We start from the raw sequence: 48659 nt of genomic DNA, 5'->3' as shown, positions 1-48659 counted from the left end.
CAGCCCCCGTGTCCGCGCCGGCCCTCGCGTCGGCTCCCACCCCGCCGGTGACGGATCCGGGGCCGGCTCCCGCCCACCCACCGGCCCCGGCCCACGCACCGGCCCCGGTCCCCGTCACGGCTCCCACCGCGGCGGGCGCGTGGGGCACCGCGCCGACCCCGGCCCCCGAAGCCGGCACGGGCACGGGCATGGGGACGGGGACGAGGCCACCGGCGGACAGGGATGCGGAGAGGAACGTCCAGGCGCCGCCCACGGACCCCGCCGCGTGGCGGGCGGAGGCGCAACGCGCGCTCCAGGAGGCCGAGCGCCGTGGCCCGGTGAGCGGCGGCGGAGGCTGGTTCTACCGCACCTGAAGGCCGCACCCGAAGGTCGCACCCGAAGGCCGTCGTCGTGCCGCGTCCCGCCGTGGCGGATGTCAGCGGAAGTCGGGCGCGAGGAGTGCCCGAATCCCCGGGATGTTCCGCGTGAGGTACACCCGCAGGGACGCCGGCACCACCTCGACCGAGGTCACGCCCTCGGGCGTGAACGGCAGCCGGACGATCTCGTACGTGCCGCGCGGCGCCTCCACCTCGGGCCCGTGCCGCAGCGCCGGGTCCATGGAGGCGAGCCGGCAGGCGAAGAAGTGCTGCACCTTCAGGCCCGGCGGGGTCTCCTCGCCCGGCTCGGGCGTGTGCGGCACGGTGTCGACGAAGGCGGGCACCACGTTCGTGACCCTGGCGCCGAGCTCCTCGTAGACCTCGCGGTGGAGGGCGGCGAGGACGCTGCTGTCGGCTGGTTCGACGCCGCCCCCCGGGGTGATCCAGTACGGGTCCTGACCCGGCTTCGTGCGCTTGATGACGATGAGTTCGGCCTCGCCGGCCCGGTCGTCGGGAAGGTCGAGGAGGATGGCGCGGGCGGTGCGTTTGACCACGGACGGTTTGACCACGGTTTGTGCGGGGCTCGGGGTCATGGAGGTCATGTGGCCCGTGGGCCCCGCGGTGAAACCATGACTCCCGTCACGCCCGCGCGGCCGCGTCGAGGGCGCGGTGGAGGTCGGCGACGAGGTCCGCCGCGTCCTCCACGCCCACCGACAGGCGGACGAAGCCCTCGGGCACCGGGTCGCCGCCCCAGCGCGCGCGGCGCTCGGCCGTGGAGCGCACGCCCCCGAAGCTGGTCGCGTCGTCGACGAGGGTGAGCGCGGCGAGGAACCGCTCGGCGTGGGCGCGGTCGGGCAGGGTGAAGGAGACGACGCAGCCGAAGTGCCGCATCTGCGCGGCGGCGACGGCGTGGGCCGGGTCCTCGGGCAGGCCGGGGTGGCGCAGACCCGTCACCTCGGGCCGCTCGCGCAGCGCGCGGGCCACGGCCAGGGCGTTGTGTCCCTGCCGCTCGGTCCGCAGCTGGAGCGTGGCCAGGCCCCGGTGGGCGAGCCACGCCTCCACGGGGCCGAGGATCGCGCCGACCTCGGTGCGCCAGGCCCGCAGCGCGGCGGCCAGGTCGGGGTCGCGGGTGACGACGTAGCCGAGGAGCACGTCGCCGTGGCCGGACAGGGCCTTGGTGCCGGAGGCGACGGCGAGGTCGGCGCCGAGCTCCAGGGGGCGCTGGCCGAGCGGGGTGGCGAGGGTGTTGTCGACGGCGACGAGCGCGCCACGGTCGTGGGCGGCGCGGGCGAGGCGCCGGATGTCGCAGACGTCGAGCCCGGGGTTGGACGGGGTCTCCAGCCACAGCAGCCGCGCCGCGTTCCCGGCCCCGGCCCCGGCCGCAGCCGTGCCCGCGCCCGCGTCGCCCGTGCCGCCGCGCTCGCCGTCCCCCTCGCCGTCCCGCCCGTCGAGGGCCGCGAGCTGGGCGTCGCCGGCGGTCGGCGCCGTGCGGGTGGGAATGCCGAACGCGGCGAGCCGCTCGCGCAGGCGCGGCAGCAGCTGGTACCCGTCGGACGGCAGCACGGCGGTGTCGCCGGGCCGCAGCACGGTGAACAGCACGGCGTTGGTGGCGGCCATGCCGGAGGGGAAGACGACGGCCTCCGCCGGCGCGTCGGGCGACTCCAACTCGGCGACGGCGCGTTCCAGCGCGGTCCAGGTGGGGTTGGCCTGGCGGCCGTAGCCGTACGGGGTGGCCGCGACCTCGCCCGGCAGGTGGTAGTGGGCGGCGAGGACGGGGCCCGGCAGCGAGGGCTCGCCGGCGGTGGGCTCGGGCAGCCCGGCGCGCACCGCGCGCGTTCCGTCGCCGGTCACGGGGCGCCGCCTCCCACCAGGGCCGCGCGGGCGACCTCACCGGACTCGGGCCCGTAGTGGCCGCCGAAGAGCGCGGCGTGGATCAGGACGTGGTGGAGCAGGTGGAGCGGGGCGCGGTCGGCGCGGCCCGGCAGGGGGCGGACCTCCTCGTAGGCGGCGATCAGCCGGTCGAAGTGGGGGCACTTCGACACCTCCAGGAAGGCGAGGTCGGCCTCGGGGTGCCCGCCCTGGGCGGCGGGGTCGATGAGGTGGGGGCGCTCGGTCCAGATGATGTTGCCCGCCCACAGGTCGCCGTGGATGTGCGCGGGCGGCTGTGGCGGCCCCGCGACCTCGGCGATGCGGTCGCACAGCAGCTCGACGTCGGCGGTGTCGCCGGGGGAGATGCCGCCGTTGTCCACCGCCAGGCGCAGCAGCGGGAGCAGGCGGTGCTCGGCGTGGAACGCGGGCCAGTCGGCGGGCTCGGTGGGCGCCGGGGTGGGGGTGGTCAGCGGCACGGGCCCGAGGTAGAGGGGGCCGGCCGTGCCGTAGTGGGGGGCGGGGGTGGCGTGGAGGGCGGCCAGGTCGCGGCCGAGGCGCTCGGCCTTCTCGGGGGTGGGGGAGCCGCCCTCTATCCATTCGAGCGCCAGCAGCCCCGGGTCGGCGGCGAGGACGCGCGGCACGGGGACGGTGCCGGTGGCGTGCAGCCGTCGCAGGCCCTCGGCCTCGGCGACGAAGAAGTCGTCCTGGGAGTCGGCGCGGGTCTTGGCGAAGAGGGTGTGGCCGTCGTCGAGGGTGACGCGGTAGGCGTCGCAGATCTCGCCGCCCGTGACCACCTCGGCGTCGGTGGGGGTCGCCCCCGTGCCGTCGACCAACGCGGCGACGCGCCGCAGTACCTCGTCCCGGTTCACCGGTCGTCCCTCTCTCCCGTGCCGTGCTCTGTCGTGCCGTGTTCTGTCGTGCCGTGCCCGCGCGCACCGCGCTCCCGCGCGCCGCGAGCCGTCGTGCTGTCGGTGGTGGTGGTCGTTGCGGTCGTGGCGGTGCTGGTCGTGGTCGTGGTGGTCGTGCCGCCGGCTCCCCTGCCGCCGGCTCCCGTGCCGTCGGCGGTGGTCGTCCGGACGAGCTCCTGCTCGACCGCGTCGATCAGCCCGGGAACGGCCGCCTCGACCAGCTTCAGGCAGGCGGCGAAGCCCGCGTCGGCACCGTAGTAGGGGTCGGGCACGTCGAGCTCCCCCGCTGTCGTGGCCGCCGGGTCGTAGGAGCGCAGCAGCCGCACCCGCGCCGCGGCGGCCGGGGTGGGTGCCAGGCGCCGCAGGGTGCGTTCGTGCCCGCGGTCGAGGGCGACGACGAGGTCGTAGCGCTCGAACCAGCCGTTCCTGAACTGCCGCGCCACGTGCGTCAGCTCGTACCCGGCGGCGGCCAGCGCCGCCTCCGCCCGCGGATCGGCGCCCTCGCCCGCGTGCCAGCTGCCGGTCCCGGCGCTGGACGCCTCGACGCGCGCGTCGAGGCCACGGGCGGCCAGCTGCGCGCGGCAGACGGCCTCGGCCATCGGGGAACGGCAGATGTTGCCGGTGCAGACGAAACAGATGCGGTACATGACCGCCATGATCCGTCATGATCCGCCATACGTCCCCCACGTTGTGGCGGGATCGGGGCCCCGTTGCTCCGGGTTGGTCCGCTTCCGCTGTCAGTCCCGGTCGAGGACCATGGTCACGGCCCAGGAGACGATCGAGATGATCAGGCCGCCGAGCAACGCGGCGCCGAAGCCGTCGACCTCGAACGAGTCCCCGGCGATCGCGGCCGTCAGCATCAGCATCAGGGCGTTGATCACGAGTGCGAACAGCCCGAGGCTGAGGATGAGGAGGGGCAGCGCGAAGAGCTTCACGATCGGCTTGACGATGAGGTTCACCAGACCGAAGATCAGCGCGACGACCAGCAGCGTGACCACCCGGTCGGAGTCGCTCGTGGTGGAGTCGCCGAGGGTGATGTCGCCCACGATCCAGACCGCCGCGGCCAGGGCCACCGCGTTGGCGAAGAACTTGATAAGGATGCTCGTCATGCGAGAGATCGTTCCAGACAAACCCCACGGTCGGGCAGGGGGTGTGAGCCGATGAGGGCGTTCCGGCTGGACCAGCTGGAGCTGGAGCGTGCCGCGAACGACGGCGCCTACCTGCGTTTCCTCCGCGAACGCTCGATGTCGGTCGGCCTCTACGCGCTGGCGGCGGGGCAGCAGGACCCGCAGCGCCCGCAGCTCCAGGACGTGGTCTTCTTCGTGGTCAGCGGGCGGGCCTCGCTCACCGTCGGGCACGAGACGACGGTCGTGGCGCGCGGCAGCGTCGTCTTCGTCCCGGGCGGTGTGCCGCGTCGTTTCCACCACATCACGGAGGATCTGCGCGTGATGGTCGTCTTCTCCCCACCCGAGGGGTAACGGGGGACATCGGCCCGCTTTCGTCCGGGTCCGTCTCAGGGAACGGTCAGGGAAGGACCGGGGTCGGCAGGGCTGCCACGGACCGTGCCGCCCGCATAGCATCGAGGTGTGAGACGACGTGTGAGCGGAGCGAGGAGCCCCAGGCCATGAAGGACACGTTGATGGCGCTGCCGTGGTGGGTGCGATGGATCGCCATCCCCGCGATCGCGCTGGTCGTCTTCGGCTCGCTGCTGGTGAGCCTGATCAGCATGCTCGTGGGCTTCCTCTTCAAGGTGCTGCTCTTCGTCGCCATCGTGGCCGTGTTGATCTTCGTGGTGCGGAAGTTCACCTCTTCCTCCTCCGGCGGCGGTTGGTAGCGCGCCCGCCCGTCACCGGGCGTGTCCCGTCGGTGGCCGGCCGTGCCCCGTCCGGGACGGAAGGGCGCCCGCTCTCGCCGGGCCCGGGTCCCGAGCGGTCGGCGCTGACCAGCAGCGCCGCGAGCAGCGTCGTCACCGGCACCGAGGCCACCAGCCCGATCGAGCCGACCAGGGTCCGCACGATCTCCTCCGCCACCAGCTCGCTGAACGCCACCGTGCCCACGCTGCTCTGCGCGATCGTGAACAGCAACAGGAGCGGCAGCGCGGCGCCCGCGTAGGCCAGGACGAGGGTGTTGACCACCGACGCGATGTGGTCCCGGCCGATCCGCATGCCCGAGCGGTACAGCGTCAGCCAACTCGCCCCCGGCTGCGCCTGCTTCAGCTCCCACACCGCCGAGGTCTGCGTGACGGTCACGTCGTCCAGCACGCCGAGCGAGCCGATGAGGATGCCCGCCAGCAGCAGGCCGCGGATCTCCAGGTCGGGGTAGAGGCTGTGGACGAGACTGACCTGGTCGTCCGTGATGCCCGTCAGCCGCGCCCAGTCGATGAACCACGAGCCCAGCACCCCGATCAGCAGCAGCGACACCAGCGTGCCGAGGACCGCGACCGACGTGCGGGCGTTCACGCCGTGCGTGAGGTAGAGCGTCGCGAGCATGATCGCGCTGCCGCCGACCACCGCCACCAGCAGCGGGTTCGAGCCGCTCAGGATCGCCGGCAGGATGAAGACGGTCAGCACCGTGAAGCTCACCACGAGGCCCACGAGCGCCAGCAGCCCGCGCAGCCGCCCCACCGCGACGACGGCGAGCGCGAAGACCGCGGCCAGCAGCAGCATCGGCGCCTGCCGGTCCACGTCCCTGATGCTGTACTGCAACTCCCGGGGCGCGTCGGGCGCGTACGCGACGACCAGGCCCTGGCCGACCTCGTAGCGCTGGGCCGCGTCGGGCGGCACCACCTCGGTGAAGGCGCGGCCGGCGTGCGGGCCGGTGGTGACCTCGAACGTGGCCCGCTCGCACTCCCCCGTCACGCCGCGCGGCACCTGCACGCCCACGTCCGCGCAGTCGACGACGCGGACCTCGGTGATCTCGGCCTGCTCGGTCTGCTGGTCGAAGCCGACGCCCGTGCGCTCCTGGTGTTCGGGGGTGCCGCCGGGCCACAGCAGCACCATGCCGGCGGCCACGACGGCGGCGAACGGGATCAGCACGGCGGCGATGACACGGCGCAGGTGGGCCGAGACGGGGGCGGGCGGGCCGCCGTGGCCGTGCGCGTGGGCGTGCGCGTGCCCGTGGGCGTCGGCCTGCCCGTGCGGGCGGGCGGGGGCGGGCGGCCGGGGTGGCGGCTGCGGCCACGGGTTCCGTGGCCGGCTCGGGTCGTGACCGCTGCCGGGACCGGGCCCGGACCCTGGTCGTGGACCCGGTCCTGGCGCCGGTCCGTGGCCGGGACCGTGCTGGGGCCCGTGGCCTCGGTGGTGGCCGGGGGAGTTGTCGTCGGGAGGCGTCGTCACCTTCCGATCATCGCGTAGTCGCCCAGGGCCCTCTGGCCGGCGCGGCCGACGTGCCGTTAGCGTGGGTGGGCGACTGTCACACCGCGGGAGCTCCGGGCACGGGGCTGAGAGGGCGCTACCGCCGCGCCGACCGCCGAACCTGACCGGGTAATGCCGGCGTAGGAAGAAGGTCCGATGACCGACACCACCCCCTCCATGCCCACGAACTCCGCGCCCACCAACTCCACGTCCACGACCAGGCCGATCGGCGCGCACAAGGACCACCTCACCGGCTCCCGCCCGGACATCCGGGTCCCGGTGCGGCGCGTGCACCTGACGAACGGCCGGGACGTGACGCTCTACGACACCTCAGGCCCCTACACCGACCCCACCGTCACCACGGACGTCCGCCGCGGCCTGCCACCCCTGCGGGCGGCCTGGCTCGCGGAGCGCGCGGCACGCGGCGAGCGCCCGCCCGTCACGCAACGGGCGTACGCCCGACGCGGCGAGATCACCCCCGAGATGGAGTTCGTGGCGATCCGCGAGAACCGCACGCCGGAGTTCGTCCGCGACGAACTCGCCGCCGGCCGCGCGGTGATGCCGCTCAACGTCAACCACCCCGAGGTCGAGCCGATGATCATCGGCCGGAACTTCCTGGTGAAGGTCAACGCCAACATCGGGAACTCCGCCGTCACCTCCTCCATCGAGGAGGAGGTCGACAAGATGGTGTGGGCCACGCGCTGGGGCGCCGACACCGTCATGGACCTGTCCACCGGCAGGGACATCCACGAGACCCGCGAGTGGGTGCTGCGCAACTCCCCCGTCCCCGTCGGGACCGTGCCGATCTACCAGGCGCTGGAGAAGGTCGGCGGGAAGGCGGAGGAGCTGAGCTGGGAGGTCTACCGCGACACCGTGATCGAACAGGCCGAGCAGGGCGTGGACTACATGACGGTCCACGCCGGCGTGCTGCTGCGCTACGTGCCGTTGACCGCGCGCCGTCGGACCGGCATCGTCTCGCGCGGCGGCTCGATCATGGCGGCCTGGTGCCTCGCGCACCACCGGGAGAGCTTCCTCTACACGCACTTCGCGGAGCTGTGCGAGATCTTCGCCGCCTACGACGTCACCTTCTCCCTCGGCGACGGGCTGCGCCCGGGGTCGATCGCCGACGCCAACGACGAGGCGCAGTTCGCGGAGCTGCGCACGCTGGGCGAGCTGACGGGGATCGCGCGCGAGCACGACGTGCAGGTGATGATCGAGGGCCCCGGCCACGTGCCGATGAACAAGATCAGGGAGAACGTCGAGCTGGAGCGGGAGCTGTGCGACGACGCCCCGTTCTACACCCTCGGCCCGCTGACCACGGACGTCGCGCCCGGCTACGACCACATCACCTCGGGCATCGGCGCGGCCATGATCGCCTGGTGGGGCACGGCGATGCTGTGCTACGTCACGCCCAAGGAGCACCTCGGGCTGCCGGACCGGGACGACGTGAAGGCGGGCGTGATCACGTACCGGATCGCGGCGCACGCGGCCGACGTGGCGAAGGGCCACCCCGGCGCCCAGGACTGGGACGACGCGCTGTCCGACGCCCGCTTCGCCTTCCGCTGGGAGGACCAGTTCAACCTCTCGCTCGACCCGGACACCGCCCGCGCCTTCCACGACGAGACGCTGCCGGCCGAGCCGGCGAAGACGGCGCACTTCTGCTCGATGTGCGGGCCGAAGTTCTGCTCGATGAGGATCAGCAAGGCCGTGATCGAGAAGTACGGCCCGGGATCCGAGGCCTCGGACTCCCTCACGGACGACGAGATCGAGGCCGGGATGCTGGCCAAGAGCAGGGAGTTCGCGGAGGCGGGGAACCGCGTGTACCTGCCGTTGGCGGAGTGAGGAGCGAGGCGTGAGACGGGACCCCGGTCCTGAAGAGAACGCCTGAGTGGAAATGCCCCCACAGCGGTTGTGGGGGCGTTTCTGCGCGCTGGAACACGGGTGTGACGCAGGTCATCGGTGTGGGTGTCACACCGGGGGCGTCGCGTCACTCCTCAGCGGCGTGAACGAGAACCCGACACCCTCCACCCCGCCCGCGAAGCCCATGGCCGTCGTCCGTACCCCCGACGAGCGCTTCGGCGGGCTCCCCGACTTTCCCTTCGCCCCGCACTACGTCACCGTCGCGGCCGGCGACGGGGCCGGTACCCGTCTCCGCGTCCACCACCTCGACGAGCGGCCCGCCGACGGCGCGGCGGCCGAGTCCGGCGCGGAGTCCGGCGCGGAGACGATCGTGCTGCTGCACGGCAACCCGTCCTGGAGCTACCTGTGGCGGCACGTCATCCCGCCGCTCGTGGCCGCCGGGCACCGTTGCGTCGCGCCCGACCTCGTCGGCTTCGGGCGCTCCGACAAGCCCGTCGCGCGCCTCGCCCACAGCTACCAGAGCCACACCGACTGGCTGCGGGAGGCGCTCCTCGACCGCCTGGACCTCACCGACGTGACGCTGGTCTGTCACGACTGGGGCGGCGCGCTCGGACTGCGGCTGCTCGCGGAGCACCCGGACCGGTTCCGGCGCGTCGTCGCGGTCAACACCGGCCTCGACACCGGCGAGAAGGACCTCGGCCCCGGGTGGCAGCACCTGGCGCGGTGGTTCCAGTTCAGCCAGCGGGCCTATCCGGAGACGTTCCGCCCGAGCGGCGTCGTGGCGGCGGGCTCGGCGTCGGCCGGTGTCCTGGACCCGGCGGTGCTGGCGGCGTACGACGCGCCGTTCCCCGACGAGGAGTACCTGGCGGGAGTCCGGCAGTTCCCGCTGATCATCCCGATCTCGCCGGACGACCCGGCGAGCGAGGCGCTGCGCGGCGCGTGGCGTGTGCTGGAGACCCTGACCCTGCCGTTCCTGTGCGTGTTCGGCGCCGAGGACAGCGTCAGCGGCGGTGACCACACGGCGCTCAGCGCCCGCGTCCCGGGCGCCCACGGGCAGCCGCACGCCGTCCTCGAGGGCGCCGGGCACTTCCTCCAGGAGGATTGGGGCGGGGAGCTGGCCGCGTTGGTCGCGGACTTCGTCCGGTCGACGCCCGCCGGGGTCGGCACGGCGTGACGGACGGGGCCGGGGGGCCGGCAGGGCTGTCAGGGCCGGTGTCACGCGGGAGGGGGTGCGCCCCGGCAGTCGCCCAGGAGGGGGAAGAGGCGGGCGACCACGGCGACGGGCGCCGCGCCCGGGGTTTCGGCGTTCGGCCGCCCGTCCCGATCGCGATAGGGGGCCAGCAGGCGGCGGACGGCGGCGGCGAGCTCGGCCGTCTCGTCCGGGGTCAGGTGCAGCACGGTGCTGAAGGACGGATCGTGCCGCCACTCCTCGGGCGCCTGGTCCCGGCGTGCCAGCCAGCGTTCGTAGCTCTCGTCCTCCAGGCCGCGGGCGAGCCCGGTGAACTCCTCCGTGGCCTGCCGCCCGGCCGTCGCCTGCTCGCTCTCCTGTCCGCCCTCGTCGGGCGACTCCCACCGCAGCCGCCACGGCCGTGCCCGGCCGCCGTCGTGTGGCGCCTCCTCGATCAGGCCGTGCCGGGCGAGTTGGCGGAGGTGGAAGGAGCACAGGCCGGAGCTGTGTCCGAGGCGTGCAGCGGCCGTGGTGGCCGTGACGGTGCCGACCTCGGCGAGCAGGTCGAGCAGGGCGACGCGCACGGGATGGTCGGGGAGCAGGCGCCGGGCCCGGCCCGTCCCCGCGCGGGGCCGTGCGCCGGCTGGAGCGTCGGAGGCCGGTCGGGGGATGTCGTCGCGCACTTTGCAAAGTCTACACTGCTTTGCAAAGTGCTGACGGAATGGTGGAAGGCGGCTGTTCCATGGATGTTCGGTTCGGCGGGACCACGGAGGATCGCCGTGTGCGCGTGCAGGGCGAGCCGGTCGCGTCGTATCCGCCGCTCCCGCCCGAGGTGGGCCGGGGCACGGTGCGTCGCGTCACCGTCGTGGGCGAGGAGGTCCTCGCCCGTCCGTGCCGGGAGGTGACGCGCTTCGGCACGCCGGAGCTGTCGCGGCTGATCGACGACATGTTCGCCACCAACCACGTGGCCGAGGGCGCGGCGATCGCGGCCAACCAGGTCGGCGTGGACCTGCGGCTGTTCGTGTGGGACATGACGGACGACTGGGGCGTCCGGCACGTCGGACACGTCGTCAACCCCGTGCTGGAGGACACGCCGGCCGACCAGCGTCGGCTGGTCGAGGAGCTTGAGGGGTGCCTGTCCGTCCCGGGCGCCTACCGCCCGGTGGCCCGCCTCGACCGCGCCGTCGTGCGCGGCCGGGACAAGGACGGCAGGCCGTTGGTGGTCGAGGGCAGGGGATACTTCGCGCGCTGTCTCCAGCACGAGACGGACCATCTCCACGGCCAGCTGTACCTGGAGCGGCTCTCGCAGCGCGAACGGCGGGCGGCGATGCGGCAGATGGCCGAGTCGATGGACGAGGTGTTCGCGCGGCGCGCCGCGCTCGCCAGGAAGCTCGCCGGCGAGAGCGCCGGGTGAGCCGGTGGGTGAATCGGCGGGGGACGGGGCCGGCGAGCGGGGCCGGCGAACGGCCCGGAGCGCTCCGGGCCGTTCGTGCCTCGGGCCGTTCGCGGCTCGGGCCGGCGAGCGCGCGCCTCAGACGGCGTTGACGGGGTGCTGCCGCTCGGCGTTCAGGAGCCGTTCGGCCTCGGCGAAGGCGCGGTCCCAGGGGTAGGGGACGAGGTGTCCCTGTCCGTGTGGCTGGGGCACGAAGCCGTCCTCGCCGCCGTACAGGACGCTGACCTCCATCGAGCGGAGCGCCTCCACGCTGCGCTCGAACTGGACGTGCCGCGCGTGGGCGGTGTTCACGCACGGCAGCGCGACGGTCGGCGTGCCCCGGGCGACGCTCTGCGCGAGGAAGCTCGTGACGAACGTGTCGGCGAGCCCGAGAGCCCACTGGTTGATCGTGTTGAACGTGCCGGGCGCGAGGATCGCCACGTCCGCCTCCGGCCACGGGTTCGGGACGCCCGGCAGGATGTGGTCGCTGCGCACCGGGCGACCGGTCAGCGCCTCCAACTCCGACAGCTGGTCACCCAGCCACCGCGCGGCCATGGGCGTCAGGCCCAGGCAGACGTCCCAGCCGTCCGCCCTCGCCCGCGTGACGACGTCGGCGATCTTCAGGACGGGCGGCGCGGCGGAGCCCAGCAGGTAGAGCACGCGGCTCTCGTTCGTGGTCATGCCCCCAGTCCAGCGGCCGGGGATCCCGGGGCGCAAGCACACGCTGTGGCGAGGGAATCGCGGAGCGTGCCGCCCGCCCGTGACCGTTCTCGTCAGGCGGGGCAGCAGTACGGAGGCGCCGCGCCTGCCGTGTCCCCGGCGCGCTCCCCCGCGCGCTCCCCCTCGCGGTACGCGCTCGGGCTGACGCCGTGGACGCGCTTGAACGCGGCGCTGAAGCCGAACGCGTCCGCGTAGCCGACCTGGTGGGCCACGGCGGCGACGGTGGCGGTGGAGCCGGTCAGGAGGTCGGCGGCCAGGGCCATCCGCCAGCCGGTGAGGTACGTCAGCGGCGGCTCGCCGACCAGCCGCGTGAAGCGGCCGGCGAACGTCGAGCGCGACACGCCCGCCTCGCGGGCCAGCGCGGCCAGGGTCCACGGCCGCTCGGGCGCGGCGTGCAGGGCGCGCAACGCCGGGCCGATCGTCGCGTCGCCCACCGCGCGGAACCAGCCGGGGGAGGCCCCGGGCGACGTCTCAGGCGACGTCTCGGCGGAGGTCTCGGGGGAGTCGTCGAACCAGCTGCGCAGGGTGCACACGAGCAGCCAGTCGAGCAGGCGGTCGAGGACGACCTGCCGCCCCGTCTGCCGGCAGGCGGCGGCCTGCGCCCTGACGACGTCGAGCACCTCCGCGCAGCCCTCGCCGCCGGGCACGGCGAACGCGGGTGGCAGCACCCCGAGCAGGCGCCGCGCCACCGCGCCCCGCACCTGGTAGGTGCCGACCAGCAGTTCGGTGCCTTCGGCACCCGACAGCGTCACGGTCCGCGCGGTCCGGCCGTGCGCGACCACGGCGTCTCCGACGCGCAACGGCACGGGCCCGCGTCCGTCGCCGGCCGCGAACCACACCTCGCCGCGCAGCGGCGCGTACAGCGTCAGGGACTCCGGCGACGTCTCCTCGGGGAGGGACAGGACCCACGGCGCGGGCAGCTCCCTGCGCTCCATGCGCCCGCCGTCGGCACGGACGCCCCGCAGCAGCTGGTCGAACGGGTGGTCAGGACCGACGGGGTCGAGGGGGTCGAGGGGGTCGACGGGGTCGACCGGAGCGGAGAAGGGAGCCGGCTCGTCCATGTGTTCAGCGTAGGACGATCACGCAGGGACGGCGGACGACGGCCCATGTCCGCGCCGCGCCCCGCCCCGTTGACTGGCGGACATGACGACGACAACGACAACGACAACGACACACACGGGCCCGATCCTCGTCCTCGGCGGGACGGGGAAGACCGGGCGGCGCCTGGTCGGCACGCTGCGGGCGGCGGGTCGGGACGTCCGGGCGGCGTCCCGCTCGGGCGAGACACGGTTCGACTGGGACGACCGGGACACCTGGGCGGCGGCCCTCGACGGCGCCTCGGCCGTCTACCTGATGGCCCCCTGGGACCCGGCGATGGCCGAGCCCTTCGTCGAGCAGGCGACGGCGGCGGGCGTCCGCCGCCTCGTCGTGCTCTCCGCCCGTGGCATCGAGCAGGTCAAGCCGCCCTACTTCCAGGGCATGGCCGCCGCCGAGCGGGCCGTCGGCGCCCTCCGCGCCGTGGGGGGCGCAGACGTCGAGTGGACGATCCTGCGCCCGAACAACTTCCACCAGAACTTCGACGAGGACGCCTGGCACGCCCCCCTGCGGGCCGGCCGCCTGGCCCTGCCGGCGGGCCCGGTGCCCGAGCCGTTCGTCGACGCCCAGGACATCGCCGACGTCGCCGCCGCCGTGCTGACCTCGGCGGAGGGCGAGCACCACGGGCGGGTGTACGAGCTGTCGGGGCCACGGGCGATCACCTTCGCCGAGGCCGTCGCGACGATCGCCGAGGCGGCCGGGCGGCCGATGCGCTACGAGGAGGTCACGCCCGAGGAGTACCGCGCGGAGCTGCTGGCGGAGGGCCTGCCGGCCGAGGTCGCCGACGAGTTCGACGAGCTCTACGCCCTGATGCGCGCGGGCCACTTCGCCGAGCCGGGCGACGGCGTGCGGCGGGTCCTGGGCCGTGACCCGATCGACTTCGGGACCTACGCGGCGCGGGCCGCCGCCTCCGGCGCCTGGTCGTAGGGAGGCCCCGCCGGCGGTCAGGGTTCGGCGCGGGCGCGGGTCTCCTCGTCGAGCCAGGCGAGGTAGCCGGCGCTGCCGTGGGTGATGTCGGCGGCGATGACCTCGGGGGTGTCGTAGCTGTGGGCTCCGAGGAGGTGCGCCTCGAGGGCCTCGTACCGGTCGGCGGTGGTCTTGTACAGCACGCGCCACTCCTGGTCGGCGGTGACCTCGCCGTCCCACCGGTAGACGCTGGTGACGGGCCCGTCGATCTGCGCGCAGGCGGCCAGCCGGGCCTCGACGGCGGAACGGGCGAGCCGCTCCGCCTCCTCCCGGCTGTCCGTCGTGGTGAGGACGGTGAGGTGCCTGGCCACGTCTGCCTCCTGTGCCGTGGTGCCGTGGTGCCGTGGGTGCGCGCGCCCCGTCCCGGCTCAGCCGCCGAGGCCGCGCCCCGTCGGGACGACCACGTACTGCCGCAGGTACAGGTCGCGGAAGCTGACGGGGCCGCGGGGGCCCGGCACGCGGTCGATGTTGATTCCGGTCTCCGGCAGCCGCAGCAGCTTGAAGCCGTCCAGCAGCCGGGTGGTGGAGTTCCAGAACACGCCGGAGCCCGCGTAGGCGTTGAGGAAGCCGGCGGCGGCTTCCTCGTCCTCCGTGGCGATGCCCGCGGCCAGCCCCGACGTCTCCTCGTTGGCGATCCGCGCCGCGTCCAGCGGCCCGTCGGCGGCGTCGATCGTCACCGTGGCGGAGCGGTCCGGATCGAGTGACCACTCGTAGCCGCGCGGGTGGTCGTGGGGTGGGAGGGAGGCGGCGACGCCCAACTCGTCGAGGGCCTTCAGCACGCCGGGCAGCCGCGTCTCGTAGACGGGGCGGTCGATGAGCAGGAGGTTCAGGCGGTTGCAGACGCCGAGCCGGTCGAGGCTGTCGACGACGAGGCGGTGGACGGCCTGCTCGTCGGCGGTGCCGTCGACGTAGAGCACGCCGCCGCCGTCGGCGTGCGCGAGGGTGCGGACGCCGTGCCGCGCGGCCTCCCGGCCGAGCTCGCGGGTGCTGTCGCCGCTGCCGCGCAGGATGACCAGGGGAACGAGGTCGGGCAGCGCCACCAGCGCGTACGCCGCCGCGCGGTCCTCGCTGGGCACGAGCTGGACGGCGTCAGGGTCGAGCCCGGTGTCGCGCAGGGCCGGCGCGATGACGTGGTCCACGACGGCGCGGGAGGAGCGCAGCGCCGCCGAGCCGGTGCGCAGGACGCCGCCGTTGCGCGACTTCAGGAACTGCGAGGCGATGTCGAGGGTCACGTTCGGCCGGGCCTCGAAGTTCGCGCCGATGACGCCGACGGGGCGGCGCCGCTCCAGCAGCGTGAGGCCGTCCCCGCGTTCCTCCAGCACCCGGTCGCGCGGCTCGTGGGGCACGTCCGCGAGCGTGCGCAGCTCGGCCGCCATGGCGTCCAGGCGCGAGCCCGTCAGCCGCAGCCGGTCGAGGAGGGCGGGGGACATGCCGGCGGAGACGGCCGCCGCGATGTCCTCCTCGTTGGCGGCCAGGAGCGCCTCGCGCGCCGTCGGAAGGCGCTCCGCCATGAGGCGCAGCGCGGCGTCGATGTCGGCGTCGCTCGCGCGGTCGAGCGCGGCGCTGCCGCGGCGGGCGCGCTCGGCGCAGGACCGCACGAGCTCGAAGGTCCCGGAGGGCCCGGAGGTCCCGGAGGTCTGCTGGTGGGCGTGGTTCGCGCGGCTTTCGTCGCTGGTCACGGGCGTCCTTTCACCGTACGGGCTCGCGGGGCAACGACGGTGGGCGATCGTAGCACCCGCATGGGGGCAAACCGCCTGGCGAACCGACTGGCAGACTGACGGCATGACGGGGAGAGCACTGGCCAAGGGCGCCAACGTTCCGCTGCCGGCCGGGGTCACGACGGTGCGGGCGGAGCTCGGGTGGACGCCCGGCGCGGTCGACGCCGACGCCTCGGCGCTCCTGCTCACCGGCACGGGACGGGTGCGCGGCGACGGCGACCTCGTCTTCTACAACCAGCCGCACCACGCCTCCGGAGCCGTGCGCCACGAGGGCAAGCGCCCGGGGGCCGACACGGTGGCCGTGGACCTGACGGCGCTGGAGCCGGAGGTGGAGCGGGTGGTGCTCGCCGCCTCGGCCGACGGCGGGACCTTCGGGCAGCTCGCGGGGTTGCGGCTGCGGCTGCTCGACGGGGCGGGCGGCGCGGACGGGGCGGAGCTGGCGCGTTTCGAGATGACGGACGCGACGACGGAGACGGCCTTCGTCAGCGGCGAGCTGTACCGGCGGGGCGGGCAGTGGAGGTTCAGGGCCGTGGGGCAGGGGTACGCCTCGGGGCTGGCCGGGCTGGCCACGGACTTCGGCATCACGGTGGACGACGCGCCCGCCACGCCGCCGGGGCCGGCCCCGGCGGCTGCGGCGTCCGTCGCGCACCCGGCTTCGGTCCCGCCGCCGGCTTCGGCTCCCCGCCTGACCAAGGGCGAGGAGGCGTTGCCCATCGACATGCGCAAGCGGCTCTCGCTCCGCAAGGCGCAGGTCGCCGTCAGCCTCGCCAAGCGGGGCGCCGCCGACGTGAGGGCGCGCGTCATCCTCGTCCTCGACGCCTCGGGGTCGATGACGACCCTCTACTCCACCGGCGTCGTCGCCGACACCGTCGAACGCATGGCCGCCGTCGCCGCCGCCCTCGACGACGACGGCGGCATGCAGGCGTGGACCTTCGCCAGCAACGCCGTCCGGCTCCCCGACCTCCACCTCGGCGAGCTGCCCGACTGGGTCCGCCTCCACGTCCGCGTCGGCGAGGCGAACCTCTTCGGCAGCGCACGGTGGCTGCGGAACCGCAAGCTCCAGCCGGGACAGGCGGACATGCGCACCGTCGGCATCTTCAACGAGGAACAGAAGGTCATCGCCCAGGTCCGGGCGTACGTCCGCGCCCACCCCTCGCCCGAGCCGACCCTCGTGCTCTTCTACTCCGACGGGGGCGTGCACAAGAACGCCGAGATCGAGGCCGAGCTGCGCGCCGCCACCGCCGAGCCGATCTTCTGGCAGTTCGTCGGCCTCGGGACGGCCGACTTCGGCATCCTCGAACGCTACGACACCCTGCCCGGCCGCACGGTCGACAACGTGGGCTTCTTCTCGGTCCCGGACATCAGGAGCCTGAGCGACGAGGAGCTGTACGAGCTGGTGCTGACGGAGTTCCCCTCGTGGCTGAGGGCCGCCCGCCAGCACGGCATCCTCCGCTGACGCTCGCCGCGTTCCGGCCGGTCCGCTACGGCGCCGAGGGCGGCGAGGGCGGCGACCAGTCCGGCGAGCGCCCGCTGAGCCCGACGACCCGGTCCAGCGGCGAGGCGTCCCCCGCCACCGGTACCACGGGCCCGAAGCCGGTGCCCTCACGTTCCTCCGGGCTGGTCTGCTGCGACAGCAGCGCGGTGGACGCGCCCAGGCTCGCCTCGTCCTCGACGACGTACGGCTGACCGGTGGCGCGGGCCAGGTCCCAGCCGTGCAGCAGCACCTCGTTGAGGGCCACGGGACCGGCGACGGACGCGGGGAAGGTGATGCCGCCGGCCTGGGTGTCGCCCTCCCACGCCGCCGGGTCGCGCCAGGCCGCGACCAGCTCGTCGAGCTGCCGGCGCAGCCGCTCCCGCCAGTCCTCGGTCAACGGTGGCGGCGGGGCGCTCCCCGGGTCGGTCGCCGTCAGCGGCCCGAACTCCTTCCGCGCCGCCGCCGTGAACGCCAGGGTCAGCCCCAGCAGGTGGCCCAGCAGCTCCCGCACCGTGTAGTCCGGGCAGGGGGTGGGCCGGTCGTAGTGCCGCTCCTCCACGCCGTCGAGCAGCCCTGCCAGCTGCCGCGCGACGGGCCCCAGGTCCAGGAGCCGCCGCGCGTCGTCGTCGGGCGCGTTGGCGGCGGGGGCGTTGTCGCTGCCGTTGTCGTTGCCGTTGTCGTGGGTCGTCATACGAGGGGAGACCGGCCGGCGGCCCGAAACTCATCGCCGTCGAGCCGCCGGACGTCGCGGATTTAACCCAGCTCGATGCGGGCGTTGAAGCCGATGCCGGAGCCCGGGACGTGGCCGTGGCACTGGACCGTGGAGTTCGTGTCCTCGGTCAGGCTGGCCCGCACCCACGGGCCCTCGTAGGTGCCGACGTACTGCGGGTTGGAGGAGTTCGGGTAGCCGTCGTAGCAGTCGACGACCGCACGGTAGGTGAAGGTGCCGGCGCCCGCGGGGCAGAAGACGCCGCCGCCCCCGACGTTGCCGTAGGGCGCCTCCGGGACCAGCCGGCAGTCGCTGGGGGCCGCGCTCGCGGGCGGCGCCGTCGCCACCAGGCCCGTGCCCAGCGCGGCCACCGCCGCCATCACGGCGCCGACGGTCCTTCGCGCGTACCGAGTCCGGGTCCGAGTCCGGGTCCGCGTCGGTCTCATCTCCACGTTCCTCCACGGTTGTTGGGGCAGTGCGTGTCCGTGCTCCGTGCTCCGTGCTTCGTGTTCCGTGCTCAGCGAGAAGGAGCCTGATATCGAACGCCATCGAACACAAGACCCCGGTGACCGCCGGTCGGAGCGCGACGCCGTCAGGGCCTGAGCAGAGCGCGGGCCAGGCCCGTCTGTGCGGCGGTGAGGGCGCGCACCACGGGCAGCGCCGTCGCGAGCAGCACGACGCCGACGGCCGTGTGGAACGCGATGTCGGCGCCGCGCGAGGAGACGTCGATCATCAGGTCCAGCAGCCCGGTCTCGCCCTCGTCACGCGGCAGCGACCAGGACCAGGTGACGTACAGCAGCTCGCCGACGCCGCCGACGGTCCAGGTCAGGGCGACGCAGAACGAGACGACGCGCAACGGGAAGGACAGCAGCGCGTGGGCGAGGTCGAGCCAGGGCCGCGGGTCGTTGAGGGCGCCCAGCACGCCCGTCGGGCGTGGCGGCGTGCGGGTCGGTGGCGGCGGCTGTGGGTGGCGCGGGCCGCCGAGGACCGCGACGCGGCGGCGTTCGAGGTTCGCGAAGAAGCCGCTCAGCAGGAGGGTGCCGGTCAGGATCGGGAGCCCGATCCAGATGACGAGGGTGCCGAGGGCGAGGGCGAAGCCGGTGACGGCGCAGGTGAACGCCGCGATGCCGAGCGGCAGACCGGACAGCAGGTAGCTGAGCGCGTTGCCGAAGCCGGCGGCGGAGGCGCGGGCGGTCGTCGCGTCGTTCGCCGCCGCGTCGTTCGCCGCCGTGCCGTTGGCCGTCCTGTTCGCCGTCGCGTCGACCGCCGTGTTGCTCGTCGTCGTGTCCATGGGTTCCACGATCCGCCCCGTGCCCCGCCACGACGAGCCGCCCAGGCCACCTCCCGGGGGTGGTGCCAGCCCCCCTACGTCGGTGGCCGCGCGTCAGTGGCCGCGCTCCGCGCCGCCGTTGACCTGGAGGACCTGGGAGGTGATGTGGGACGCGGCGTGCGAGGCCAGCCAGTGGAGGGTCTCGGCGACGTCGCCCGGGGTGGCGGCCCGGCCGGTGTGCGTCTCGTCGACCAGCCGCTGGTGGCGCGCCTGCGTCATGCGGTCGCCGAAGAACTCGGTGTCGTCGACGACGCCGGGCGCGACGATGTTGACCGTGACGCCGCGCGGGCCGAGCGCGCGGGCGAGGTCGTGGACGTAGGGGTGGAGCGCGGCCTTGCTCGCCGCGTAGGCGCCGGAGCCCGAGCCGCGGTAGGCGGCGATGGAGGAGAGGAACAGCACCCGGCCGCCCGGCGAGGCGAGGTGGTCGCGGAGCGCCTCCGTCAGCAGGACGGCGGTGAGGGTGTTGAGGCGGAAGGTGACCGTCCAGTCGTGGGCGACGACGGTCAACGGGTCCTTCGTCTCGGGGGCCGGTTCGAGGCCGCCGCTGCCGCCGGCGTTGTTGACGAGGACGTCCACCGCGCCGAACCGTTCGGCGACGAACGCCGCCGCGCGGGCGGCCTCCTCCGGCTGGGTGAGGTCGGCGGGGCAGGCCACGGCGCCCTCGATCCCGGCGGCGGCCCGCTCCAGCACCTCGGCCCGGCGCCCGATCAGCACCACGGTGTCCCCGTCCCGCGCGAAGCAGCGGGCGGCGGCCAGCCCGATCCCCGTGCCGCCGCCGCTGATCACGACGGTGCGGGGGGCGGTTCGGGGTGTGGCGTGTGACGTCATGTCGGACAACGTAACCCCTCGCCACGGCCCCGTGCCACGTCCGCCACCGTCGTCACCGGACGCCACCGTCGTCACGTGGCGCCACGGCCGTCACCGGGCGCCACGGCCGTCACCGCCGCGTGGGCGGACGATGTGGCGCACACACCCCTCATGGGAGACGGCCCGGGTCGGGCATGGTGACGGGAACGTCCTCCGACCCCGACCCGGGTGGTGCCCGTGAGGTTCAGCTACGCCCTTCTCCCCGACTATCCCCTCGACGAGTCCCTGGCCGCGATCCGCGTCGCCGACGAACTCGGCTTCCACGCCTGCTACGCGGCCGACGAGACCTGGCACAAGGACCTGTGGCAGCTGTTCGCCGTCGCCGCCGGCCAGACCAGCCGCATACGTTTCGGCCCCAGCGTCTCCCCGGTCACGCTGCGCGAGCCGAGCCTGATCGCCCAGTCCCTCGCGACGCTCGACGAGCTGTCCGGCGGGCGGGCGGAGGGCGTGCTGTCCAGCGGGAACTTCGGGCTGCTGGCCCAGTACGGCATGGACTGGCGGCGGACCCGCCCGCTGTCGCGCGTGAAGGAGGCCCTGCACGCCGTCCGCGCGCTCCTCGACGACGGCGTCGTCACGTTCGACGGGGAGTTCTACACCTACGACGGGCTGTTCACCTTCGCCCGGCCCGTGCAGCGGCGGGTGCCGGTGATGCTGGGGGCGATGCGGGGGCCGAAGTCCTTCGAGGCGGCCGGCGCGTTGGCCGACGGCTGCCACCACGCGCTCAGCTACACCCGCGAGGCGTACGACTACGCCGTCCGCCACATCCGCGCCGGCGCCGAGCGGGCCGGGAAGGACTGGCGGACCCTGGACATCGGGGCGTGGGTGGTCTTCGCGACCGGCCCGGACTCGGCCACGGCGAAGGAGGCGGCCCGCAGCATGGTCGGGATCTACGCCTCCTCCATGCCGGCCGAGCAGCTGCGGCGCAACGGCGTCGACCCGGCGGAGCTCCAGCCGGTCATCGACGCGATCGCGGCCGGGGACCTGGCGCGCGGCATCGAGCTGACCAGTCCCGAGGTCGCGGACCGGCTGTCGGTCTCCGGCACGCCCGCCGAGTGCGTGGCGAAGATCCGCGAGGAGATCGCGCCGGCCGGCGTCAACCACATGATCTGCGCCATCACCGACCGCGGTCTGGTGAAGGCGTTCACCGGACGTGACCTGGACGGGGTCGCGGACGTGGCCACGCAGCTGCGGCTCGTCCACGACGAGATCATGCCGGCGTTCGGCTGAGCGCTCCGCGCTCCGCGCTCGCGCACCGCTGCCGTTCCCGCACCACCGGCGCGCCGCCGCCGTTCCCGCGCTCTACGTCGTGACGGCGGCGCGGAGGCCGAGCGCGACGAGGACGGCGGCGGTGACGCGGCCGAGCAGGGCCGTGAAGCGGGGGGAGCGCAGGACGTGGGCGGCGCGGGCGACGACCCCGGTCCAGGCCGCGAGCCAGCAGGCGACGAGGGCGGCCTGGGCGGTCGCGAGCGTGAGGATCTGGGGGGCGAGGCGCCGTTCGGGGTCGAGGAACTGCGGTACGAGGGTGAGGAAGACCGAGGCGGCCTTGGGGTTGAGGACGTTGGCGAGGAGCGCCTGGACGTACGTGGTGCGTGCCCGGACGTCGGGGGAGGGCGCGCGGGCGGAGAGGGACGGCTGGGACGGCCGGAGCGTCGTTCGGCGGCGGCGGCGGCGGCGGCGGTGCGCGGCGCGGTGGGAGCGCCAGGTCCACACGCCCAGCGCGACGAGGTAGGCCGCCCCGGCCAGGCGCACGACGGTGAACGCCTGGCTGGAGCGCATGACGAGCGCGGACAGGCCGACGGCGGCGAGACCGGCGTGGACGTAGAGGCCGGTGGCCGTGCCGAGGATGACCGGCACGGCCTGGCGGGGGCCGCTGTCGCCCACCCGCTGCACGAGCAGCGTCAGGCTGGCACCCGGCGTGGCGACGAGGGGGAGGATCGCGACGACGAAGGCCGCGACGGCGTGGCCGTGGGGCATCGCGCGCCGTCCGTCAGACGGCGGTGTCGGCGGTGGCGGCGGTGGCGGCTGCGGTGGCGGCGTCGAGGGGGAGAACCCGGAAGTGGGTGGTCAGCCTCAGGCCCTCGCCACCGCCGTCCCCGTCCCCGTCCCCGTCTTCGTGCCCGTCCCCGTCCGTGGCGAGGATGTGGAACGCGAGGCCCGGCGGCTGCTCGCGGTCGGCGGCCCCCTCCCCCTCCCACGCCATGCGCAGCGTCCACGTGACGGCAGGGCCTACCACCACCGGGCGCCCGGCGAACGTGGAGGCGGCGGCGGTGTGGGCGTGGCCGGTGAGGACGGCGGCGACGTTCGGGTGGGAGCGGAGCAGCGCGGCGAGGTCGTGGGGGCGGAGCAGGTTCATGGAGTCGGGCAGGGGGTGGTGCAGCGCGACGGGCGGCTGGTGGAACGCGAGCAGCGCGGGCGTGGCGGTGGGGAGGTCGCTGAGGGTGGCGTCGATCCAGGCGAGGGTGTCGTCGTCGAGAAGCCCCTCGTCCCGGCCGGGGATGGTGCTGTCGCACATGAGGATCGCGGTGTCGGCGACGTGGTGGAGGCGGTTGATCGGCTCCTCGCTCGGCGGTTCGTCGAGCAGCGCCTTGCGGAACGCGGCACGGGCGTCGTGGTTGCCGGGGCAGGTGAGGACGGGGTACGGGAGGGCGGCCAGCAGGCGGGCGGCCTCCTCGTACTCGGCCGGGTCGCCGTGGTCGGCGATGTCGCCCGTGACGAGCACGGCGTCGACGGGCTGGGGGAGCGTCCGCAGGTGGTCGACGACGCGGCGGGCGCGGGCGGAGGCGCGCGGAGTGCCGTCGAGGTGGAGGTCACTGATGTGGGCCAGCAGCGGCATACCCGGATCCTTGTCTCTCGGGGTCGAGCGCATCCTAATGGATAGGATGGTTCTTTCCATTAGTCTGACGGCGATCCGGCCCCGGCACGACACAACGCGGCACGACACAACGCGGCACCGCGTCCGCGACCGCGACGCTTCGTGCCGGCGGTCGGAGGAAGGGACGTGAGGGTGGAAGGCTTCCTGGCGCTGGAGCTGGCCGGCACGATCCGGCACGACGGCAGCGGCGGAGTCGCCGACGACCTGGCGACGACGGCGGGGCTCACGGAGTGGGTGCGCACGCAGCAGGCGGCGGGCCTGCTCGACGAGTCCCACCCGGGGGCGGCCGCGGGCTTCGTCGCGGACGAGGCGGCGCGGCGGGCGGTGGTCGAGGTGCGGCAGGCGGTGCGGGCGCTCCTCGCGCGCGCGGTGCGTCCCGGGCCGCCGAGCCCGGCCGACGCGAACCGTCTGCTCCCCACCCCGCAGGCCGTCGCCCGGCTCAACGCCGCCGCCGCCCGCGTGCCCCTCACACCCCGCCTGGAGTGGGAGGAGGAGGAAGGGGCGAACGAGAGGCCGCCGAGGGTGCGGCAGCTGCCGGGTCCTGGCGGCGGGGCCGACGCGACGGACCGCCTGACCGCCGAGCTGGCCCGTGCCGCGATGGACTTCCTGGCCGGCCCGTGGCGCGAGAAGCTGCGCGCCTGCACCGCGCCGCGCTGCGTGCGGTACTTCGTGAAGGGCCACGGCCGTCAGGAGTGGTGCAAGCCGTCGTGCGGCAACCGGGCCCGCGTCGCCCGCCACCACCAGCGCCGACGCGTCGGCTGACCGCCCCGCGCGTTCCGTCCTTCTTCCTTCTCCGCCCCCTCCCCTCCCCTCCGTCCTCTTCCCTGTCCCCCTCCCCTCCCCTCACCTCGTCACCGTTCCAGCGGCGCCTGCCAGCTCACGGTCGTCCCCTGGCCCTCGGGCCCGGCGCTGAGCTGCGCCGAGCCGCCCAGCTCCTCGGCGCGGCGGCGGAGGTTGCGCAGGCCGCTCTCGGCGGCCGGGTCGGCGCCGCCCGGCTGGGGCAGGCCGACACCGTTGTCCGTGACGGTGAGCCGCACCTGGTCGTCGGCCACCTCGACGGTGACCTCGACGCGGCTCGGGTCGGCGTGGCGCGCGGCGTTGGAGAGGGCCTCGCGTAGCGCCGCGACGAGGTTGTTCGCCACGTTCTCCGGCACCCTGACGTCGACCGGGCCGGCGAAGGAGACCGAGGGCGTGAAGCCGAGGGTCTGCCCGGCGGCGCCGGTCTCCCGCAGCACGCGGGTGCGCAGGCCCCTGGGGACCTCGTCCGGCGGCTGTTGGAGGGCGAAGATCGCGGTGCGGATCTCCTGGATGGTGGCGTCCAGTTCACGCGCGGCCGAGTCGATCCTGACGGCGACGTTGGGCGCGCGCGGGCGGCTGGCGCGCTCGGCGCCCTCCAGGATCATGCCGACGGCGAAGAGTCGCTGGATGACGAGGTCGTGCAGGTCACGCGCGATGCGGTCACGGTCCTCCAGGACGGCGAGCTGCTCGCGGTCCACCCGGGCGCGGACCAGGACGAGGGCGAGGGCGGCCTGCTGGGCGAACTGCGTGGCCAGGGCCCGTTCCGGCACGGTGAACGGGACGGCGCCGCGCGCGCGTGCCACCGCCAGGACGCCGACGGTTCGGCCGTCGCTGGCCAGCGGCAGCGCCATGCGTGGCCCGTAGCGGCTGACGAGGGCGGCGTCGATGAAGGGCTCGGCGACGGTGCCCGGGTCGTCGATGAAGACGGGCTCGCCGGCCAGGACCCGCCGCAGCGGCGAGGAGTCGGCGGGGACGACGGCGCCGAGCAGCCCGCTGGGCTCGTCGGCGCTCACGGCGACCACCTCCAGCATGTCCGGGCCCCGCGTGCCGTCGCGACCGTCGCGACCGGCGCGGTCGTCGCCCGGTTCGTCGCCCGGCGCGGCGTGGGGTTCGCCGTGGGGTTCGCCGAAGGGCTCGGCGAAGGGCTCGGCGCGGGCTCCCGCGCGGGATCCGGCGCGGGGTTCGAGGATGACGGCGACGGCGGTGTGGGCCAGCCGCCTGGCCTGCTCCGCGACGACGGCCAGGGCGTTGTCGCCCGCGCCGTCCTCGGAGAGGAGCGAGAGCGTCAGCTCCAGGCTGCCGTCCATCCAGCGGGCCTGCTGGCGGACGGCCTCGTGGAGGCGGGCGTTGCTGACGGCGATGCCGGCGCCGGTGGCGAGGATCCGCATGAGCTGCCGGTCGTCGGGGGTGAAGGGGCCGCCGTCGGTCTTGTCGGCGAGGTAGAGCGCGCCGTAGCCGGCGCTGTGGACGCGGATGGGGACGCCGGTCAGCGAGCGGGGGCGGGGCTGGCTGGGCGGGAAGCCGGCGCAGCGCGGGTCGGCGGAGATCTCGGCGAGGAGCCGCGCGTCGGTGGCGTTGACGTCCTGGCGCATGGCCCGGATCAGCTCGCGTCGGCGGTGCTCCGCCGTCTGCTCGTCCGGACCCTCGGCGTCCGCGGCGTCCGGCGCCTCGGGGACGCCGTGGGTGACGAACTCGCCGACGCCGCTCCCGTCCTCGTTGAGCACCGCGAGGGCGCCGCAGCGGGCGCCGACCAGCTCGGCGGCGGCCGTGACGACGCGGTCGAGCTGGGTGCGCAGCTCTACGTCGCCGGCGAGGTACTCCAGGGTCTGGAGCAGGCGCGGCATGCGGCGGGCCAGTTCGGGGGCGATCCCCTCCATGACAAGGATCGTAGTTTGTGACGATTGGCGGAGAAAGTCGGAAAGGGAGAACAGCGGCGCGGCGGGGGTGGACGACGCTCGGCCGGTGTTCTCGGCCGCGCTCTCAGTCCGCGCTCTCAGCCCGTGCTCCCAGTCCGTGCTCTCAGCCCGCGCTCCCAACTCGCAGCCCGGCACCCACCGGCTCCGTTCCGGCCGCCGCCCTCCCGGTCCTCCGGGCCTCGCTCGCCGCCTCGCGGTCGAGCATGCGCCGGAACGGCCCGGCGCTCTCCGCCGCCAGCGCCGCGTAGCGGCCCCGCTGGACGACCCGCCCGGCGTCGAGGACCAGCACCTCGTCGACGGTCTCCTCGGAGAGCGCGGCCAGGCGGTGGGTGATCAGCACCGTGGCGCGGCCCTGCGTGGCCGCCAACAGGTCGGCGGTGAGCGCGTCGGCCGTGGGCGGGTCGAGGTGCTCGGCCGGCTCGTCGAGGACGAGCACGGGGAAGTCCGCGAGCAGGGCCCGCGCCAGGGCGAGCCGCTGCCGCTGACCGCCGGAGAGGCGGGCGCCGTGCTCCCCGACGGGGGTGTCCAGGCCCTGCGGGAGGCCGTCGGCCCACTCCAGCAGGCGGGCCGCCGACAGGGCGGCGCGCAACGCCGCCTCGTCGGCGTCGGGCCGGGCCAGCCGCAGGTTCTCGCGGAGGCTGCTGGCGAAGAGGTGCGCGTCCTGCGCGCACAGGCCGACGGCCCGGCGCACCGCGTCGCCGTCGAGCTCCGTGGCGGGGGTCGCCCCCACGCCGAGGGTGTAGCCGCCGCGGACCGGGTCGAGGAAGCGGAGCAGGCAGTGCGCCAGGGTGCTCTTGCCGGACCCCGAGGGCCCGACCACCGCGACACGGCGTCCGGCGGTCAGCTCCAGGTCGATCCCGTCGAGCGCCAGCGCGGGCACGGCACCCTCCCGGGCCCGCCCGGGGTAGCGGGCGGCCAGCCCGTCGACCCGGAGCGGGAAGGGGCTGGCCGGCGCCGCCACGGGGCGGGCGGGCTCGCGCACGGCAGGCCGCGCGTCGGTGATCTCGTGGATGCGTTCGGCCGCCCGCGTCACGCGCTGCCGGTGCTGGACCGCCTGCGGCAGACCCGCCACGGCCTCGGCGGCGGCGAGCGGCACGAGCACGACGGTGGCCAGCCACACCCCCGCGAGGCGGCCGTCCGCGACGGCTCCGACGCCGAGCCACGCGGCCGCGGTGACGGTGAGGCCCGTGGTGAGGGCGGTCAGGCCGCCGCCCAGCGCCAGGGCGGCGGCGGAACGCGCCCCGAGCGCCGTCAGCCGTGCGTCGGCGGCGGCCACGGCGGCTCTCCTCGCGGGCAGGGCGCCGGCCACCGTGAGTTCGGCGGTGCCGGTCAGCAGGCCCAGGGCGTGGGAGGTCAGCACCCCGCGGGCCGGCGCCACCTGCCGCTCGGCTCGTCGCGCCACGGCCCCGGCCAGTGCCGGGACCGCGACGCCGGCCACCAGCAGTCCGCACGCCAGGGCGAGGCCGGCGGCGGGCAGCAGCCAGCCGGTGAAGGCCACGGCGGCCAGCGAGACCAGGGCTGCGGCGGCCACGGGGAGCAGCCAGCGCAGGAAGTAGTCCTGGAGCGCGTCGACGTCCGAGACGAGCCGCGCCAGCAGCTCGCCCCGGTCGCCCCGGTCGCCCCGGTTGTCCCGGTCGGACTCGCCGGACCGGCCTGTCCGCTCGCGCGGCTCACCACCGACGCCGCCGCGACCGGGGTCGTCGTCCTCGTGGCCGCGCCCGCCGTCGGGCCGACCGCCGGAGGAGACGTCGCCGTGGAACGGTGCCAGACGGGCGAGGCGCCGGTAGGTCGTCACCCGGAGCTCGGCGAGGATGCGCAACACCGCGTCGTGGCCGACGAGGCGTTCGGCGTAGCGGAAGACGGCGCGGCCGATGCCGAAGGCGCGGGTCGCCGTCACCGCGATCATGAGGTAGAGGATCGGCGGCTGCTCCCAGGCGCGGGAGATCAGCCAGCCCGAGGTGGCCATCAGCCCCACCGAACTCGCCAGGGTCAGCGCGCCGAGCACGGTCGCCAGCGCCAGCCGGCCGCGTCGCGCGGCCCCCGCCGCCCGCACCCGCGCGAGCGGCCTGGCCCGTCCGGCCGCGGTCCTCGCGCCCCCGGGGCCGTTGCCCGCTCCTGCCCTCGGCTCGGCATGGGCCGAGGACAGAGGGCCGGCAGCCGTCGGGCGGTGCCGCCCGAGCCCGGCGACGCTCGGTTCCACGTGAAACACCCGCGGTTCCCCGTGAGAGGCCGGCGGTTCCCCGTGAGGCACCCGTGGTTCCACGTGAAACACCCGGTCGGCCGCGGCCAGCAGCGCGGGCCGGTGGGTGACCAGCACCACCGTGCGGCCCGGCCGCGCCGCCGCGCGGCGAATCGCCGCCACCACCGCCGCCTCGGTCGCGCCGTCCAACGCCGCCGTCGGCTCGTCGAGCAGCAGCAACGGCCGGTCGGCGAGGAACGCCCGCGCCAGCGCGACCCGTTGCCGCTGCCCGGCCGACAGGCCCACGCCCCCGTCACCGACCTCCCGACGGGGGTCCAGCTCGCTGGCCGCCGCCTCCACCAGCGCCGCCGCCACGGCGTCGTCGTCGGCCTCTGGCCGGGCCAGCCGCACGTTCTCCGCGACGGTCCCGGCCACGAGGTGCGGGCGCTGCGGCACCCACGCGACCTGTCGGTGCCACCCCGCGAGGTCGAGCTCGTTCAGGTCCCGTCCGCCGACGAGGACGCGGCCGGCCGCGGGGCGCGCGAAGCCCAGCAACGCGGCGAGCAGCGTCGACTTGCCTCCGCCCGAGGGGCCGGTGAGTGCCAGGGTCTCCCCCGGCGCGACGGTGAGGCTGGTCGCGGCCAGGGCGTCGGCGGTCCGGCCCTCGTGCCGGACGACGAGCCGTTCGACGGCGATCGTCGCCCCCCGCACGTCCGGGGCGGCCTCGGTACCGCGCGGCGGGGGCGGCGTGTCGAGGACGTCGAAGACCTCCTCGGCCGCCGCGAGCCCTTCCTGCGCGGCGTGGAACTCCGCGCCCACCTGGCGCAGCGGCAGGTACGCCTCGGGGGCGAGGATCAGCACGACCAGGCCCGTCGCCAGGTCGAGGTCGCCGTGGACCAGCCGCATGCCGACGCCGACCGCCACCAGCGCCACCGAGACGGTCGCCAGCAGCTCCAGGGCGAAGCTGGAGAGGAACGCCACGCGCAGGGTGCGCAGGGTGGCGCGCCGGTAGTCACCCGTGATCGTGCGGATGGCCTCCGCCTGGGCCGTGGCGCGGCCGAAGACCTTCAACGTCGTGAGGCCGGTGACGACGTCGAGGAAGTGGCCCGAGAGCCGGGCCAGCGCCCGCCACTGCCGCTTGGTCTGGGCCTGGGTGGCCCAGCCGATCAGCACCATGAACAGCGGGATCAGCGGCAGCGTGACCGCGATGGTGACGGCGGCGATCCAGTCCTCGGTGAGGATGCGGGCCAGCACCGCCACCGGCACCACGGCGGCGAGGCCGAGCTGCGGCAGGTACCGGGAGAAGTAGGCGTCGAGCGCGTCGACGCCGCGCGTGGCCAGGGCGGTCAGCTCGCCGGTCCGCTGGCCCGTCAGCCAGGCGGGCCCCAGCGTGCCGGACGCGTGGTCCAGCAGCCGCAGCCGCAGCTCGGACTTGACGGCGGCGCTGGCGCGGTGGGCCGCCAGCCCGGTGAGGTAGGCGACGGCCGCGCGGCCCACGGTGACGGCGAGCAGGCCGAGCAGCGGTCCGCGCAGCTCGCCCACGTCCGCCCCCGAGGTCACCGCCCGCGCGATGACCTCGGCCAGCAGCACGGCCTGCGTGATGACCAGCCCGGCCCCCGCGAGGCCGAGCGCGACCGATGCGAGGAGGAAGCCGCGCGTGGCGCGGGCGTAGCGCAGCAGGCGGGGATCGACGGGCCGTGTCATGACGCGAGGTGCTGGGTGCCGATGCGCTTGCGGAACACCCAGTAGGTCCAGCCCTGGTAGAGCATGACGACGGGGGTGGCCAGCGCGGCGCACCAGGTCATGATGCGCAGCGTGTAGGGGGAGGAGGCGGAGCCCTCGACGGTCAGGCTCCAGGCCGCGTCGAGCGAGGAGGGCATCACGGCCGGGAAGAGCGTGAGGAACAGGGCGGCCACGGTGGCGGCGATGGTCACCCCGGAGAGGGCGAAGGCCCAGCCCTCGCGGCCGGCGCGGTTCGTCGCCAGCGCGGCGAGCAGCGCGCCCGCGGCGAGGAGGAGCGCGACCAGCGAGCCCACACCGCCGCCCGTGCCGCCGTCGCTGCCCGCACCGCCGCCGTCGGCCTGGGTCCAGACCAGGAACCCGACGGCCAACGGGACCGCGGCGGCCCCCAGCCGGGTGGCCGTCCGCCGGGCCCGCGCGCGGATGTCCCCCACCGTCTTGAGCGCGGCGAAGACGGCGCCGTGGAAGGTGAACAGCACCAGGGTGGTGGCCCCGCCCAGCAGCGCGTGCGGCCCGAGGAGGTCCAGCAGGCCGCCGGCGTACTCGCCGTCGGCGTCGATCGGCACGCCGCGCACCACGTTGGCGAAGATCAGGCCCCACAGGAAGGCCGGCAGCAGGGAGCACCAGAAGATGGCCCGCTCCCAGCGGCGCTGCCAGCTCTCCTCGGGCCGCTTCGCGCGGTACTCGAAGGCGACGCCGCGCACGATGAGGCAGAGCAGGACGGCCAGCAGCGGCAGGTAGAAGCCGGAGAAGAGGGTGGCGTACCAGTCGGGGAAGGCGGCGAAGGTGGCGCCGCCGGCCGTCAGCAGCCACACCTCGTTGCCGTCCCAGACCGGTCCGATGGTGTTGATCAGGACGCGCCGCTCGGCGCGGTCGCGGGCCAGGACACCGGTCAGCACGCCGATGCCGAAGTCGAAGCCCTCAAGGAAGAAGTAGCCCGTCCACAGGACGGCGATGACGACGAACCACAGCTCGGGGAGTTCCACGAACCACGCTCCTCAGTCCAGTCGGTCCAGTCAGTCCGGTCAGTCCGGTCAGTCCGGTCAGTAGGAGAAGGCCATGGGCCGGTCCTCGGCGTCCGCTCCGCGGTCGCCGCCGATGCGGGTCGGCGGGTTGCGGTCGGCGTCGGTGAGCTCGGGTGGCCCTGCCTTGGCGTAGGTGATCAGCAGCCGCGCCTCGACGACGGCGAGGACGGCGTAGAGCAGCGTGAACGCGGTCATCGAGGCGATGACCTCGCCGTTGCTGACGCTGGGGGAGACGGCGGACGAGGTCTTCAGCAGGCCGTAGACCACCCACGGCTGGCGGCCGGTCTCGGTGAAGATCCAGCCCCAGGCGTTGGCGACCAGGGGGAAGAGGAGGGTGGCGAAGGCCAGGCGCCAGTACCAGGTGGTGAGGCGGGGGCCGAGGGAACGGCCGCGCGTGAGGGCCAGACGCGGCACCTCTTCGGGGCCCGTCCGCAGCGCGGGTGCGAGCCAGCGGCGGCGCCGGGTCAGCCACAGGCCGGCGGCGCCGAGCGCGGCCGACGCCATGCCGAAGCCGATCATCCAGCGGAAGCTCCAGTACGCCAGCGGGATGTTGGGCCGGTAGTCGCCGGGTCCGTACTGCTCCTGCATCTGCTCGTTGATGTCGTTGATGCCCGGTACCTCTGACGAGAAGTCGTCGTGGGCGAGGAAGGACAGCACGCCGGGCACCTCGACGGCGACCTTGTTGTGGCCCTCCTCCACGTCGCCGACGGCGAAGAGGGAGAACGGCGCCGGCGCCTCCGTCTCCCACAGCGCCTCCGCGGCGGCCATCTTCATCGGCTGCTGCTCGTACATGATCTTGCCCAGGCGGTCGCCGGAGACGGCGGTCAGCAGGCCGGCGAAGACCATCGTGACCAGGCCGAGGCGGAGGGAGGCCCGCATGACGGGAACGTGGCGGCTCCGCATCAGGTGGTAGGCGGCGATGCCGACCATGAAGGCGCCGCCGGTGAGGAAGGCGGCGGCGATGGTGTGCGCGAACTGGGCGACGGCGGTGTTCTGCGTCAGCACCTCGACGATGTCGGTGAGCCGGGCGCGGCCGGTCTCCTCGTCGATGGCGTACCCGACGGGGTGCTGCATCCAGGAGTTCGCGGCGAGGATGAAGTACGCCGAGGCCACGGTGCCCACGGCCACCGCCCAGATGGTGGCGAGGTGGATCCGGGGTGGCAGCTTGTCCCAGCCGAAGATCCACAGGCCGACGAAGGTCGACTCGAAGAAGAACGCCAGCAGCGCCTCCATGGCGAGCGGCGCGCCGAAGACGTCGCCGACGAAGCGGGAGTACTCCGACCAGTTCATGGCGAACTGGAACTCCTGGAGGATGCCCGTCACCACGCCCATGGCGATGTTGATCAGGAAGAGCTTCCCCCAGAACTTGGTGGCGCGGAGGTAGGTCTCGTTCCCGGTGCGGACCCAGGCGGTCTGGAGGCCGGCGGTGAGGGAGGCGAGGGAGATCGTCAGGGGGACGAAGAGGAAGTGGTAGACGGTGGTGATGCCGAACTGCCACCGCGCCAGGGTCTCTGGCGCGAGCGCGAGGTCTATGCCGCTCACGAGGGTCTCTCCTTCAGCTTGTGAACGTATTCACATTCACAAGCTCCAGTATGACCCATGCGCCCGATTCCCCCGCACCCGGGGGTCACCGCCCCGAGACCGACCCGCCCGCGCCCGACGCTCCCCGCGCCGGGCCCACCGCATACACCCGCCGGCCCGGCCCCGGTCCCCGCCTAACGATCCTGGTCCTGGCCCACCGGTCCCCGGCCCTGGTCGTGGCCGACCGGGCCCTCGGCTCTCGGCCCTGGTCCTGGTCCTGGTCCACCAGCCCTCGGCCCCGGTCCTGACCGACCGGCCCCCGGTCCCAGGGCCCGACCTAGCGGGCCGGCGCGGACCGGTCCCGGCGGAACGCCGCCGCCGTGCGGAGCATCAGGTCGTTCGCGGCCGTCTCCCCGATCGTGACGCGCACGCCCTCGCCCGCGAACGGCCGCACCGTCACGCCCGCCGCCTCACACGCCGCCGCGAAGTCGCCCGTGGCCTCACCGAGTCGCAGCCACACGAAGTTCGCCTGCGACTCGGGCACCACCCAGCCCTGGGCCGACAGCTCGGCCCACACGCGCTCCCGCTCCTCCACCAGGCCCGCCACCCGCTCCAGCAGCAGCTCCTCGCGGCCCAGGCTGGCCACGGCCGCGTCCTGCGCGATCTGGCTGACGCCGAACGGCACGGCCGTCTTCCGCAGCGCCGCCGCCACGGGCTCGTGCGCCACCGCGAAGCCGACCCGCAGCCCGGCCAGCCCGTACGCCTTGGAGAAGGTGCGCAGCACGCACACGTTGGGCCGGTCCCGGTAGAGCGCGAGCCCGTCCGGGGCGTCGGCGTCGGTCACGAACTCCCGGTACGCCTCGTCGAGCACCACGAGCACGTCGTCGGGCACCCGGTCGAGGAAGTGCTCCACGTCGTCGCGCGAACTGATCACGCCCGTCGGATTGTTGGGCATGCAGAGGAAGACCAGCCGGGTCCGCTCCGTGACGGCCTCGGCCATGGCGTCGAGGTCGTGCTCCTCGCCCTCGGTCAGCGGCACGCGCACGGAGGTGGCGCCGGCGATCTGCGTGATGATCGGGTACGCCTCGAAGGAGCGCCAGGCGTAGAGCACCTCGTCGCCGGGGCCGGCCGTGGACTGCACCAGCTGCTGCGCGATGCCGACCGAACCCGTGCCGGTCGCGAGGTGGCCGACGGGGACGTCGTGGTGCTCGGCGAGGGTGGTGAGCAGCTCGCCACAGGCCATGTCGGGGTAGCGGTTGAGGGAACCCGCCGCCGTCACCGCCGCCTCCAGCACGCCGGGCAGCGGCGGGTAGGGGTTCTCGTTCGACGACAGCTTGTACGTCTCCTGGGCCGCGTCCGTCGCGCTCGGCGGTCGGCCGGGGGTGTACGTCGGGATGCCGTCCAGCGTGGTGCGCAGGCGCGGCCCGGCGGCGTCGGCCTGGGAGGATCGAGGGCTCACGCCCGACACTCTAGGTGCTGCTCCTGGATTCCCCCCAGGTCCGTGCGCGGAGTCCTTCGTCCCACGGCCGCGCCATCGGGCCGTCGCCATCGGGCCGTCGCCATCGGGCCGTCCCCGTCGGGTCATCGCCGCCGGTCCGACCCGGCCCGCGTCGCACGGCCTGGCCGCCCGCCGTCCCACGCGCCGACCACCCGCCGGCTCACCGCGCGTGACGCCGGGCGCACACCTGCCACGGGCGCCCTCACGCGCTTCACCCGTACGAGTGAGGAGAGCCCTGTTGAAAACATGACAGCCTTCGATCAAATCTCCCGAAGGGCCCCCTGAACGAAAGGATTTCCAGCGCACTGCCATCGAATCAAAGGCATGAGTCGTCAATGACCATGCTGAAACGTAACGGTTCTCCCGTGCGTGAGTGGCCCACCCGCTTCCGTCGCCCGGGCCTACGATCGGCTCGCCATGACAGCAGCGAAGCACAAGGCGACCCGAGCGGCCCGATCGGCCGGTCGCCGAGCCAGCGGACGGGCGGGCATCCGTGACGTGGCCGCCGCTGCCGGAGTCTCGATCACCACTGTCTCCGACGCGCTCAACGGCAAGGGCAGACTGCCGGACGCCACCCGCCGCCACGTGCGCAGCGTCGCCGACCGCCTCGGTTATCGTCCCTCCGCCGCCGCACGCACCCTCCGCACCGGCAAGTCGGGGCTGATCGGCCTCACCGTCACCACCTACGGCGAAGAACCGTTCACCTTCACCGAGTTCGCCTACTTCGCCGAGATGGCGCGCGCCGCCACCTCCGCCGCCCTCGCCCGTGGCTACGCCCTGGTGATCCTCCCGGCCGCCTCCCGCCACCACGACTTCGACGTGTGGTCCAACGTCGCCCTCGACGGCACCGTCGTCATCGACCCCGCCGACCACGACCCGGTCGTCACCGAACTCGTCCGCCAGGGGATCCCCGTCGTCTCCGACGGCCGCCCCGCCCCCAGCCTCCCCGTCACCGCCTGGGTGGACAACGACCACGAGGCCGCCGTCATGGGCCTCCTCGACCACCTCGCCGGCGCCGGCGCCCGCCGCATCGGCCTCCTCACCGGCACCAGCACGGACACCTACACCCGCCTGTCGACCACGGCGTACCTCACCTGGTGCGAACGCGCCGGCCAGGAGCCGGTCTACGAGGCGTACCCGGCCCACGACCCCTGCGCCGGCGCCGTCGCCGCCGACCGCCTCCTCGCCCGCCCCGACCGACCCGACGCCGTCTACGGCCTGTTCGACCCCAACGGCACCGACCTGCTCGCCGCCGCCCGCCGCTACGGCCTGCGCGTCCCGGACGACCTGTTGCTCGTCTGTTGCAGCGAGTCCAGCGTCTACGCCAGCACCGAGCCGCCCATCACCACGCTCTCCCTCAAGCCGGGACGGATCGGCACCACGGTGATCCAGCTGCTCATCGACGCGATCGAGGGCGGCGCGCACGACGCGGGCGCCGACGGCGTCCGCGAGCCGCACCCCGACCCGAACCACCAGCCCCACCAGGTGATGCCGACCGAGCTGATCGTGCGGGCCTCCTCCCAACGGCGGGTGCGGCGGCCCCGCGTGGCCGCGCCCCGCACACCCCCGTCGACCGGTTCCTGAAGGCCGCCCCCGGTCCCCGTCCCCCGGTCCCCGGTGGAGCGGGCCGCGCCGTCCGCGGCGTTCGCGAGGTCCGCGGACCCGCGGTGGCGGGCGTCGCGGGCACCGCCGGGATCGGGGAGACGGACCCCGGGCGGGGCGGGGCACGTCGCGGAGTCGGCCCGCCACGCACGGCGGCGCACGGCCGCCACGGCGGGTGGAGGGGCCGGCCCGGCGAGCACGCGACACCCCGTCGCCGATTTTCTCTGGCCCCAGGTGTGTCACACCTGAGCACCGGGATTCCTATGATGGGCGAATGCACCGCGACCAGCCCGTTAGAAAGTCGGGCCGGTCCAGCAGGTGGGAGGCGGCGTTCGATGGTGGAGGGGTCGATGACACAGGTGGCACACGGCGCCGGCCTGGGGCCAGACCAGGGCTCGAACGCGTGGCGCGGCGCCGATCCCGACGGCGCGAGCGCCATGACCGATCTGTACTCCCCGACACTGCCCAACCTTCCGGCGATGGGCCCCGCCGCGCCGGCGGCGCGGGAGCCCGCCGTCGATCCCGAGCCGGAGCCCGCGGCGCCCGTCCTCGGCCCGCTCTACGTCGTCGGTGACGTCCACGGATACCTCGACGAGCTGCGCGTCGTCCTCCGCGAGTCCGGCCTGACGGACGCGGAGGACCGTTGGGCCGCGGGCAACGCGCGCCTGTGGTTCCTGGGGGACTTCACCGACCGCGGCCCCGACGGCATCGGCGTGATCGACATGGTGATGCGCCTGTCCGCCGAGGCCGCCGCCGCCGGCGGATACTGCAAGGCCCTGCTCGGCAACCACGAGCTGCTGCTCCTCGGCGCCAGCCGCTTCGGCGACGCCCCCGTCGAATCCGGCGCCGGCACCGCCTCCTTCCAGGCCGCCTGGCTGCTCAACGGCGGACAGCGCAGCGACATGGAGCGCCTCCAGGACCACCACGTCCAGTGGATGGCCCGCCTCGACTCCATGGCCCTGGCCGACGGGCACCTGCTGCTCCACTCCGACACCACCGCCTACCTCGACTACGGCGGCACCATCGACGACGTCAACGACGCCATCTGGCAGGCGCTCCAGCGCAACGACGTCAGCGAGACGTGGGAGCTGTTCCGCAAGTTCACCAAGCGCTTCGCGTTCCGGGACGAGGAGAAGGGCCCGCGGGCGGTCCGCGAGCTCCTGGCCACCTACGGCGGCGAGCGCGTCGTCCACGGCCACAGCCCCATCCCGTACCTCACGGGCGACGCGGGCGGCTCGGGCGGCGACGGGGGCGACGCGGACGAGGACGGCGCGGACGCCACGCCGTTGGTCTCCGGCCCTCACGTCTACGCCGACTCGCTCGCGATCGCGATGGACGGCGGCGTCACCATGGCGGGGCGCCTGCTCTGCGCCCGCCTGCCCCTGCCCGGCCACCCCGACGAGCGGAACGCGGAGCACGCCGTGGCCTGAGGCGGTGCGTTTCCGAAGTGCGAACAGGGGGAACAGAGGAGATTCCCGGGATTTTCCTGTGACGGAAGCCCGGAGCCCTCTACCATCGTTCTGCTCGCCAGCTCTCGCCGTGCCAGCCGCCTGACGGAGCTGTCCGAACGCCCCATCGGAGCAACCGGGGACGCCCATGACCAGCGCTGAGGTTCTCCCTCCAGAGGATCAGGCCGACTTCGAGCGGATCCTCGACGAGGCGCTGCGCTCCGCCCGGCTCACCGGCTCCGCCGACCGACTCGACGTGGAGCACCTGCGGGACCTCGCGCTGCGGGCCGTTCCCGAGATCGCCGCGGCGGCCGAGCCGGAGTACCGGCTGCTCCGCCGGCTGCGCCGCGAGGTGCGTGAGGCCGAGCCGCCCGCCCCCTCGCCCCCGCCCGGGGGCGGCGACGCGGAGGCGTCGGGCTCCGGCGTCGTCGCCGTGATCGCCGTGCTGGTCCCGGTGTTGGCCGGCGTCGCGGCCGTCATCTTCCTCCTCCTCGGGTACGCGCTGGGGCTGTCCGACTCCGAGCTCGCCGTGGCGGGGCGGATGCGCGCCGTCGGGTGGGCCTTCGCGGCGCTGGCCGCCGTCGGCCTGCTGTTCGCCGTCGCCGGCATGTGGGTCGCCGCGATGCGCAACGGCTCCCGCACCTCGATCCGCCCGCCGCGCCCGGCCCGCCGCCGGGGCGCGTTGCCGCAGGACGTGGCCCGCGCCCGGGAGGCGTGGCTGCGGGCGCTGCTTGACCACGGCATCACGCCGTTCCTGCGCCAGCACGCCGCCCGTGCCGGCGGCCGGGCCGGGAGCGTCGCCGTGGGGTCGGCCGTGGGGTCGGCCGTGGTGTCCGCGGCGGGCTCCGCCGAGGGGAAGGACGAGCGGGACGACGAGGGGAACGAGCAGGGCGCGGGGGACCTCGCCGGCGCCGCGGGGGCCAGCGTCAGCGCGGAGGGCGGCCGTCGCACCCCGCGGTTGCGGTTCTCCCGTCCCGAGTTCTCCAGCCCGGACTTCGACAGCCAGGCCCCCGCCCGCGACGGGGGCCGTGCCCGGCCACGCATCGGCCACCCCACCTACAGCGGGCCCCGCTTCGGCAGCCCCCGCTTCACCTCGCCCGAGGAGGGCAGGGACGAGCGGGACCGTGAGGAGGCGCGCGCCCGGCGGGGCTTCGCCGCGCCGGACTACTCGGGCCCCGACTTCGACAGCCCGGACTTCGACAGCCCGGCGGGTGGCGACGCCCAGGGGTCCGGTGCCCGACGGGGCTTCGCGGCCCCCGACTTCTCCCGTCCCGAGTACGACAGCCCGGACTTCGACAGCCCCGACTTCGACACCGGCACCGGCACCAGCTCGGGCCCCGGTGCCGGCGGTGCCGGCGGTGCCGACGTCGACGCCGACGAGGACGCGCCGCCGCGCCGCCGGCCCCGTTTCGGCCAGCCGGACTACTCGGGGCCCGGGTTCTCCAGCCCCGCGGAGGGCGGTTCCGACCGCGACTGACCGCCGCCCCCCAGCAGCTCCTCGATGACGAGCGCGACGCCGTCGTCGTCGTTGGAGGCGGTGTGGTGGCGGGTCGCGGCGAGGACCTCGGGGTGGGCGTTGGCCATCGCGTAGGCGGTGCCGGCCCAGCCCAGCATCTCCAGGTCGTTCGGCATGTCCCCGAACGCCACGACCTCCTGCGGCCTGATGCCGCGGCGGGCGCAGCGTCGCGCGAGGGTGCTGGCCTTGCTGACGCCGGGGCCGCTGATCTCCAGCAGCGCGCTCGGGCTGGAGCGGGTGAACTCCCCGTGCTCGCCGGCCGCGCGGCGGGCCTGCGCCAGGAAGACGTCCGGGTCGAGTGAGGAGTGGTGGGCGAGCAGCTTCAGCACGGGGCTGTCGTGCTCCTCGCGGAGGGGGCGGCCGGCTCCCAACAGCTTCTGGGCCGGTGCCACCTCGGCGGGCACCCGGTGGTCCTCGTGCAGCGGCGGGTAGTGCGGCTCGTACCCCATGCGGTCGACGCGTTCCACGGCGAAGCTCACGCCCGGCGCGGCGCGGCGCACCCGTTCGACGATGGCGAGGGCGGCGGAGATGGCCAGGGGACGCACCTCGACGAGGGCGTTGTCCCGGCGCAGGTCCACCACGGCGGCGCCGTTGCCGCAGATGGCCAGGCCGTGGCCGTGGACGTGGGCGCTGACGACGTCCATCCAGCGGGCGGGGCGGCCGGTGGCGAAGATGACCTCCACCCCGGCGCGTTCGGCGGCGGCGAGGGCGGCGACGGTGCGGGGGGAGACGGTCTTGTCGCCGCGCAGGAGGGTGCCGTCGAGGTCGGTGGCGATCAGGCGGGGCAGCGGAGGACGGGGCAGCGGGGCGCGCGACGGTACGGTGGGCATGATTCACCAGCATATGCGCGCTCATATGGGCATGTACATGCACCAACGAGTCAACGGCGGTGGTGTGGCGCGTGGCCGGTAACCGCGCTGTCGTCGACGCCCACCTCGCGTTCTGGGCATGTCACCCCCACGCCATCGCGTCACCACAGGTCACCCCGGCAGCCGACCGCCCCTCCCCTCCGCGGGACCCCCCGACGGCGACCCACGGCATCCCCCTAAGGGAAAGCCGTACTATCGGCCGACACCAGCCAGGGTCACTCCGGCCGAAAGGCTGACGCGACGCCCCCGGCCGCGCACTACGGTCGTTCCCGTGAGCACGAGTGTGAGCGTCAACGACAGCGCGGGAGACCGGCCGGCCGCCGCCCCGCCGCAGGCCGTCATCCGCACAGACGGCCTCACCAAGCGGTACCCGAAGGTCACCGCCCTCGACCGGCTGACGGTGGACATCGGGCCCGGCGTCACCGGCCTCGTCGGCGCCAACGGCGCCGGCAAGTCCACCCTCATCAAGATCCTTCTCGGCCTCGCGCCCGCCAGCGAGGGCACCGCGACGGTCCTCGGGCACAGCGCCGCCGCCGAGGGGCGCGCCATCCGCGAGCAGGTCGGGTACATGCCCGAGCACGACTGCCTGCCGCCCGACGTCTCGGCCACCGAGTTCGTCGTCCACATGGCCCGCATGTCCGGCCTCCCCCGCACCGCCGCCCGCGAGCGCACCGCCGACACCCTCCGCCACGTCGGGCTCTACGAGGAGCGGTACCGCCCCATCGGCGGCTACTCCACGGGCATGAAGCAGCGGGTCAAGCTCGCCCAGGCCCTCGTCCACGACCCCAGGCTCGTCCTCCTGGACGAGCCGACGAACGGTCTCGACCCGGCCGGCCGGGACGACATGCTCGGCCTGATCCGCCGGATCCACACCGACTTCGGCATCTCCGTCCTCGTCACCTCGCACCTGCTGGGCGAGCTGGAGCGCACCAGCGACCACATCGTCGTCATCGACGGCGGCAAGCTGCTGCGCTCCCAGGCCACCGCCAGCTTCACGCAGGCCACCGCCTCCCTCGCCATCGAGGTGACCGACAGCGACGCCCACCCCGACGGCGCCGCCGCGCTGCGCGCCGCGCTGAGCTCCGCGGGCCTCGCGCCCACCGCCTCGGGCCACCTCGTGATCCTCGACGCCACCGACGACGCGGTCTACGACACCGTCCGCGACGCCATCGCGGACCTCGGCCTCGGCCTGGTCCGGATGCAGCAGCGCCGCCACCACATCGCCGAGGTCTTCCAGGACCGCGCCCCGGACGACTCCGGCGCGCGGGACCCCGATGGGAATGACCCCGCCGGGAAGGACCCCGCCCGGAAGGGCGCCGCCCGGCGAAGCCCCACCCCCGCACGCCCCGCCCAGGACTCCTCGCAGCACTCCCCGCAGGACCGCGCCGAGCACCAGGCACAGGAGACCCCCACCGAGGGAGCCCACCCGTGACCACTCCACCGTCCGCCAGCCCCGCGGCGCACGAGGCCCGCATCCACGACATCGGGTACCGCAGGTACAGCGGCCAACGCCTCGGCACGCTCTACGCCCGGCGCTCCCTCTTCGTCCACTCCCTGCGCGGCGCCTACGGCCTGGGCCGTTCCGCCCGCTCCAAGGTCCTGCCGTTCGGGCTCTTCGCCATCATGGCGATGCCCGCCGTCGTCAGCGTCGCCGTCGCCACCACCGTCGGACTCGACGAACTCCCCATCGGGTACACCGAGTACCCCCTGTTCATGCAGCCGATCGTCGGCCTCTACCTCGCGCTCGCCGCGCCCCACATGGTCTCCCTGGACCTGCGGCACAAGACCATCCCGCTGTACTTCTCCCGCCCCATCGACGCCCGCGACTACGTCGCCGCGAAGTTCGCCTCCCTCACCGCGGCCCTCTTCCTCTTCACCGCGATCCCGATCACCATCGCCTACGTCGGCGGCCTCCTCGCCGAGCTCGGCTTCACCACCCAGACCGAGGACTTCACCCAGGGCCTCGTCTTCGCCGCCGTCTTCTCCGTCTTCCACGCCGGGATCGCGCTGCTGACCTCGGCCCTCACGCCCCGCCGCGGCTTCGGTGTCGCCGCCGTCATGGCCATCCTCACGATCCCGTACTTCGCGGTCTCCGCCGTCCAGGTCATCGCCACCGAGCAGGGCAACGACGGCACCGTCGGCTGGATCGGCCTGGCCTCCCCCGGCAGCCTCATGGACGGCCTCCAGTCCGCCTTCCTCGGCGGCACCAGCCAGTTCCCCGACAACGTCGAGGTCACCGGAGCGGCCGCCCCGGCGTACGTCCTCGTCGTCCTCGCCCTCACCGCGCTGAGTTACGTCCTCCTCGTCCGCCGCTACCGGAAAGTGGGGCTGTAGATCCATGACCGCCATCCAGATCAACGCCACCTCACGCTGGTTCGGCAACGTCGTCGCCGTCAACGACATCACCATGACCGTCGGCCCCGGCGTGACCGGCCTCCTCGGGCCCAACGGCGCCGGCAAGTCCACCCTCATCCACATGATGAGCGGCTTCCTGGCCCCCTCCGCCGGCACCGTCACCCTCGACGGCCAGACCATCTGGCGCAACGCCGAGGTCTACCGCCACATCGGCCTCGTCCCCGAGCGCGAGGGCATGTACGACTACCTCACCGGGGGCGAGTTCGTCCTCGCCAACGCCGAGCTCCACGGCCTGCCGGACCCCGGCGCCGCGACAGCCGCGGCGCTGGACACCGTCGAGATGACGCAGGCCGCGGACCGCCGCATCGCCACCTACAGCAAGGGCATGCGCCAGCGGGTCAAGATGGCCTCCGCCCTCGTCCACCAGCCCTCGGTCCTGCTGCTGGACGAGCCGTTCAACGGCATGGACCCCCGCCAGCGCATGCACCTGATGGAGCTGCTGCGCCGCATGGGCGCGGAGGGACGCACCGTCCTGTTCTCCTCCCACATCCTGGAGGAGGTCGAGCAGCTCGCCAGCCACATCGAGGTCATCGTCGCCGGCCGCCACGCCGCCTCCGGCGACTTCCGCAGGATCCGCCGCCTGATGACCGACCGGCCCCACCAGTACCTCGTCCGCTCCGCGGACAACCGGGCGCTGGCCGCGGCCCTCATCGCGGACCCCTCCACCGCCGGCATCGAGGTCGACGCCCAGGAGGACGCCCTGCGCATCCAGGCGATCGACTTCTCCCGCTTCACCAGCGAACTCCCCCGACTCGCCCGCGACCACGGCATCCGCCTCACGGAGGTCTCCCCCTCCGACGAATCCCTCGAGTCCGTCTTCTCCTACCTGGTGGCCCGCTGATGTTCGCCTTCTACGACAAGACCGTCGCCCGCCTCACCTACCGGGCGCTCCTCGGCCGCCGCCGCGCCCTGATCCTCGCCACCCTCCCCGCGATCCTTCTGGTCATCGCCTTCGTCGTCCGCACCCAGACCGGCGCCGACGACCGGGCGGCCACGGAGATCCTCGGCGGCTTCGCGCTGGCCGCGATGGTGCCGCTGATCGGCGTCATCGCCGGCACCGGCTCCATCGCCCCAGAGATCGACGACGGCTCCATCGTCTACCTGCTGTCCAAGCCCGTCCGCCGACGGACCATCGTCACCACGAAGCTGCTCATCGCCATCGCGGTGACGGTCGCGTTCACCACCGTCCCCACCCTGCTGGCCGGCGTCATCCTCAACGGCAACAGCCAACGCATCGCGCTGGCCTACACCCTGGCCGCCGCCGTCGCCGCCGTCGCCTACAGCGCCGTCTTCCTCCTCCTCGGCATCGTCTCCCGCAACGCCGTCGTCTTCGGGCTCATCTACGCCCTCGTCTGGGAGGCCCTCTTCGGCAGCCTCGTCCCCGGCGCCAGGACCCTCAGCATCCAGCAGTGGTCCCTCTCCCTCGCCGAACGGGTCGCGCTGCCCGCCGCCGACGTCACCTCCGAGGTCTCCCTCGCCACTGGCGTGATCCTGCTGGTGGCCGCCACGGTCGCCGGCACCTGGTACGCCACCCGGCGCCTGTCCGTCCTGACCCTCGCCAACAGCGACTGAGCGGGTTGTCCACACCCCGGAGCCCCTGTGGATACCGGGGTGTGGACAACCGCGACGCGGCCTACGACGCCCCGCCCCGCCTCCGCCGTGGCAGCGCCGCTCGCCGCTCGCGCACCTCCCTCAGCTCCCTCACGTCCGCGGCGACGTCCGCCAGCCGCCCGCTCATCGCGGAGACGACGCGCTCGGTGTTGTCCACGCGCCGCTCGACGTGCTCCAGCCGCACCGCCATCTGGTGCAGCACGGGGCCGAGGTCCCGCAGCGCGGGCCCGATGTCGGCCAACGCCGCCTCGACGTGCGTCACCCGCCGCTCCAGCGCGTCGGACGTCGCACCGCGCCGCGCGCCGTCCTCGGCGTCCAGCAGGTAGGTCCGCACCCGCCGGGCGACCGCGCTGCCGCGCAGCAGCATCGCGATGTTCAGGACCGTCCTGCGGGAGTACAGCGTCAGGTGCGCACGGCCCTGTGGATAACTTTTAATTGAAAGGGACAAGCTGTCCCTTTCAAAGACCCGCAGGTCAGAGCCCCTAAGAATATGCAGGCCGTTCTCGGCCAGCTCGGCCCTGTGGCGCTGGACCACCTTCCTGATGACGTCCCTGTGGACAACGAAGTAGGCCGCGACCATCTCCGTGGTGACGTGCAGACCGTCCGGCAGCAGCGCCAGAGCCTTCACCTCGTCGAGCGCGTCGGTGCGCGCCGCGAGGCTGCCGCGCAGCGAGCGCGACTCCATCAGAACCTTCTCGTCGTGCATGGTGGGGAGACCTCCTGGTCCCGTTCGGACATGACGGATGAGCCCCTGCGTCCACACCCCGGGGCGGCGGGCTGCCCGTATCCAGGGACCAGGAGCGGAGATCTGCCCTACACGTCACGTCTCGTCACGGCCGGCACGCACCCGGGCGTCACCGCCCGCCGCCGGCACTCACCACTTCACGAACCCTCGGCGCCACACACTCCTGTCGCCTCCGCGCACTTCGTCCAACGAGTCGCTCATCATGAGGTCACACGTTCGGGCCCGCGCGACACTGGACCCATGGACGACCGGCGGAACAAGCGCATCTCCACGTACCTCTCCCGGCACCTGCGTCACGACCCGGCACGGATCGGGATCACGCTCGACGAGCAGGGCTGGGTCGGCGTCGACGAACTGGTCGCGGCGGCCCACCGGGACGGGTTCCGCATCAGCCGGGCCGAGGTGGAGCACGTCGTCGCGACCAGCGACAAGCAGCGCTTCGGCCTCGTCGGCGAGGGAGCCGCCGCTCGCATCAGGGCCAACCAGGGCCACTCGGTGTCCGTCGACCTCGGGCTGCCGCCCGCCGAGCCGCCCGCGTTCCTCTTCCACGGCACCGTCGCCCCGAGCCTCACCGCGATCCGCGTCGAGGGGCTGCGCCCCATGCGGCGGCAGCACGTCCACCTCTCTCCCGACCTGGAGACCGCGACGCGGGTCGGCGCGCGGCGCGGAAGACCCGTGATCATCACCGTGGACGCCGGCGCGATGCACCACGCCGGCCACGTTTTCCACCGCAGCGACAACGGTGTGTGGCTGACCGAGGCGGTGCCGGCCGCATTCCTGCACTTTCCCGACTGAGGCGAACGAACTCACATTCCGTGTTTCCGCGCGCACAGCGCGCGTCTTCGGGTTGTCGGACGTCACACGGGTGTATCCCGTACGTGTCGCAGCTTAGGAACGCCCTCCCCAGGGTGGACGTCGCAGGCTCGGTCATCTCATAGGGTTGGTGTATGGGACTGGACCACGTGATCATTGAGGCGGTCGAGGAGTTTGTCGCCACGCCGTGGGTGTACCTCGCGCTCTTCGCCATCGCCAAGCTTGACGGCTTCTTTCCCGTGGTCCCCAGCGAGACGCTGGTGATCACCCTAGGGGTGTTCGCGGCGTCGAATTCCGAGCCCAACATTCTCATCATCATCGCCGTCGCCGCAGTCGGAGCCTTCGCGGGAGATCACATCTCCTACTTCATCGGCCGGAAGTCCGGGCCGAGGATCATGGCGAAGGTGAAACCCGGCAGCCGCACCCAGAAGGCGTACGACCGCGTCGGTCACATGCTGGAGAAGCGCGGCGGCCTCGTGCTGATCAGCGCCCGGTACATCCCGGGCGGACGCACCGCCGCGACGCTCACCACCGGCGCCACGCGGTATCCGCTGCGCAACTTCTCCAAGTACGACGCGATCGCCGCGATCAGCTGGGCGACGTACTCGGCCCTCATCGGGTACATCGGCGGCGCCGCCTTCGAGGAGAACCCGCTGCGCGGCCTGGCGATGGGCCTCGGCCTGGCCCTGGCGATCACCATCGGCCACGAGGTCATCCGCGTCCTGTACGAGCGCCGCAAGCACCGGCGCGCCGGCCTGAGCGCCGCGGGCGGCGGCAGCGACAGCGACAGCGGCAGGGTCGACGGGTCGGACGACGAGCCGGAGGCCGTGCCGCCCGCCGGGGCGTCGGCCTCGTGACGGCGCCCGCGACAGGCGCCGTGTCACACACGACCAGCCAGACCAGCCAGACCAGCCAGACCAGCCAGACCAGCCGGATCAGCCGCCTGACCTCGGCCGACTTCGCCGAGACCGTCCCGGCCCTCGCCCGGCTCTTCGTCGACACCGTCGCCGACGGCGGCTCGCTCGGCTTCGTCGACCCGTTCGACGAGGAGACGGCCGCCGCCTGGTGGCGCGGCAGGGCGCCCGGCGTCGCCGACGGCGGCCTCGCCGTCTGGGTCTCCCGCGAGGGGGACCGCGTGACCGGCACCGTCAGCCTCGCCCGGTGCCCCTGGCCCAACGGCAGCCACCGCGCCGAGATCCTGAAGCTGATGGTCCACCCCGACGCCCGCGGCCGTGGCCTGGCCCGCGCGCTGCTGGCCACCGCCGAGCAGGCCGCCGCCGAGGCCGGCCACACCCTCCTCATGCTGGACACCGAGACCGGCACCGCCGCGGAACGGCTCTACCTCGCCACCGGCTGGATCCGCCACGGGATCGTGCCCGCGTACGCCACGGACCCGGCGGGCACACCGCAGGACTGCAGCTTCTTCCACAAGCCGATCGGGCCGGCCGCCGCCGCCCGCTAGGAGGCACGCCATGGGTGAGACCACGCGCGAGGAGCGGGGGCGCTCGCCGCGGCTGGAGGCGGTGACGCCGGGGAACGTCGCCGAAGCGTGCCGCCTGTCCGTGCGTCCCGACCAGCAGAACCTCGTGGCGCCCGTCGCGTGGTCGCTGGCCGAGGCGTACACGAGCCCCGCGGTCGCCTGGCCACGCCTGGTGTACGACGGGGAGCGGCTCGTCGGCTTCGTCATGGGGGCGTTCGACCCCGACAACGAGGTGGCGGCGTTCCGTTGCGGCATCTGGCGGCTGAACGTCGCCGCGGGGGAACAGGGCAGGGGATACGGCCGGTTCGCCGTCGAGCAGGTCTGCGTGGAGGCGCGCCGACGCGGGCAGCGGCGGGTCACCGTGCTGTGGGTGCCGCGCGACGGCGGCGCCGAGGGGTTCTACCGCGCGCTCGGCTTCCGGCCGACGGGCGAGGTGATCGGGGGCGAGGTCGTCGGCGAGCTGCTCCTGGACGAGGAGCCCGCGGCCACGGGGAGGGCGTGATGGGCCTCACGGTGGAGAGCCGGCCGTCCGACTCGCCGTACGTCGAGCGGGTGTGGCGCAGCCGCAGCCACGACGACGTGAGCCGGATGACGTCGGTCGCCACGACGCTGTGCGAGCTGGTCGTGTGGGAGCACCGCGGCCGGGTCAACGTGGCCGTGCGCGGGCCCGAGTCGCGGGCGAGCGAGGCCGAGGTGCCCACGGACTCCACGTTCTTCGGGATCAGCTTCTCGCTCGGCACCTCCCTGCCGCACCTGCCGGCCGACCGGCTCGTCGACGGCGCCGTGGAGCTGCCCGACGCGACCGCCGTCTCCTTCCCGTTGCACGGCTCCACCTGGCGCATGCCCGACTTCGACAACGCCGAGTTCTTCGTGCGACGGCTGGTCCGTGAGGGCGTGCTGGTCCGCGACCCCTTCGTCGCCGCCGTGCTGGACGGCGCCGAGCCCGAGGTGTCGGAGCGCACCCTCCAGCGGCGCTTCCTCGCGGCCACCGGCCTCACGCGCGGCGCCGTCCGGCAGATCGACCGGGCGCGGCGGGCGGCGCTGCTGATCCAGGAGGGGGAGCCGGCCGTCGAGGTGGTCCACCACCTCGGGTACTTCGACCAGCCACACCTGGCGCGCTCGCTGACCCGCTACGTCGGGCGGACCGCGACGCAGCTGCGGCGGCCCGGCGGCGTCGCCCCCGCCCCGGCCCCCGAGCCGCTGTCGCTTCTGTACAAGACCGGCGAGGCCGCGCCCGCATAGTCTCCGTGGTGTTCCCGCCGCACGCGTCCGGCGTGACGGGAGCACCGACCACGAATCACGACGCGCCCCCCGGGGGGCGTGACGGAGCGTCAAACGGAGGACGTCATGCGCAAGCTTGTTTCCGGGCTGTTCTACTCGCTCGACGGTGTGGCCGAGGCGCCGGACCAGTGGCAGTTCGCGTTCGACGACGAGATGGGCGCGGCGTTGAGCAGGACGATCGAGAGCACCGACGCGGTGATGATGGGCCGGGTGACCTTCACCGACTGGGCCGGGTACTGGCCGAACGTGACCGAGGGCGAGGACCTCGACTTCGCGAACTGGATCAACAACGCGCCCAAGTACGTCGCCTCCACCACCCTGACGGACGTCAGCGCCTGGCAGAACAGCACCCTGCTCGGGAGCGACCTGGCCGCGGAGGTGGCGAGGCTGAAGGCCGGGGAGGGCAAGGACATCGCCGTCACCGGCAGCATCGGCCTGGTGCGGTCGCTGGTGGAGCAGGACCTGCTCGACGTGCTGGAGCTGTACATCCACCCGGTGGTGGCCGGCGGCGGCAGGAAGAAGCTGTTCGCCGACGACGCGTCCCTGAAGAAGCTCCAGCTCGTGGACTCGTACGCGACCAGCAGCGGCGTGGTGGCCGCGACCTACCACCCGGTGCGCTGAGGGACCTCCCCTCAGCGGAGCAGGGGCTCGAGGACCTTCGCTATGCCGTCCGCGTCGTTGCTGGCCGTGACCTCGTCGGCGACGGCCAGCACCTCGGGGTGGGCGCCGGCCATCGCGACGCCGTGGGCGGACCAGCGCAGCATCGGTATGTCGTTGGGCATGTCGCCGAACGCGATGGTGTCGGCGGCCGTGACGCCCAGCCGCCGGGCGGCCAGCGAGAGGCCGGTGGCCTTGCTGAGGCCGACCGGCAGCAGCTCCACCAGCTGGGGCCCCGAGACCACGATCTGCGCGGCGTCGCCCAGCAGGGTGCGGGCGACGTCCGCGAGCCCGTCGTCCGTGTGGTCGGGGTGGTGGAGGTGGAGCTTGATCAGCGGCTCCGCCCAGAAGTCCGCGCGCCCGGGGGCGAGGGACGGGCGGACCGGTGAGCGGTTCTCGTCGGAGAGCCAGGCGCCGGAGGCGTGCTCCCAGAACAGGTCGTCCATGAGGATCCCGCCGTCGAGGCTGTCGCGGGTGACGGCGACGCCCAGCGGGCCGAGCTCGGACTCCAGCAGGGCCAGGGCGCGGCGGGCCAGCGTGCGGTCGAGCGTGACGGACGTCAGCAGCCGGTCCTCGCCCGCGTGGTAGAGCTGCGCGCCCTGGCCGCAGACGGCCAGGCCCCGGTACCCGAGGTCGTCGAGGATGTGCCGGGTCCACGCGACGTTCCGCCCGGTGGCGACGAGGTGCGCGGCGCCGGCCGTCGTGGCGGCGGCCAACGCCTCCCGCGTGCGCGCGGATATCGTCTCGTCGCTGCGGAGCAGCGTGCCGTCGAGGTCCGTGGCGACCAGGCGGTACGGGAACGACGACGGGGACGACGACGCGGACGGGGGCGGGGGCGGGGGCGGGGG

The 48659-nt window shown here is 74.2% G+C and carries 46 protein-coding genes and 2 pseudogenes; 23 read left to right on the top strand and 25 right to left on the bottom strand.

Annotated features, from left to right (window positions below; all coding sequences use genetic code 11):
* Positions 1-353, top strand: a pseudogene (locus ACTWP5_RS29310) (hypothetical protein); the annotation flags it as partial.
* A 62-nt stretch (positions 354-415) separates the two neighbouring features.
* On the opposite strand, the gene ACTWP5_RS29305 reads toward ACTWP5_RS29310, so the two are convergent.
* The 5 genes and pseudogenes from ACTWP5_RS29305 to ACTWP5_RS29285 all read right to left on the bottom strand — a co-directional run bounded on the left by ACTWP5_RS29305 (position 416) and on the right by ACTWP5_RS29285 (position 4242).
* Positions 416-949, bottom strand: coding sequence for an NUDIX domain-containing protein (locus ACTWP5_RS29305; protein ID WP_443224180.1), 534 nt, complete (start codon positions 947-949; stop codon positions 416-418).
* Between the two features lie 46 nt (positions 950-995).
* Positions 996-2207 carry a cystathionine gamma-lyase gene (locus ACTWP5_RS29300; RefSeq protein WP_443224179.1) on the bottom strand — a complete coding sequence of 404 codons (1212 nt, stop codon included), beginning with the start codon at positions 2205-2207 and terminating at the stop codon, positions 996-998.
* Positions 2204-3094, bottom strand: coding sequence for a fructosamine kinase family protein (locus tag ACTWP5_RS29295; protein WP_443224178.1), 891 nt, complete (start codon positions 3092-3094; stop codon positions 2204-2206). Before ACTWP5_RS29295 ends, ACTWP5_RS29300 begins: the two co-directional genes overlap by 4 nt.
* A gap of 209 nt (positions 3095-3303) precedes the next feature.
* A pseudogene (locus ACTWP5_RS29290) lies at positions 3304-3780 on the bottom strand (low molecular weight protein-tyrosine-phosphatase); the annotation flags it as partial.
* A gap of 90 nt (positions 3781-3870) precedes the next feature.
* Complete coding sequence (locus tag ACTWP5_RS29285) at positions 3871-4242, bottom strand: phage holin family protein (protein WP_443224177.1); 372 nt, start codon at positions 4240-4242, stop codon at positions 3871-3873.
* A 51-nt stretch (positions 4243-4293) separates the two neighbouring features.
* On the opposite strand from ACTWP5_RS29285, the gene ACTWP5_RS29280 reads away from it, so the two are divergent.
* The gene (locus ACTWP5_RS29280; protein ID WP_443224176.1) at positions 4294-4611 is read left to right on the top strand and encodes a cupin domain-containing protein; all 318 of its coding nucleotides are present in this window, start codon (positions 4294-4296) and stop codon (positions 4609-4611) included.
* 146 nt (positions 4612-4757) lie between these two features.
* Positions 4758-4967, top strand: coding sequence for a DUF5326 family protein (locus ACTWP5_RS29275; RefSeq protein ID WP_443224175.1), 210 nt, complete (start codon positions 4758-4760; stop codon positions 4965-4967).
* Here the strand turns inward: ACTWP5_RS29275 and ACTWP5_RS29270 are convergent.
* A complete protein-coding gene (locus ACTWP5_RS29270; protein WP_443224174.1) occupies positions 4936-6468 on the bottom strand; it encodes a YibE/F family protein in 1533 nt (510 codons plus the stop codon). The genes ACTWP5_RS29275 and ACTWP5_RS29270 overlap by 32 nt on opposite strands.
* 195 nt (positions 6469-6663) lie before the next feature.
* On the opposite strand from ACTWP5_RS29270, the gene thiC reads away from it, so the two are divergent.
* Together thiC and ACTWP5_RS29260 are read left to right on the top strand one after the other, a co-directional pair.
* Positions 6664-8328 carry a phosphomethylpyrimidine synthase ThiC gene (thiC, locus tag ACTWP5_RS29265; protein WP_443224185.1) on the top strand — a complete coding sequence of 555 codons (1665 nt, stop codon included), beginning with the start codon at positions 6664-6666 and terminating at the stop codon, positions 8326-8328.
* Between the two features lie 160 nt (positions 8329-8488).
* Positions 8489-9520: a haloalkane dehalogenase gene (locus ACTWP5_RS29260; RefSeq protein WP_443224173.1), complete on the top strand. Its 1032-nt coding sequence runs from the start codon at positions 8489-8491 to the stop codon at positions 9518-9520.
* A 41-nt stretch (positions 9521-9561) separates the two neighbouring features.
* Here ACTWP5_RS29260 and ACTWP5_RS29255 read toward each other — a convergent pair whose 3' ends face one another.
* Complete coding sequence (locus ACTWP5_RS29255; RefSeq protein WP_443224172.1) at positions 9562-10197, bottom strand: helix-turn-helix domain-containing protein; 636 nt, start codon at positions 10195-10197, stop codon at positions 9562-9564.
* Between the two features lie 59 nt (positions 10198-10256).
* Here ACTWP5_RS29255 and def point away from each other — a divergent pair, with 59 nt between their 5' ends.
* Complete coding sequence (gene def, locus ACTWP5_RS29250; RefSeq protein ID WP_443224171.1) at positions 10257-10928, top strand: peptide deformylase; 672 nt, start codon at positions 10257-10259, stop codon at positions 10926-10928.
* A gap of 117 nt (positions 10929-11045) precedes the next feature.
* Here the strand turns inward: def and ACTWP5_RS29245 are convergent, their stop codons facing one another.
* Both ACTWP5_RS29245 and ACTWP5_RS29240 read right to left on the bottom strand, forming a co-directional pair.
* Entirely contained in the window at positions 11046-11627 is a 582-nt protein-coding gene (locus tag ACTWP5_RS29245; protein ID WP_443224170.1) for a flavoprotein, read from the bottom strand.
* A gap of 92 nt (positions 11628-11719) precedes the next feature.
* Positions 11720-12727: an AraC family transcriptional regulator gene (locus tag ACTWP5_RS29240; RefSeq protein WP_443224169.1), complete on the bottom strand. Its 1008-nt coding sequence runs from the start codon at positions 12725-12727 to the stop codon at positions 11720-11722.
* A gap of 82 nt (positions 12728-12809) precedes the next feature.
* Between ACTWP5_RS29240 and ACTWP5_RS29235 the strand changes: the two genes are divergently transcribed.
* On the top strand, positions 12810-13688 hold the full coding sequence (locus tag ACTWP5_RS29235) for an NAD(P)H-binding protein (RefSeq protein WP_443224168.1): 879 nt from the start codon (positions 12810-12812) through the stop codon (positions 13686-13688).
* 17 nt (positions 13689-13705) lie between these two features.
* On the opposite strand, the gene cutA is transcribed toward ACTWP5_RS29235, so the two are convergent.
* Together cutA and ACTWP5_RS29225 are read right to left on the bottom strand one after the other, a co-directional pair.
* Positions 13706-14038, bottom strand: coding sequence for a divalent-cation tolerance protein CutA (gene cutA / locus ACTWP5_RS29230; protein WP_443224167.1), 333 nt, complete (start codon positions 14036-14038; stop codon positions 13706-13708).
* Positions 14039-14095: 57 nt separating this feature from the next.
* Positions 14096-15406 carry an aldehyde dehydrogenase family protein gene (locus tag ACTWP5_RS29225; RefSeq protein ID WP_443224166.1) on the bottom strand — a complete coding sequence of 437 codons (1311 nt, stop codon included), beginning with the start codon at positions 15404-15406 and terminating at the stop codon, positions 14096-14098.
* Positions 15407-15509: 103 nt separating this feature from the next.
* Here ACTWP5_RS29225 and ACTWP5_RS29220 point away from each other — a divergent pair, with 103 nt between their 5' ends.
* On the top strand, positions 15510-16901 hold the full coding sequence (locus ACTWP5_RS29220; RefSeq protein WP_443224165.1) for a VWA domain-containing protein: 1392 nt from the start codon (positions 15510-15512) through the stop codon (positions 16899-16901).
* Positions 16902-16926: 25 nt separating this feature from the next.
* Here the strand turns inward: ACTWP5_RS29220 and ACTWP5_RS29215 are convergent, their stop codons facing one another.
* The 4 genes from ACTWP5_RS29215 to ACTWP5_RS29200 form a co-directional block, all read right to left on the bottom strand.
* Positions 16927-17610, bottom strand: a complete 684-nt coding sequence (locus ACTWP5_RS29215; protein ID WP_443224164.1) for a TIGR03086 family metal-binding protein — start codon at positions 17608-17610, stop codon at positions 16927-16929.
* Between the two features lie 62 nt (positions 17611-17672).
* Positions 17673-18011: a hypothetical protein gene (locus ACTWP5_RS29210; RefSeq protein WP_443224163.1), complete on the bottom strand. Its 339-nt coding sequence runs from the start codon at positions 18009-18011 to the stop codon at positions 17673-17675.
* A gap of 209 nt (positions 18012-18220) precedes the next feature.
* Complete coding sequence (locus tag ACTWP5_RS29205; RefSeq protein WP_443224162.1) at positions 18221-18919, bottom strand: sensor domain-containing protein; 699 nt, start codon at positions 18917-18919, stop codon at positions 18221-18223.
* Between the two features lie 93 nt (positions 18920-19012).
* Positions 19013-19786, bottom strand: coding sequence for an SDR family NAD(P)-dependent oxidoreductase (locus tag ACTWP5_RS29200; protein ID WP_443224161.1), 774 nt, complete (start codon positions 19784-19786; stop codon positions 19013-19015).
* A 216-nt stretch (positions 19787-20002) separates the two neighbouring features.
* Here ACTWP5_RS29200 and ACTWP5_RS29195 point away from each other — a divergent pair, with 216 nt between their 5' ends.
* Positions 20003-21052, top strand: coding sequence for an LLM class flavin-dependent oxidoreductase (locus ACTWP5_RS29195; RefSeq protein ID WP_443224160.1), 1050 nt, complete (start codon positions 20003-20005; stop codon positions 21050-21052).
* Positions 21053-21124: 72 nt separating this feature from the next.
* Here ACTWP5_RS29195 and ACTWP5_RS29190 read toward each other — a convergent pair whose 3' ends face one another.
* Together ACTWP5_RS29190 and ACTWP5_RS29185 are read right to left on the bottom strand one after the other, a co-directional pair.
* Positions 21125-21799: a LysE family translocator gene (locus ACTWP5_RS29190; RefSeq protein WP_443224159.1), complete on the bottom strand. Its 675-nt coding sequence runs from the start codon at positions 21797-21799 to the stop codon at positions 21125-21127.
* A gap of 13 nt (positions 21800-21812) precedes the next feature.
* Positions 21813-22658, bottom strand: a complete 846-nt coding sequence (locus tag ACTWP5_RS29185; RefSeq protein WP_443224158.1) for a phosphodiesterase — start codon at positions 22656-22658, stop codon at positions 21813-21815.
* 171 nt (positions 22659-22829) lie between these two features.
* On the opposite strand from ACTWP5_RS29185, the gene ACTWP5_RS29180 reads away from it, so the two are divergent.
* Complete coding sequence (locus tag ACTWP5_RS29180; protein WP_443224184.1) at positions 22830-23459, top strand: CGNR zinc finger domain-containing protein; 630 nt, start codon at positions 22830-22832, stop codon at positions 23457-23459.
* Positions 23460-23548: 89 nt separating this feature from the next.
* Here the strand turns inward: ACTWP5_RS29180 and ACTWP5_RS29175 are convergent, their stop codons facing one another.
* The 5 genes from ACTWP5_RS29175 to hisC all read right to left on the bottom strand — a co-directional run bounded on the left by ACTWP5_RS29175 (position 23549) and on the right by hisC (position 33335).
* Entirely contained in the window at positions 23549-25372 is a 1824-nt protein-coding gene (locus tag ACTWP5_RS29175; protein WP_443224157.1) for a GAF domain-containing sensor histidine kinase, read from the bottom strand.
* A gap of 142 nt (positions 25373-25514) precedes the next feature.
* A complete protein-coding gene (cydD, locus tag ACTWP5_RS29170; RefSeq protein WP_443224156.1) occupies positions 25515-29294 on the bottom strand; it encodes a thiol reductant ABC exporter subunit CydD in 3780 nt (1259 codons plus the stop codon).
* Entirely contained in the window at positions 29291-30316 is a 1026-nt protein-coding gene (cydB, locus tag ACTWP5_RS29165; RefSeq protein WP_443224155.1) for a cytochrome d ubiquinol oxidase subunit II, read from the bottom strand. The genes cydD and cydB overlap by 4 nt, the downstream gene beginning before the upstream one ends.
* Before the next feature lie 57 nt (positions 30317-30373).
* A complete protein-coding gene (locus ACTWP5_RS29160; protein WP_443224183.1) occupies positions 30374-31888 on the bottom strand; it encodes a cytochrome ubiquinol oxidase subunit I in 1515 nt (504 codons plus the stop codon).
* 325 nt (positions 31889-32213) lie between these two features.
* Positions 32214-33335 (bottom strand): histidinol-phosphate transaminase, encoded by a 1122-nt coding sequence (hisC, locus tag ACTWP5_RS29155; RefSeq protein ID WP_443224154.1) that lies wholly within the window; start codon positions 33333-33335, stop codon positions 32214-32216.
* Between the two features lie 456 nt (positions 33336-33791).
* Here hisC and ACTWP5_RS29150 point away from each other — a divergent pair, with 456 nt between their 5' ends.
* From ACTWP5_RS29150 to ACTWP5_RS29140, 3 genes are all read left to right on the top strand, one after another.
* Positions 33792-34958 (top strand): LacI family DNA-binding transcriptional regulator, encoded by a 1167-nt coding sequence (locus ACTWP5_RS29150; RefSeq protein WP_443224153.1) that lies wholly within the window; start codon positions 33792-33794, stop codon positions 34956-34958.
* Between the two features lie 368 nt (positions 34959-35326).
* Positions 35327-36406: a metallophosphoesterase gene (locus ACTWP5_RS29145; RefSeq protein ID WP_443224152.1), complete on the top strand. Its 1080-nt coding sequence runs from the start codon at positions 35327-35329 to the stop codon at positions 36404-36406.
* Between the two features lie 166 nt (positions 36407-36572).
* Positions 36573-37901 (top strand): hypothetical protein, encoded by a 1329-nt coding sequence (locus ACTWP5_RS29140; RefSeq protein WP_443224151.1) that lies wholly within the window; start codon positions 36573-36575, stop codon positions 37899-37901.
* On the opposite strand, the gene ACTWP5_RS29135 is transcribed toward ACTWP5_RS29140, so the two are convergent.
* Complete coding sequence (locus ACTWP5_RS29135; protein WP_443224150.1) at positions 37847-38770, bottom strand: Cof-type HAD-IIB family hydrolase; 924 nt, start codon at positions 38768-38770, stop codon at positions 37847-37849. The genes ACTWP5_RS29140 and ACTWP5_RS29135 overlap by 55 nt on opposite strands.
* Positions 38771-39149: 379 nt before the next feature.
* On the opposite strand from ACTWP5_RS29135, the gene ACTWP5_RS29130 reads away from it, so the two are divergent.
* The 4 genes from ACTWP5_RS29130 to ACTWP5_RS29115 are packed head-to-tail and all read left to right on the top strand — an operon-like array spanning position 39150 to position 42796.
* Positions 39150-40241, top strand: coding sequence for an ABC transporter ATP-binding protein (locus ACTWP5_RS29130; RefSeq protein ID WP_443224182.1), 1092 nt, complete (start codon positions 39150-39152; stop codon positions 40239-40241).
* Positions 40238-41143, top strand: a complete 906-nt coding sequence (locus ACTWP5_RS29125) for an ABC transporter permease subunit (protein ID WP_443224149.1) — start codon at positions 40238-40240, stop codon at positions 41141-41143. The genes ACTWP5_RS29130 and ACTWP5_RS29125 overlap by 4 nt, the downstream gene beginning before the upstream one ends.
* Positions 41144-41147: 4 nt before the next feature.
* Positions 41148-42065, top strand: a complete 918-nt coding sequence (locus ACTWP5_RS29120; protein WP_443224148.1) for an ABC transporter ATP-binding protein — start codon at positions 41148-41150, stop codon at positions 42063-42065.
* The gene (locus ACTWP5_RS29115; protein ID WP_443224147.1) at positions 42065-42796 is read left to right on the top strand and encodes an ABC transporter permease; all 732 of its coding nucleotides are present in this window, start codon (positions 42065-42067) and stop codon (positions 42794-42796) included. The genes ACTWP5_RS29120 and ACTWP5_RS29115 overlap by 1 nt, the downstream gene beginning before the upstream one ends.
* A 61-nt stretch (positions 42797-42857) precedes the next feature.
* On the opposite strand, the gene ACTWP5_RS29110 is transcribed toward ACTWP5_RS29115, so the two are convergent.
* On the bottom strand, positions 42858-43541 hold the full coding sequence (locus tag ACTWP5_RS29110) for a hypothetical protein (protein WP_443224146.1): 684 nt from the start codon (positions 43539-43541) through the stop codon (positions 42858-42860).
* Between the two features lie 279 nt (positions 43542-43820).
* Between ACTWP5_RS29110 and ACTWP5_RS29105 the strand changes: the two genes are divergently transcribed.
* The 6 genes from ACTWP5_RS29105 (at position 43821) to ACTWP5_RS29080 (ending at position 47775) form a co-directional block, all read left to right on the top strand.
* Positions 43821-44375, top strand: coding sequence for an RNA 2'-phosphotransferase (locus ACTWP5_RS29105; protein ID WP_443224145.1), 555 nt, complete (start codon positions 43821-43823; stop codon positions 44373-44375).
* A gap of 152 nt (positions 44376-44527) precedes the next feature.
* On the top strand, positions 44528-45250 hold the full coding sequence (locus tag ACTWP5_RS29100; RefSeq protein ID WP_443224144.1) for a DedA family protein: 723 nt from the start codon (positions 44528-44530) through the stop codon (positions 45248-45250).
* A 20-nt stretch (positions 45251-45270) separates the two neighbouring features.
* Positions 45271-45855, top strand: a complete 585-nt coding sequence (locus ACTWP5_RS29095) for a GNAT family N-acetyltransferase (protein WP_443224143.1) — start codon at positions 45271-45273, stop codon at positions 45853-45855.
* Between the two features lie 10 nt (positions 45856-45865).
* The gene (locus tag ACTWP5_RS29090; RefSeq protein ID WP_443224142.1) at positions 45866-46375 is read left to right on the top strand and encodes a GNAT family N-acetyltransferase; all 510 of its coding nucleotides are present in this window, start codon (positions 45866-45868) and stop codon (positions 46373-46375) included.
* Positions 46375-47115, top strand: coding sequence for a helix-turn-helix domain-containing protein (locus ACTWP5_RS29085; protein WP_443224141.1), 741 nt, complete (start codon positions 46375-46377; stop codon positions 47113-47115). Before ACTWP5_RS29090 ends, ACTWP5_RS29085 begins: the two co-directional genes overlap by 1 nt.
* Positions 47116-47220: 105 nt before the next feature.
* The gene (locus ACTWP5_RS29080) at positions 47221-47775 is read left to right on the top strand and encodes a dihydrofolate reductase family protein (protein WP_443224140.1); all 555 of its coding nucleotides are present in this window, start codon (positions 47221-47223) and stop codon (positions 47773-47775) included.
* An 11-nt stretch (positions 47776-47786) separates the two neighbouring features.
* On the opposite strand, the gene ACTWP5_RS29075 is transcribed toward ACTWP5_RS29080, so the two are convergent.
* A complete protein-coding gene (locus ACTWP5_RS29075) occupies positions 47787-48599 on the bottom strand; it encodes an HAD family hydrolase (RefSeq protein ID WP_443224181.1) in 813 nt (270 codons plus the stop codon).
* Between the last annotated feature and the right edge of the window lie 60 nt (positions 48600-48659).

It is taken from the genome of Streptomyces sp. 4N509B (genome assembly GCF_052245655.1).
Taxonomy (GTDB): Bacteria; Actinomycetota; Actinomycetes; order Streptomycetales; family Streptomycetaceae; genus Streptomyces.
Note: the sequence above shows the minus strand (reverse complement) of the source record. Positions and strands in the feature narration are given on the sequence as shown.

What these genes read in the sequence shown, in the direction of transcription:
- ACTWP5_RS29305 (WP_443224180.1), bottom strand. Translation starts at nt 949, where the DNA reads ATGACCCCGAGCCCCGCACAAACCGTGGTCAAACCGTCCGTGGTCAAA.
- ACTWP5_RS29285 (WP_443224177.1), bottom strand. Translation starts at nt 4,242, where the DNA reads ATGACGAGCATCCTTATCAAGTTCTTCGCCAACGCGGTGGCCCTGGCC.
- ACTWP5_RS29280 (WP_443224176.1), top strand. Translation starts at nt 4,294, where the DNA reads ATGAGGGCGTTCCGGCTGGACCAGCTGGAGCTGGAGCGTGCCGCGAAC.
- ACTWP5_RS29275 (WP_443224175.1), top strand. Translation starts at nt 4,758, where the DNA reads ATGAAGGACACGTTGATGGCGCTGCCGTGGTGGGTGCGATGGATCGCC.
- thiC (WP_443224185.1), top strand. Translation starts at nt 6,664, where the DNA reads ATGCCCACGAACTCCGCGCCCACCAACTCCACGTCCACGACCAGGCCG.
- def (WP_443224171.1), top strand. Translation starts at nt 10,257, where the DNA reads ATGGATGTTCGGTTCGGCGGGACCACGGAGGATCGCCGTGTGCGCGTG.
- ACTWP5_RS29245 (WP_443224170.1), bottom strand. Translation starts at nt 11,627, where the DNA reads ATGACCACGAACGAGAGCCGCGTGCTCTACCTGCTGGGCTCCGCCGCG.
- ACTWP5_RS29240 (WP_443224169.1), bottom strand. Translation starts at nt 12,727, where the DNA reads ATGGACGAGCCGGCTCCCTTCTCCGCTCCGGTCGACCCCGTCGACCCC.
- ACTWP5_RS29235 (WP_443224168.1), top strand. Translation starts at nt 12,810, where the DNA reads ATGACGACGACAACGACAACGACAACGACACACACGGGCCCGATCCTC.
- ACTWP5_RS29220 (WP_443224165.1), top strand. Translation starts at nt 15,510, where the DNA reads ATGACGGGGAGAGCACTGGCCAAGGGCGCCAACGTTCCGCTGCCGGCC.
- ACTWP5_RS29215 (WP_443224164.1), bottom strand. Translation starts at nt 17,610, where the DNA reads ATGACGACCCACGACAACGGCAACGACAACGGCAGCGACAACGCCCCC.
- ACTWP5_RS29205 (WP_443224162.1), bottom strand. Translation starts at nt 18,919, where the DNA reads ATGGACACGACGACGAGCAACACGGCGGTCGACGCGACGGCGAACAGG.
- ACTWP5_RS29200 (WP_443224161.1), bottom strand. Translation starts at nt 19,786, where the DNA reads ATGACGTCACACGCCACACCCCGAACCGCCCCCCGCACCGTCGTGATC.
- ACTWP5_RS29190 (WP_443224159.1), bottom strand. Translation starts at nt 21,799, where the DNA reads ATGCCCCACGGCCACGCCGTCGCGGCCTTCGTCGTCGCGATCCTCCCC.
- ACTWP5_RS29185 (WP_443224158.1), bottom strand. Translation starts at nt 22,658, where the DNA reads ATGCCGCTGCTGGCCCACATCAGTGACCTCCACCTCGACGGCACTCCG.
- ACTWP5_RS29175 (WP_443224157.1), bottom strand. Translation starts at nt 25,372, where the DNA reads ATGGAGGGGATCGCCCCCGAACTGGCCCGCCGCATGCCGCGCCTGCTC.
- cydD (WP_443224156.1), bottom strand. Translation starts at nt 29,294, where the DNA reads ATGACACGGCCCGTCGATCCCCGCCTGCTGCGCTACGCCCGCGCCACG.
- ACTWP5_RS29150 (WP_443224153.1), top strand. Translation starts at nt 33,792, where the DNA reads ATGACAGCAGCGAAGCACAAGGCGACCCGAGCGGCCCGATCGGCCGGT.
- ACTWP5_RS29145 (WP_443224152.1), top strand. Translation starts at nt 35,327, where the DNA reads ATGACACAGGTGGCACACGGCGCCGGCCTGGGGCCAGACCAGGGCTCG.
- ACTWP5_RS29140 (WP_443224151.1), top strand. Translation starts at nt 36,573, where the DNA reads ATGACCAGCGCTGAGGTTCTCCCTCCAGAGGATCAGGCCGACTTCGAG.
- ACTWP5_RS29135 (WP_443224150.1), bottom strand. Translation starts at nt 38,770, where the DNA reads ATGCCCACCGTACCGTCGCGCGCCCCGCTGCCCCGTCCTCCGCTGCCC.
- ACTWP5_RS29120 (WP_443224148.1), top strand. Translation starts at nt 41,148, where the DNA reads ATGACCGCCATCCAGATCAACGCCACCTCACGCTGGTTCGGCAACGTC.
- ACTWP5_RS29115 (WP_443224147.1), top strand. Translation starts at nt 42,065, where the DNA reads ATGTTCGCCTTCTACGACAAGACCGTCGCCCGCCTCACCTACCGGGCG.
- ACTWP5_RS29110 (WP_443224146.1), bottom strand. Translation starts at nt 43,541, where the DNA reads ATGCACGACGAGAAGGTTCTGATGGAGTCGCGCTCGCTGCGCGGCAGC.
- ACTWP5_RS29105 (WP_443224145.1), top strand. Translation starts at nt 43,821, where the DNA reads ATGGACGACCGGCGGAACAAGCGCATCTCCACGTACCTCTCCCGGCAC.
- ACTWP5_RS29100 (WP_443224144.1), top strand. Translation starts at nt 44,528, where the DNA reads ATGGGACTGGACCACGTGATCATTGAGGCGGTCGAGGAGTTTGTCGCC.
- ACTWP5_RS29090 (WP_443224142.1), top strand. Translation starts at nt 45,866, where the DNA reads ATGGGTGAGACCACGCGCGAGGAGCGGGGGCGCTCGCCGCGGCTGGAG.
- ACTWP5_RS29085 (WP_443224141.1), top strand. Translation starts at nt 46,375, where the DNA reads ATGGGCCTCACGGTGGAGAGCCGGCCGTCCGACTCGCCGTACGTCGAG.
- ACTWP5_RS29080 (WP_443224140.1), top strand. Translation starts at nt 47,221, where the DNA reads ATGCGCAAGCTTGTTTCCGGGCTGTTCTACTCGCTCGACGGTGTGGCC.